At 66.8% G+C, this 56,024-nt stretch carries 50 protein-coding genes and 2 tRNA genes (1 of these 52 cut by a window edge); 25 read left to right on the top strand and 27 right to left on the bottom strand.

Translation table 11 applies throughout. The features are described from left to right. Positions 1–13 precede the first annotated feature (13 nt). The 3 genes from NOV65_RS02935 (at position 14) to NOV65_RS02925 (ending at position 2,979) form a co-directional block, all read left to right on the top strand. Positions 14–89 (top strand) — tRNA-Ala (locus NOV65_RS02935). A gap of 53 nt (positions 90–142) precedes the next feature. Then, positions 143–2,134: a ribosomal protection-like ABC-F family protein gene (gene abc-f, locus NOV65_RS02930; protein WP_257304132.1), complete on the top strand. Its 1,992-nt coding sequence runs from the start codon at positions 143–145 to the stop codon at positions 2,132–2,134. Positions 2,135–2,169: 35 nt separating this feature from the next. Further along, positions 2,170–2,979: an SDR family oxidoreductase gene (locus NOV65_RS02925; RefSeq protein ID WP_257304130.1), complete on the top strand. Its 810-nt coding sequence runs from the start codon at positions 2,170–2,172 to the stop codon at positions 2,977–2,979. On the opposite strand, the gene NOV65_RS02920 is transcribed toward NOV65_RS02925, so the two are convergent. Next, positions 2,976–4,379 (bottom strand): aldehyde dehydrogenase family protein, encoded by a 1,404-nt coding sequence (locus NOV65_RS02920; RefSeq protein WP_257304128.1) that lies wholly within the window; start codon positions 4,377–4,379, stop codon positions 2,976–2,978. The two genes, NOV65_RS02925 and NOV65_RS02920, sit on opposite strands and share 4 nt — an antisense overlap. A 35-nt stretch (positions 4,380–4,414) precedes the next feature. Continuing rightward, positions 4,415–5,785, bottom strand: a complete 1,371-nt coding sequence (locus NOV65_RS02915) for a tryptophanase (protein WP_257304127.1) — start codon at positions 5,783–5,785, stop codon at positions 4,415–4,417. Positions 5,786–5,894: 109 nt separating this feature from the next. On the opposite strand from NOV65_RS02915, the gene NOV65_RS02910 reads away from it, so the two are divergent. From NOV65_RS02910 to NOV65_RS02890, 5 genes are all read left to right on the top strand, one after another. Further along, the gene (locus NOV65_RS02910; protein ID WP_257304125.1) at positions 5,895–6,689 is read left to right on the top strand and encodes a type III pantothenate kinase; all 795 of its coding nucleotides are present in this window, start codon (positions 5,895–5,897) and stop codon (positions 6,687–6,689) included. 1 nt (position 6,690) lies between these two features. After that, a complete protein-coding gene (locus NOV65_RS02905; RefSeq protein WP_257304124.1) occupies positions 6,691–7,371 on the top strand; it encodes a biotin--[acetyl-CoA-carboxylase] ligase in 681 nt (226 codons plus the stop codon). 145 nt (positions 7,372–7,516) lie between these two features. Continuing rightward, positions 7,517–9,805 carry a nitric-oxide reductase large subunit gene (locus NOV65_RS02900; protein WP_257304122.1) on the top strand — a complete coding sequence of 763 codons (2,289 nt, stop codon included), beginning with the start codon at positions 7,517–7,519 and terminating at the stop codon, positions 9,803–9,805. 26 nt (positions 9,806–9,831) lie between these two features. Next, positions 9,832–10,140 (top strand): cupin domain-containing protein, encoded by a 309-nt coding sequence (locus NOV65_RS02895; RefSeq protein ID WP_257304121.1) that lies wholly within the window; start codon positions 9,832–9,834, stop codon positions 10,138–10,140. A gap of 5 nt (positions 10,141–10,145) precedes the next feature. Next, on the top strand, positions 10,146–11,411 hold the full coding sequence (locus NOV65_RS02890) for an NAD(P)/FAD-dependent oxidoreductase (RefSeq protein WP_257304119.1): 1,266 nt from the start codon (positions 10,146–10,148) through the stop codon (positions 11,409–11,411). Here the strand turns inward: NOV65_RS02890 and NOV65_RS02885 are convergent. Both NOV65_RS02885 and NOV65_RS02880 read right to left on the bottom strand, forming a co-directional pair. Next, on the bottom strand, positions 11,408–12,607 hold the full coding sequence (locus tag NOV65_RS02885; protein WP_257304118.1) for a LeuA family protein: 1,200 nt from the start codon (positions 12,605–12,607) through the stop codon (positions 11,408–11,410). The genes NOV65_RS02890 and NOV65_RS02885 overlap by 4 nt on opposite strands. Positions 12,608–12,614: 7 nt before the next feature. After that, the gene (locus NOV65_RS02880; RefSeq protein WP_257304115.1) at positions 12,615–14,111 is read right to left on the bottom strand and encodes a Ppx/GppA phosphatase family protein; all 1,497 of its coding nucleotides are present in this window, start codon (positions 14,109–14,111) and stop codon (positions 12,615–12,617) included. A gap of 53 nt (positions 14,112–14,164) precedes the next feature. Here NOV65_RS02880 and NOV65_RS02875 point away from each other — a divergent pair, with 53 nt between their 5' ends. From NOV65_RS02875 to NOV65_RS02855, 5 genes are all read left to right on the top strand, one after another. Beyond that, positions 14,165–15,106, top strand: a complete 942-nt coding sequence (locus NOV65_RS02875) for a polysaccharide deacetylase family protein (RefSeq protein ID WP_257304113.1) — start codon at positions 14,165–14,167, stop codon at positions 15,104–15,106. A gap of 77 nt (positions 15,107–15,183) precedes the next feature. After that, the gene (locus NOV65_RS02870) at positions 15,184–15,570 is read left to right on the top strand and encodes a BlaI/MecI/CopY family transcriptional regulator (RefSeq protein WP_257304111.1); all 387 of its coding nucleotides are present in this window, start codon (positions 15,184–15,186) and stop codon (positions 15,568–15,570) included. Continuing rightward, positions 15,567–16,883, top strand: a complete 1,317-nt coding sequence (locus NOV65_RS02865) for a M56 family metallopeptidase (RefSeq protein ID WP_257304109.1) — start codon at positions 15,567–15,569, stop codon at positions 16,881–16,883. Before NOV65_RS02870 ends, NOV65_RS02865 begins: the two co-directional genes overlap by 4 nt. Before the next feature lie 140 nt (positions 16,884–17,023). Further along, positions 17,024–18,238, top strand: coding sequence for an SCP2 sterol-binding domain-containing protein (locus NOV65_RS02860; protein ID WP_257304107.1), 1,215 nt, complete (start codon positions 17,024–17,026; stop codon positions 18,236–18,238). Between the two features lie 7 nt (positions 18,239–18,245). Continuing rightward, complete coding sequence (locus NOV65_RS02855; RefSeq protein ID WP_257304106.1) at positions 18,246–18,473, top strand: hypothetical protein; 228 nt, start codon at positions 18,246–18,248, stop codon at positions 18,471–18,473. On the opposite strand, the gene NOV65_RS02850 is transcribed toward NOV65_RS02855, so the two are convergent. The 5 genes from NOV65_RS02850 to NOV65_RS02830 all read right to left on the bottom strand — a co-directional run bounded on the left by NOV65_RS02850 (position 18,474) and on the right by NOV65_RS02830 (position 22,234). Beyond that, positions 18,474–19,229 (bottom strand): LytR/AlgR family response regulator transcription factor, encoded by a 756-nt coding sequence (locus NOV65_RS02850; RefSeq protein WP_257304104.1) that lies wholly within the window; start codon positions 19,227–19,229, stop codon positions 18,474–18,476. Further along, complete coding sequence (locus NOV65_RS02845) at positions 19,226–20,290, bottom strand: sensor histidine kinase (protein WP_257304102.1); 1,065 nt, start codon at positions 20,288–20,290, stop codon at positions 19,226–19,228. Before NOV65_RS02845 ends, NOV65_RS02850 begins: the two co-directional genes overlap by 4 nt. Continuing rightward, the gene (locus NOV65_RS02840) at positions 20,290–21,000 is read right to left on the bottom strand and encodes a cell wall-active antibiotics response protein (RefSeq protein ID WP_257304100.1); all 711 of its coding nucleotides are present in this window, start codon (positions 20,998–21,000) and stop codon (positions 20,290–20,292) included. Before NOV65_RS02840 ends, NOV65_RS02845 begins: the two co-directional genes overlap by 1 nt. After that, a complete protein-coding gene (locus NOV65_RS02835; RefSeq protein ID WP_257304097.1) occupies positions 20,997–21,425 on the bottom strand; it encodes a LiaI-LiaF-like domain-containing protein in 429 nt (142 codons plus the stop codon). The genes NOV65_RS02840 and NOV65_RS02835 overlap by 4 nt, the downstream gene beginning before the upstream one ends. A gap of 200 nt (positions 21,426–21,625) precedes the next feature. Next, the gene (locus NOV65_RS02830) at positions 21,626–22,234 is read right to left on the bottom strand and encodes an IMPACT family protein (RefSeq protein ID WP_257304095.1); all 609 of its coding nucleotides are present in this window, start codon (positions 22,232–22,234) and stop codon (positions 21,626–21,628) included. A 108-nt stretch (positions 22,235–22,342) separates the two neighbouring features. On the opposite strand from NOV65_RS02830, the gene NOV65_RS02825 reads away from it, so the two are divergent. Both NOV65_RS02825 and NOV65_RS02820 read left to right on the top strand, forming a co-directional pair. After that, the gene (locus tag NOV65_RS02825; protein WP_257304092.1) at positions 22,343–24,250 is read left to right on the top strand and encodes a formate--tetrahydrofolate ligase; all 1,908 of its coding nucleotides are present in this window, start codon (positions 22,343–22,345) and stop codon (positions 24,248–24,250) included. A 314-nt stretch (positions 24,251–24,564) separates the two neighbouring features. Then, entirely contained in the window at positions 24,565–24,786 is a 222-nt protein-coding gene (locus tag NOV65_RS02820; RefSeq protein ID WP_257304090.1) for a hypothetical protein, read from the top strand. Here the strand turns inward: NOV65_RS02820 and NOV65_RS02815 are convergent. From NOV65_RS02815 to NOV65_RS02780, 8 genes are all read right to left on the bottom strand, one after another. Beyond that, positions 24,777–25,718 carry a DUF4402 domain-containing protein gene (locus tag NOV65_RS02815; protein WP_257304088.1) on the bottom strand — a complete coding sequence of 314 codons (942 nt, stop codon included), beginning with the start codon at positions 25,716–25,718 and terminating at the stop codon, positions 24,777–24,779. The two genes, NOV65_RS02820 and NOV65_RS02815, sit on opposite strands and share 10 nt — an antisense overlap. Beyond that, positions 25,715–28,420 (bottom strand): collagen binding domain-containing protein, encoded by a 2,706-nt coding sequence (locus NOV65_RS02810; RefSeq protein ID WP_257304086.1) that lies wholly within the window; start codon positions 28,418–28,420, stop codon positions 25,715–25,717. The genes NOV65_RS02815 and NOV65_RS02810 overlap by 4 nt, the downstream gene beginning before the upstream one ends. Then, positions 28,421–29,266 (bottom strand): fimbrial biogenesis chaperone, encoded by an 846-nt coding sequence (locus NOV65_RS02805; protein WP_257304084.1) that lies wholly within the window; start codon positions 29,264–29,266, stop codon positions 28,421–28,423. Positions 29,267–29,334: 68 nt separating this feature from the next. Next, positions 29,335–29,874: a DUF4402 domain-containing protein gene (locus NOV65_RS02800; protein WP_257304083.1), complete on the bottom strand. Its 540-nt coding sequence runs from the start codon at positions 29,872–29,874 to the stop codon at positions 29,335–29,337. 552 nt (positions 29,875–30,426) lie between these two features. Continuing rightward, a complete protein-coding gene (locus tag NOV65_RS02795; RefSeq protein ID WP_257304081.1) occupies positions 30,427–32,652 on the bottom strand; it encodes an NADP-dependent isocitrate dehydrogenase in 2,226 nt (741 codons plus the stop codon). 165 nt (positions 32,653–32,817) lie between these two features. Then, the gene (locus NOV65_RS02790) at positions 32,818–33,747 is read right to left on the bottom strand and encodes a bifunctional metallophosphatase/5'-nucleotidase (RefSeq protein WP_257304079.1); all 930 of its coding nucleotides are present in this window, start codon (positions 33,745–33,747) and stop codon (positions 32,818–32,820) included. A gap of 8 nt (positions 33,748–33,755) precedes the next feature. Continuing rightward, positions 33,756–34,556, bottom strand: a complete 801-nt coding sequence (locus tag NOV65_RS02785) for a 5'-nucleotidase C-terminal domain-containing protein (RefSeq protein ID WP_257304078.1) — start codon at positions 34,554–34,556, stop codon at positions 33,756–33,758. Further along, positions 34,537–35,469 carry a hypothetical protein gene (locus NOV65_RS02780; protein ID WP_257304076.1) on the bottom strand — a complete coding sequence of 311 codons (933 nt, stop codon included), beginning with the start codon at positions 35,467–35,469 and terminating at the stop codon, positions 34,537–34,539. The genes NOV65_RS02785 and NOV65_RS02780 overlap by 20 nt, the downstream gene beginning before the upstream one ends. A gap of 235 nt (positions 35,470–35,704) precedes the next feature. Here NOV65_RS02780 and NOV65_RS02775 point away from each other — a divergent pair, with 235 nt between their 5' ends. The 8 genes from NOV65_RS02775 to NOV65_RS02740 all read left to right on the top strand — a co-directional run bounded on the left by NOV65_RS02775 (position 35,705) and on the right by NOV65_RS02740 (position 43,756). After that, the gene (locus NOV65_RS02775) at positions 35,705–37,105 is read left to right on the top strand and encodes an anthranilate synthase component I family protein (protein WP_257304074.1); all 1,401 of its coding nucleotides are present in this window, start codon (positions 35,705–35,707) and stop codon (positions 37,103–37,105) included. Continuing rightward, on the top strand, positions 37,102–37,680 hold the full coding sequence (locus NOV65_RS02770; protein WP_257304072.1) for an anthranilate synthase component II: 579 nt from the start codon (positions 37,102–37,104) through the stop codon (positions 37,678–37,680). Before NOV65_RS02775 ends, NOV65_RS02770 begins: the two co-directional genes overlap by 4 nt. After that, positions 37,677–38,711, top strand: a complete 1,035-nt coding sequence (trpD, locus tag NOV65_RS02765; protein ID WP_257304070.1) for an anthranilate phosphoribosyltransferase — start codon at positions 37,677–37,679, stop codon at positions 38,709–38,711. Before NOV65_RS02770 ends, trpD begins: the two co-directional genes overlap by 4 nt. After that, a complete protein-coding gene (locus tag NOV65_RS02760) occupies positions 38,708–39,544 on the top strand; it encodes an indole-3-glycerol-phosphate synthase (RefSeq protein WP_257304068.1) in 837 nt (278 codons plus the stop codon). The genes trpD and NOV65_RS02760 overlap by 4 nt, the downstream gene beginning before the upstream one ends. Beyond that, positions 39,541–40,179: a phosphoribosylanthranilate isomerase gene (gene trpF / locus NOV65_RS02755; RefSeq protein WP_257304066.1), complete on the top strand. Its 639-nt coding sequence runs from the start codon at positions 39,541–39,543 to the stop codon at positions 40,177–40,179. The genes NOV65_RS02760 and trpF overlap by 4 nt, the downstream gene beginning before the upstream one ends. Further along, positions 40,172–41,356, top strand: coding sequence for a tryptophan synthase subunit beta (trpB, locus tag NOV65_RS02750; protein WP_257304057.1), 1,185 nt, complete (start codon positions 40,172–40,174; stop codon positions 41,354–41,356). The genes trpF and trpB overlap by 8 nt, the downstream gene beginning before the upstream one ends. A gap of 1 nt (position 41,357) precedes the next feature. Further along, on the top strand, positions 41,358–42,101 hold the full coding sequence (gene trpA / locus NOV65_RS02745; RefSeq protein WP_257304056.1) for a tryptophan synthase subunit alpha: 744 nt from the start codon (positions 41,358–41,360) through the stop codon (positions 42,099–42,101). 155 nt (positions 42,102–42,256) lie between these two features. Continuing rightward, positions 42,257–43,756, top strand: coding sequence for an OmpP1/FadL family transporter (locus tag NOV65_RS02740; protein WP_257304054.1), 1,500 nt, complete (start codon positions 42,257–42,259; stop codon positions 43,754–43,756). A 52-nt stretch (positions 43,757–43,808) separates the two neighbouring features. On the opposite strand, the gene NOV65_RS02735 is transcribed toward NOV65_RS02740, so the two are convergent. The 4 genes from NOV65_RS02735 to NOV65_RS02720 form a co-directional block, all read right to left on the bottom strand. Then, entirely contained in the window at positions 43,809–45,143 is a 1,335-nt protein-coding gene (locus NOV65_RS02735; protein WP_257304053.1) for a DUF2252 domain-containing protein, read from the bottom strand. Positions 45,144–45,189: 46 nt separating this feature from the next. Next, positions 45,190–46,362: a thiolase family protein gene (locus tag NOV65_RS02730; protein ID WP_257304051.1), complete on the bottom strand. Its 1,173-nt coding sequence runs from the start codon at positions 46,360–46,362 to the stop codon at positions 45,190–45,192. Positions 46,363–46,437: 75 nt separating this feature from the next. Next, a complete protein-coding gene (locus tag NOV65_RS02725; protein ID WP_257304049.1) occupies positions 46,438–46,989 on the bottom strand; it encodes a DivIVA domain-containing protein in 552 nt (183 codons plus the stop codon). Positions 46,990–46,997: 8 nt separating this feature from the next. Then, the gene (locus tag NOV65_RS02720; protein ID WP_257304048.1) at positions 46,998–47,255 is read right to left on the bottom strand and encodes a YggT family protein; all 258 of its coding nucleotides are present in this window, start codon (positions 47,253–47,255) and stop codon (positions 46,998–47,000) included. A gap of 50 nt (positions 47,256–47,305) precedes the next feature. On the opposite strand from NOV65_RS02720, the gene bshA reads away from it, so the two are divergent. Continuing rightward, positions 47,306–48,415, top strand: coding sequence for an N-acetyl-alpha-D-glucosaminyl L-malate synthase BshA (bshA, locus tag NOV65_RS02715; RefSeq protein ID WP_257304046.1), 1,110 nt, complete (start codon positions 47,306–47,308; stop codon positions 48,413–48,415). Between the two features lie 63 nt (positions 48,416–48,478). After that, a complete protein-coding gene (locus NOV65_RS02710) occupies positions 48,479–51,025 on the top strand; it encodes a ligand-binding sensor domain-containing protein (RefSeq protein ID WP_257304044.1) in 2,547 nt (848 codons plus the stop codon). A 66-nt stretch (positions 51,026–51,091) separates the two neighbouring features. Here the strand turns inward: NOV65_RS02710 and dinB are convergent, their stop codons facing one another. The 6 genes from dinB to NOV65_RS02680 form a co-directional block, all read right to left on the bottom strand. Continuing rightward, positions 51,092–52,288, bottom strand: a complete 1,197-nt coding sequence (gene dinB / locus NOV65_RS02705) for a DNA polymerase IV (RefSeq protein ID WP_257304042.1) — start codon at positions 52,286–52,288, stop codon at positions 51,092–51,094. 298 nt (positions 52,289–52,586) lie between these two features. Further along, entirely contained in the window at positions 52,587–52,943 is a 357-nt protein-coding gene (locus tag NOV65_RS02700; RefSeq protein ID WP_257304041.1) for a hypothetical protein, read from the bottom strand. A gap of 594 nt (positions 52,944–53,537) precedes the next feature. Next, a tRNA-Met gene (locus NOV65_RS02695) sits at positions 53,538–53,614 on the bottom strand. A 36-nt stretch (positions 53,615–53,650) separates the two neighbouring features. Continuing rightward, complete coding sequence (locus NOV65_RS02690) at positions 53,651–54,334, bottom strand: LutC/YkgG family protein (RefSeq protein WP_257304039.1); 684 nt, start codon at positions 54,332–54,334, stop codon at positions 53,651–53,653. Then, on the bottom strand, positions 54,327–55,760 hold the full coding sequence (locus NOV65_RS02685) for a LutB/LldF family L-lactate oxidation iron-sulfur protein (protein WP_257304037.1): 1,434 nt from the start codon (positions 55,758–55,760) through the stop codon (positions 54,327–54,329). The genes NOV65_RS02690 and NOV65_RS02685 overlap by 8 nt, the downstream gene beginning before the upstream one ends. After that, positions 55,750–56,024 carry the 3' end of a (Fe-S)-binding protein gene (locus tag NOV65_RS02680; protein WP_257304035.1) on the bottom strand. Its footprint extends 472 nt past the window's final position, so 275 of the gene's 747 nt are visible here — the last part of the coding sequence; the start codon falls outside the window, past its right edge; its stop codon occupies positions 55,750–55,752. Before NOV65_RS02680 ends, NOV65_RS02685 begins: the two co-directional genes overlap by 11 nt.

Below are 56,024 nucleotides of genomic sequence, written 5' to 3'. Positions count from 1 at the left end.
GGTCTTCCCGATTGGGGCCATAGCTCAGCTGGGAGAGCGCTTGCATGGCATGCAAGAGGTCGTCGGTTCGATCCCGATTGGCTCCACCAAACAGAAGGCCACCGCAAGGTGGCCTTCTTGCTGAACACTGAAAGCTCCGGACATGCTCGCATCCCTCAACCATGTGGATCTTCGCTTCGGCCCCCAAGAGGTGCTGAAGGATGTCACCTGGGCCATCCAGGAGGGCGAGTGCTGGGGTGTCATCGGCCGCAACGGCGCCGGCAAGAGCACGGTTTTCAAATTGTTGCTGGGCGAGCTGGAAGCCGATGGCGGCACCGTGGTGCGGCCCACGAAGGAACGCGGCATTCGCATGGGCCACTACGCCCAGGATCTCATCCCCGAGACGCAGGGCAGCGTGCTGGAGGAGGCCCTGGCGGCCTTCGGCGACGTGGAGCGCCTGCAGCATGAGATGCGGGCGCTGGAGCACCGCATGGGTGAACCCGGCGCAGACCTTGACGAAGTGATGGAGCGCTACCAGAGGGTGACCGAAACCTTCGAGCACATGGATGGCTTCACCATCCGTGCACGGGCGGAAAGCATCCTCCAGGCTCTGGGCTTCGGCCCCGCGGACTTCGAGCGCCCGGTGGAGACTCTGTCGGGTGGCCAGAAGAGCCGCGTCATGCTGGCCAAGGCCATCCTCCAGGGCCAGGACCTGCTGCTGCTGGACGAGCCAACCAACCACCTGGACCTGCCCAGCCTGCGTTGGCTGGAGGCCTTCATCCAGGACACCGACGCCACCGTGGCCGTCATCAGCCATGATCGCTACTTCCTGGACAAGATCGCCACCGAGATCCTGGAGCTGGAGCTGGGCCGCTCGCGGGCCTACGACGGCAACTATTCCGAGTTCATGGAGAAGAAGGAACAGGAACTCGAGCTGCTGGAGCGGCATTACGAGCAGCAGCAGGCCTACATCAAGAATCAGGAAGAGTACATCCGCCGGAATATCGCGGGCCAGAACACCAAGCAGGCCCGCGGCCGCCGTACGCACCTCGCCAAGCTCGACCGCATCCAGAAGCCCCTGAAGGACCGGCGGAAAGTGAAGTTCACCTTTCCCGAGACCCAACGCAGCGGCGACGTGGCGCTGGTGCTGGAGAACGCCAGTGTGGGCTGGGGTGGGAAACCGCTCTACGCCCCCCTGGAGCAGCTCCAGATCAAGCGCGGCCAGAAGATGGGTATCGTGGGCCTCAATGGCACCGGCAAGTCCACCCTGCTGAAGGCCATCTCCGAAGAGATCCCCTTCATCACGGGCCGGGCCCGCCTGGGCAGCCAGGTGAAGCTGGGCTACTTCGATCAGCACCACCGGAACCTGGATCCCCGCAACACCGTGTTCCAGCAGATCCACGCCGTGAATCCCCAGGCCCTCAAGCAGGACGTGCTGGGCTTCCTGGCCAAGTTCCAGTTCCGCGGGGATGAGGTGGACAAGCCCGTGACGGCCCTCTCCGGCGGCGAGCGCGCGCGCCTCAGCATCGCCACCCTCATCCGCCACGGCGTGAACCTGCTGTTGCTGGACGAACCCACCAACCACATGGACATCCCCAGCATGGAAGCCATGGAGGACACCATCCTCAGCTTCACGGGGGCGGCTATCGTCGTGACCCACGATCGCTACCTGCTGGGTCGCGTGGCAGACTCGCTGCTGCGCATCCACGAGGGCAAGGCCGAGTTCCGCGAAGGCGGCTACGAGGACCACCAGGCCTGGGTGGATCTGGATCTGAGCGCCGACGATGATGCCGGCAGCCCGGAACCCGAGACTCCCCGAAAATCCCCTTCGTCCCAGGCGAAGCCCGGCCCGGCGGCGAAGCCTCAGGGCCCTTCCACCGCGCCGAGCCAGCCTCCCAAGCCCCGACCCATCGACAAGGACAAGCAGCGGGCCGTGAAGCGTTTCGAGAAGCAAGTGGCCGAAGCGGAGGCCCACGTTTCCGACCTGGAGGCGAAGCTGGCGGATCTCCAGAAGGAAATGGCCGCTATGGATCCCGCCGACTGGCAGGCCTTCAGCACTAAACTGGACGCCCAGAAGACGCTGGAAGCGGACCTGGCCTACGCCATGAGTGACTGGGAAGCGGCCCAGGGCGCGCTGGAGGAGGCGCAGCGCTGAGGGGCTGGTAGCATCGGGGAACCCCCGAGGTTCCCATGACCGATTTCCGCGGCGCCCACGTCCTCATCACCGGTGCGGCCAGTGGCCTGGGCCGTCTCATGGCCCTGGAGGCGGTCCAGCGAGGGGCCCGCGTGAGCCTCCTGGACCGGGATGCCAAAGGCCTGACCGAGGTCTGTGAGGCCATCCAGGGGGGGAAGGGCGGTGCCGGGGGCTTCGTGGTGGATCTCTCCGATCGCGCGGCCCTGCAGGCCACCTGCGCCGAGGTGCTGGCCCAACGCGGGGGCGTGGACATCCTCATCAACAACGCCGGCATCGTCTCTGGCAAGACCCTGCTGGAATGCAGCGACGACGCCATCGAGCGTACTTTCCAGGTGAACACCCTGGCCAGCTTCTGGACCGTGCGGGCCTTCCTGCCGGGTATGCTGGCGGTGGGGAAGGGCCACATCGTCACAGTGGCGTCCGCTGCTGGTCTGGCGGGCACGTCGCGGCTGGTGGACTACGCTTCTTCGAAGTTCGCGGCCGTGGGTTTCGACGAATCCCTGCGCATGGAACTGAAGCGCCTGGGCAGTCCCGTGCGGACCACCGTGGTGTGCCCCTTCTTCATCGACACGGGCATGTTCGAGGGGGTGAAGACCCGATTCGCCTGGTTGCTGCCCATCCTCAAGCCGGACTATGTGGTACGGCGCATCATGAGGGCCATCGCGGGGAACCGCTCGCGGCTGATCATGCCCCGTTTCGTGATGACCGTTCCCGTGATCCGAGTGCTGCCACCCTTCCTGTTTGACGCCGTGCTGGGCTTCTTCGGAGTAAACCGCAGCATGGACGAGTTCGTGGGCCGGCACTAGAAGTAGCGCAGCGTCAGGTCGATCATCCGCCGCACGAAGCCGGTGTAGGGCGGGTACATGAGCTGGATGGCGGAAAAGCGGGTGCGCTGGCGCAGGATGCCGCGGGCGTTGGAGAAGGCCTCGAAGCCGTGCCGGCCGTGGGCCTTGCCGAAGCCGGAGGTGTTCACGCCGCCGGTGGGCAGACCGGTGTGGGCGAAGTGCAGCACCGTGTCATTGATGCAGGTTCCCCCCGCGGTGGTTCGGGCGATGAGGCTCTCGGCGGTCCGGCGGCTGCCGCTGAAGACGTAGAGAGCCAGGGGTTTGGGACGCGCATTCACGAAGGCCACAGCATCGGCCATGTCCCTGACCTTCAGGACCGGCAGGAGGGGGCCGAAGATCTCCTCCTGCATGACCGGCGAGGCCGGGTCCACCCCGGTCAGGATCGTCGGTTCGATGTAGCGCGAGGCCGCATCCGTGGCTCCGCCGAAGGCGATCTGGGCGGCGGAGCCGCTCAGCAGCGACTGGAGCCGCGTGAAGTGCCTGTCGTTGATGATGCGGGCGAGATCAGGGCTGGCCTGGCGAGCCTCTGGGGTGACGCCGTAGAAGGCCGTGAAGGCCTGCTTCAGCTCCTCCACCAGGTGGTCGTGGATCCGTTCGTGCACCAGCACGTAGTCCGGAGCCACACAGGTCTGGCCACCGTTGAGGCCCTTGCCCCAGGCGATCTTCCGGGCGGTCTCGCGCAGGTTGGCGTCCGCGTCCACGAGCACCGGCGACTTGCCGCCCAGCTCCAGCGTCACCGAAGCCAGATGCTCCGCGGCGGCCTTCATGACCACCTTGCCCACGGCGGGGCTGCCCGTGAAGAAGACATGATCGAAGGGCAGGGCCAGGAGGGCCTGGGCCGTGTCGGCCTCCCCTTCCACCAGGGCCGCCTCCTCCTCCGGGAAGAGCCCCGCCAGCAGCTTCCGAAGGAATGCGTTGGTGTGCGGCGTGAACTCCGAGGGCTTGAGGATGGCGCAGTTGCCGGCGGCGATGGCCGATACCAGGGGCCCGAGCGTCAAGTAGATGGGGTAGTTCCAAGGGCTGACGATGAGCACCACGCCCTTGGGTTCATGGCGGATGGTGCCAGCACTGCCGAAGAGGCCGATGGGCGTCGGAACCCGCCGCGGCTTCATCCAGCGGCGCAGGTGCCGCAGGGCCTCCTTGATCTCGGAGATGACGGGATAGAGCTCTGTGAGATCGACTTCCTCCGGCGCTTTCCGGAAGTCCTCGACCAGGGCTGCCTGGGCCTCGCCCCGGTGGGCCATGAGGGCCTCCAGGAGGGCCCTGAGCTTGGCCTTGCGTTGGTCGGCAGACGTCGCCGCCACCCGCCAGCGGGCAGCCTGCTGGCGGGCGAAGAGAGCTTCCAGCGGGGTGGCGGTCATGGGCGGTCCTGAGGGAGGTTCCGCCCATCATAGCCCTACGCCCAGGCCATCTCGGCAGTGAAATGCCGCAGGTACTTGCTCTGCTTGACGATACGGACGCCGCGGATCTCCTTGGCCTTGGCCTTCACCTCGGCGATGACCTCGGCCGCGAAGTCGAAGTGGCTCTGGGTATACATGCGGCGGGGGAAGGCCAGGCGCACCAGCTCCATGCTGTGGTAGGTCTCGGTGCCGTCGTCCAGGTGCTTGCCGAACATGACGGAGCCGATCTCCACGCCCCGGATGCCGCCTTCCAGGTAGAGGGCGTTGCAGAGCGCCCAGGCCGGGTACTGCGAGATGGGCATATCCGGCAGCACGGTCTTGGCGTCGATGTAGACGGCATGGCCACCAGTGGGCTTCACGAAGCCCACGCCCGCCGCCTCCAGCTTCTCACCCAGGTACTCGGCGGTGCGCAGGCGGTAGCGGAGGTAATCCTCGTGCATCCCCTCCTCCAGGCCCACGGCCATGGCCTCCAGGTCCCGCCCAGCCAGGCCGCCGTAGGTGGGGAAGCCCTCGGTGAGGATGAGCATGTTGCGGACGGGGTCGAGCCACTCGTCGCTGCGCAGCATGATGAAGCCGCCCATGTTCACCAGGGCGTCCTTCTTGGCGCTCATGGTGCAGCCATCGGCATAGCTGAACATCTCCTGGCAGATGGCCTTGATCGAGGTGTCCTGGTAGCCGTCCTCCCGGAGCTTGATGAACATGGCGTTCTCCGCGAAGCGGCAGACGTCCATGATGAAGGGCTTGCCGTATGCCTTGAGGAGCGCGGCGTAGGCGCGGATGTTGGCCATGGAGACGGGCTGGCCGCCACCGGTGTTGTTGGTCACGGTGATCATGCCGAAGGGGATGCGGTGACCTTCCTTCTTGAGCACCTCCTCCACGCGGGCGAGATCGATGTTGCCCTTGAAGGGATGGATGAGGCTGGGCTGCAGTCCCTCGGGGATCACCAGGTCCACGGCTTCGACACCGTTGTATTCCAGGTTGGCGCGGGTGGTGTCGAAGTGGCAGTTGTTGGGCACCAGATCGCCCTGTTTGCACACGGCCGTGAAGAGCACCTTCTCGGCAGCACGACCCTGGTGGGTGGGGACGAAGTGGGCCATGCCCGTGATGTCCTTAAGCACCGCCTCCAGGCGGAAGAAGCTGCGGGCGCCGGCGTAGCTTTCATCGCCGACCATGATGGCGCCCCACTGGGCCGAGCTCATGGCGCCCGTGCCGGAATCGGTCAGCCAATCCAGCAGCACGTCCTCGGCCCTCAGTTTGAAGACGTTCAACTTGGCGGACTCCAGCATTTCCAGGCGCTCCTGCGGGCTGGTCATGCGGATGGGCTCCACGGACTTGATGCGGAACGGCTCGATCATGGTGCGGGGCATGGGGGACTCCAGGCGAAAAGCCAAGGGTATCGGAGCCGGCCGGAATGGGCATCACAAGGGGGTGGCGGGCCGGGCCTTGGCAGGCGATCCTGGAACGCTCGGAGTGTGCATGAGTCTTCTGTTGGCCGTCGATGTGGGCAACACCAACGTGGTGCTGGGAATCTACGATCTGTCAAAAGGACCGGACTCGCCCCTCGTCTGCTCCTGGCGCCTGGCCACCAGCCGCGAACGCACCGTGGACGAGTACGGCGTCTCCGCTCTGGCGCTCATGCGCCATCAGGGCATCGAAGCCAGCCAGATCAAGCACGTCGCCATCTCCTGCGTGGTGCCACCCCTCCATCCCATCCTCATGAGCCTGGCTTCGATCTACTTCGGCGTGGAGGCCTTCTACGTCGAGCCCGGCGTCAAGACCGGCGTGAAGGTCCTCATCGACAACCCGGCGGAGCTGGGTGCGGATCGGCTGGTGAACGCCGTGGCGGCCATCGAGGCCTACGGGGCGCCCATCATCGTCGTGGACTTCGGCACCGCCACCACCTTCGATGTGGTCAACGCCAAGCGGGAGTACCTGGGCGGCCTCATCTGCCCGGGCCTGAAGATCAGCGCTGACGCCCTCTTCCAGCGGGCCAGCCGCCTGCCGCGGGTGGAAGTGGCCGAGCCCGACCGTCTGGTGGGCCGCAACACCGTCCAGGCCATGCAGGCGGGCATCTTCTACGGCTACGTGGGCATGGTGGACGGCATCCTGGAGCGTCTGCTGGCGGACATCCCGGAGGCCAAGGTGGTGTCCACGGGCGGCCTCGCGAGGGTGATCGGTCCCCACACCCGTCACATCCGGCTGGAGGCGCCGGACCTTACCCTGGATGGCCTGCGCATCCTCTGGCTCCGCAACCAGGGCAGCCGGAAGTAGCATGACCCTGCCTCTGATCCACCTGGCCGAGGTGGATTCCACCCAGGCCTTCCTGCGCCGGAATCCCCACCTGGGTTTCTGCGCGGTACTGGCCGATTGCCAAACTGAGGGCCGCGGTCGCCAGGGCAACCGCTGGGAAAGCGCCGCCGGCGCCGGACTCTGGCTGTCCGCGATGCTGCCTGCGCCCTCTGGCGTGGCCCCTGGCGTGGTGCTCCAGCGCGCCATGACCGCGGCCGCTTCCGTGCTGGATCCAGAAGGGGAGGCTCTCGGGTTGAAGTGGCCCAACGACCTCGTGGCATGGAAGGCCAGCCGCCTGGTGAAGGTGGGCGGCATCCTGGGCGAGCAGATCGGCGGGCGCCTCATCCTGGGCCTGGGCGTGAACCTCGCCAAGGCACCCGACCTTCCCGACCGGTCCATCCCCCCCGCCTGTCTGGCGGAATTGGGGTTGAGTCACCCTTCCTCTCGTTCATTGGCTACTCATATCACCCAATTGTGGAGTAACTTGGCACAGGATCTTCAACCCCTTTTCCGATGGCCGGAGACGGGGGTCTTCATCCATTGGGAAGACGGGCAGGGCACCTGCCTGGGTTGGGAGCCTGATGGCCGCTTGAAGGTCGCGACCGCAGAGGGGATCCGGCGGCTCAGTGCCGGCGAGATCTCTGGGATGGGCCAAGGGACCTGACCAGCCACCGGAACCACCCGATGGTCGTAGCGGAGGGGTGTGGCCAGGTTTCAAACGCCCAGGTCCGAATTGTGCCTTGAGCATTGATGCTTTCAAGAGCACTGTTTGATTGGTTTTTACGGCCTCCGCCAGGAAGGGACCAACCATGAACAGCGCACACTCCGATACAGGCCCTCTTTCTCCTCGCTGGCGCCAGGCCGTCATCCTGGTGATGATCTTCGGCTTCAGCCTGCTGATCTGGGTCACAGCGAAGACCTATGCGGGCGCCCCGCCGATCCCTGCTCGGGTCGTGGGGGAGGCGGGACAGGTCCTCTTCACGGGAGAGGAGATCAAGGATGGCCAAGAGGTCTTCCTGAAGTACGGCCTCATGGAGCACGGCACCCTTTGGGGTCACGGCGCCTACCTGGGTCCCGACTACACCGCCGAGTACCTGCACCGTCTGGCGGAAATCGGCCGGGACATTCTGGCACAGGCGCGCTATGGCAAGGCCTTCAAGGACCTGAACGAAGGGCAGGCCCTTGAGATCGGGGCCCTGGTGGCCTCCCAGATCAAACAGAATCGGTACGATCCGGGTACGGACACGCTCCGGTTTACGAATCTGGAGGCTGCGGCCTACCGCACCCAGGTGGATGAGTGGAAAACCTACTTCTCCGGGGCCAAAGCCGCAGTGGGGCTGCCCGCCAAATACATCCAGGACGAGGGGGAGTTGCGGAACCTCACGACCTACTTCGCCTGGGCCACCTGGGCCACGGTGGCGCCCCGCCCGGGGAAGGACTACTCCTACACCAACAACTGGCCCTATGAGCCACTGGTAGGCAACACGCCCACGGCGTCGACCTACCTGTGGAGCGCCATGAGCCTCATCACGCTGCTGGGCGGCCTCGGCCTGATCCTCTTCATCTTCGGGAAGTTCGACTACCTGGGTTGGGCCGGTGAGGCGGGCTGGAAACACGCGGAGGAAAGCCGGCTTCACGCCTGGACCCTCACCCCCAGCCAGAAGGCCGTCGGCCTGTTCTTCGCCGTGGTGGCTCTGCTGTTCCTTGGTCAGGCGGCTCTTGGCGGGGCCCTGGCGCACTATCGCGTCGAGCCGGATGGCTTCTACGGGTTCAATCTGGCCAGCATCCTGCCGTACAATCTTGCCCGCACCTGGCACCTGCAGCTGGCGATCTTCTGGATCGCCACGGCCTGGGTGGGGGGAGGGCTCTTCCTGGCGCCCCTGGTGGGCGGGGCCGAGCCCAAGGGCCAGAAGGCCGGCGTGCTCCTCCTCCTCGGCGCCCTGGCCATCGTGGTTTTCGGCAGCCTGTTCGGCGAGTTTCTGGGGATCAATGGCTATCTGGGCAGCCTGTGGTTCTGGCTGGGACACCAGGGGAGCGAATACCTGGACCTGGGCCGCTTCTGGCAGCTGCTGCTGGCCGTCGGTCTCATCTTCTGGCTCTTCCTCATGTTCCGGGCCCTGCGCCCGGCCATGAAGGGCGGCGAGCAGGGGGAGCTGCCCTCCCTCTTCTTCTACGCGGCCATCGCCATCCCGCTCTTCTACGTGCCGGCCCTGTTCTACGGGCCCCGCACCAACTTTGCCGTCATCGACAACTGGCGCTTCTGGATCATCCACCTCTGGGTGGAGGGCTTCTTCGAGCTCTTCGCGACGGTGCTGGTGGCGGTGATGTTCTACCAGCTGGGCCTCGTCACCGCGAAATCCGCCACGCGGCTCGTCTACCTGGACGCCATCCTCTATCTGGCCGGCGGCATCATGGGCATCGGCCACCACTGGTACTTCACGGGGCAGGGGACTCTGAACATGGGGCTGGCGGCCAGCTTCTCCGCCCTGGAGGTGGTCCCGCTCACGCTGTTGACGCTGGACGCCTGGGACTTCATCCGCCTGCAGGACAAGGACTGCGAAGACTGTGGCCGCCCCCTGGCGGCCAAGCAACGCTGGGCCATCAAGTTCCTCATCGCGGTGGGCGTGTGGAATTTCGTGGGGGCGGGCGTCTTCGGCTTCCTCATCAACCTGCCCATCGTGTCCTACTTCGAGATCGGCACGACGCTCACGGCCAACCATGGCCACGCGGCCATGTTCGGCGTCTTCGGGATGTTGGCCTTGGCAGTCCTGGTCTTCTGCCTGCGGGAGCTCAAGGGCGATCGGGCCTGGGAGCGGGTGGAGAAGTTCATCCGCACCGGTTTCTGGGGCCTCAACATCGGCCTTGGCCTGATGGTGGTCCTGGATCTGTTCCCCGGGGGCGTCATCCAGCTGTGGGACGTGCTCTCCAATGGCTACTGGCATGCCCGCCGCCTGACCTACCTCATGGGTGGCACCTTCCACACGCTGGAGTGGGTCCGCATCGTGGCCGACATGGTCTTCCTGCTCGTCGGTGCCCTCCCCATCGCCTACGGCACCCTGAGGCTGGTGTTCACCCCTGAACCGAAAGATGCGGCCTGATCGGGCTGTCGAGAAAGGAACCTCCCATGACCATCACGAATCTGCAGGAAGCCCTGCCCATGCCCGAATCCCAGCGGGCCACCCTGCCGCTCATCGATGTGGAGCATGGCATCAAGGTGGTGCTGGTCGCCCTGCCGATGGGGGTCAAGATCGCCCCTCATCAGGCGCCCTACGCCGCCAGCGCCCAGCTCCTGACTGGGCGCATCGAGGTGCTCAAGGGCGAAACGTGGATCCCCATGGTCCCCGGGGACCGGGTGGTCTTCGACAAGGACCAGCCTCACGCGCTCACTGGACTTGAGTCCTCCTACGTCCTCGTGACGCACATGCGGAGCTAGAAGCGGTGACGGAGCCGGCTCGTCCCACGGTGGTGATCGTCGGTGGCGGGTTCGGGGGGCTGCGGGCCGCCCGGGCCCTCGCCGATGCGCCGGTCCACGTCGTGCTGGTGGACCGCCAAAACCACCACTTGTTCCAGCCTCTCCTCTACCAGGTGGCCTCGGCCACGCTCTCGCCGGCCGACATCGCCGCCCCCATCCGCCACATCCTTCGGGACCAGACCAACGCCGATGTGGTGCTCGGAGAAGTCGCCTCCGTGGACCTGGGTGCCCGGCAGGCGGTCCTGGCAGACGGGCGAGCCCTGTCCTATGACTTCCTCATCCTCGCCGCGGGTTCCCGCAGCTCGTACTTCGGGCGGGACGCTTGGGCGGGCCTGGCCCCGGGACTCAAGACCCTGGAGGACGCCCTGGAGATCCGCCGGCGTTTCCTGCTCAGCTTCGAGCAGGCGGAGCAGGAGGAGGATCCGGAGCTCCGCCGCGAGTGGCTGACCTTCGTCGTCGTCGGGGGTGGCCCCACGGGCGTGGAGCTGGCCGGCACGCTGAAGGAGATGGCCCGGCTGACCCTGCCGCGGGAATTCCGGCGCATCCGCACGGATCGCGCCCGGGTCATCCTGGTGGAGGCGGGTCCGGCCATCCTGGCGAATCTCGGGGTCGGGCTGTCCGAAAAGGCCGTGGAGAGCCTGGAGCGCATCGGCGTCGAGGTGCGTCTGGGCCAGCCCATCACGGGCATCGATGAGCGGGCCGTGCAACTGGGCGGAGAGCGCATCCCCACGCGGACGGTGCTGTGGGCTGCGGGGGTGGCGGCCGTGCCCCTGGGCGCCAGCCTGGGCGGACCCGTGGACCGTCTCGGGCGGGTGCTCGTGGAGCCTGACCTCAGCCTCCCGGGCCATTCCGAGGTTTTCGTGGTGGGGGACCTAGCCGCCTTCACCCACGGCACCGGGGGCCCGCTGCCCGGTGTGGCGCCGGTGGCCATCCAGCAGGGGGAATGGGCCGCGGCCAACCTCCTGGCCACGCTGGCGGGGCGGCCCAGGCGGCCCTTCCGCTACCGGGACAAGGGCAGCATGGCGACCCTGGGGCGGGGCCGGGCCGTCGCCCGCGTGGGCGGCCTGAGCTTCACGGGCTATCCGGCCTGGCTGGCCTGGCTCTTCATCCACCTCATGCTGCTCGTGGACTTCCGCAGCCGCGTGTTCGTCTTCTTCGAGTGGCTGTGGGCCTATCTGACGACGCAACCCCGGGCGCGCCTCATCGTCGGCGGGAAGAACCGGAAAAGCTAGAGAACGGCCCGTATCTCAGTCTCGCTGAGGATCTTCGAACTGTTCTTGGCTGCCTGGAGGATGCGCTCCACCCGGTCGGGGGTGGGATCGTAGCCGTTGAGTTCGAGCCAGTAGACGACGTTGCTGTGCCCCGCCATGGGACCGATCTCGATCTCCTGGCGGCGGCCCACCAGAGCGGCGGGGACGCCGGAATAGACGGCATCCGCCAGCTCCACGTCACCGCGGTGCAGAGCCTTCACGATGGCGGCGGCATGGACGCCGGTGCCCGTGCGGAAGGCGTCCCGGCCCAGCACCGGATAGTTGGCGGGAATCTCCACACCGCACAGTTCGGCCACACGTTCCGCCAAGGCTGGCAGGTCCGAGAGCTCTCCCCTGGGGAAGCCCATGAGGTGCAGGTTGATCATGAGCTGGTCCAGGGCCACGTTGCCGCAGCGTTCACCGATGCCCAGGATGGTCCCGTGGAGCCGATCCGCACCGGCCTCGAAGGCGGCGATGGCGTTGGCCACGCCCAGACCCCGGTCGTTGTGCCCGTGCCAATCGATATGCACGGAACGGTCCTTGATGACCTCGTCCTTGATGAAGCGCACCAGCCGCCGCACCCCGTCGGGCGTGGCGTGGCCACAGGTATCCGAGAGGCAGATGGATTGGGCGCCCTCGTCCAGGGCCGCGGCATAGATCGCCTTCAGCACCTCTGGCCGGGCCCGGGTGCTGTCCTCGGTCACCATCATCACGCCCACCTCGTGACGGCGGCAGAAGGCCACGGCCTTGCGGGTCGCATCCACCAGGAAGGCCAGATCCCAGCCTTCCACGTCCATGCGGATGGGGCTGGATCCAAGAAAGGCTCCGGCCTCCAGGGGGAGTCCCACCCGCTGCTGGATTTCCGCCACCTGGACCAGGTCGGCCTCCAGGGTCCGCACCGCCACATTGGGGTGGAGGGGCAGGCGATGGTCCCGGATCTCCACCATGAGCGCTCTTACGGCGGCCAGGGCCTTGGGGCCCGCGCCGGGCATGCCCAGGTCCACGGCATCCACGCCCAGGCGCGCGAGGAGGTGGATGAGGTCGCGCTTGTCGGCGATGTCCGGATCGCGGACAGAAGGGCTCTGGAGCCCATCGCGCAAGGTCTCGTCGAGGAGTAGCGGGATGCGGCCTTCCGCCAGGGGGCCGTTCCAGTCGTTGATCAGCTCATCGAGAGTCATGGAGAGATCAGACTACGGTGACTTCGATCCTGCGGTCCAGCAGCGTACCCAGAAGCGCAGCCTTCTCACGGAATGCGTCCATCTCCGGTTCCACGTCGCCGGAGGCCTCCAGGCGCACTCGCAGCGTCTCCTCATCGATCTCCACCGACAGGTCCCGAACGGCCTGGCGGCGGCGGCGGTCCAGGGCATCTGCCCCCCGCACCAGGGCCGCCAGTTTGCGGACCACCTGGCGGTGCCAGGGTGCCAGAGCCCTGAAGGCCTCATGCTTGGCGTGATGGGGCGGCTTGCCGCGGTGGAACCGCACCACCTGCGCCAGCACGTCCACCTCCTCGGGCCAGAAGCCAGGCAGGGTGGCGTTGCGCACCAGGTACTCCCCATGTTTGTGGTGATCCTTCTCAGAGACTGAGAACCCGATGTCGTGCACCCGCGCCGCGAAGGCCAGCCACTGGCGTTCGGTATCGCCCAGTTCGAAGTGGGGCTGGAGGGCCAGGAAGAGCTGGTCCGCCAGCCGGGCCACGTGACGGCTGTGGCCGGGGTCGGGATCCAGGCGTGCCGCCAGCTGCTCGATGGAAGCCCGACGGCGGTCCGCCAGGGGCGGGATGGAGGCGCCCCCGTGCTTGAGGGCCTCCCAGATCATCCCCTCGCGCAAACCCACGGGGAGGTGGCGGAGGGGCGGGGTGCCCAGCCATTCCATCAGGGACAGGGCCCAGATGGCACCCACATGCAGCACCTCGGCGCGCTTGGGATCCACGCCCAGGCGCTCGGTGCGCTGCTGCGCGTCCGTCCGCCAGAGTTTCAGGGTGTAGGCCCGGAGTTGCTCAGCCGTGAAGCCCCGGCCGTCGTCCGAACCCCTCGCCAGATCCTCCAGCGTGCCCGAGGTGCCCAGGAGGAGCGTGGGCTCGGGCAGCTCCGTGGGCAGGTCCCTGCGGGCCTTCTTCAGGATGCGGCGGATCATCTTCCGCAGGCTCTTGAGGTCATGGGCCGAGGGCGGGTTCGAGGTCTGGGCGGCGTCCGCCAGGCGCTGAAGTCCCCAGGGCAGGGAGATGCTGGCGGATACGCGGCCGGCTTGCACCCAGGTCAGCTCGGTGCTGCCCCCGCCGATGTCCACTAGGGTGACGGGCTCCGGGGGGAAGGGGATGGCGTGGGAGACGGCCTGGTGGATGAGCCGGGCCTCCTCTTCGCCCGAGATCACCTGGATGGGGATGCCCAGCGTCTCGGCCTCCATGACGAAGGCCTGGGCGTTCTTCGCGTCGCGGAGGGCCGCCGTGCCACAGGCCATGACGGTTTCGCACTCGAAGCTCTGGATGACTTTCGCCATCTGGGCCAGGGCCTCGAGACCGGCCTGGAAGGCCTCGGGACCGATCTCGCCGGAGTTCGCTTCGCCGCGGGCCAGACGCACCATGGCCTTCTCCCGGGCCAGGACCTGCTGCCCGCCCATGGGATCCGCCTCCACCACCACCAGGTGGATGGAGTTCGATCCAACGTCCACGGCCGCGATCCGCATGGGACGATTGTGGCCAGTGCCGCCATCCCGGCGAAAAGATTCTTGGGGGTCCCGTGCGCCAACGTGTCCTTTGCCTGCTGCTCGCCATGCCCCTCGCCTGTTCGCTGGCGGCGCAGAGAGTGGCCTTGAGCCTGGATGATGCGCCCTTTCTGCGGCCCTCGCCCCGCCTGGAGGCCCCGGCCCAGCACCGGGTGATGCTGGCGACCCTGAAAGACCGCAAGGTCCGGGCCATCCTCTTCGCCAACGGCGTGAACGGCGGCGACACCCCCGAGGGCAAGGCCATCCTGCGTACCTGGGGCGAGGCCGGGCATCTCCTCGCCAACCACAGCTACAGCCACTGGGACCTCAACCAGGACGACGTGACGCTGAAGGCCTACGAGGAAGACCTGCTGAGCGGCGAAGCCGTGCTCCGGGACCTGCCAGGTTTCACCCACCTCTACCGCTATCCCTTCCTGCGGGCCGGAAACACGGTGGCCAAGCGGGATGGCTTCTACGCCTTCCTGAAGGTCCACGGCTACGGCATCGGCCATGTGAGCATCGATACCGCCGACTACATGCTGGACGAGCGGTTGCGGCAGCGGTTGGAGAAAGAGCCGAGTGCCGACCTGGCGCCGTACCGTGACCTCTACCTGAAGCATCTCTGGGCCTGCGCCCGCTTCTACGACACCTGGAGCCGCGAGGTCTTCGGCCGGGAGATTCCCCATGTGATCCTCATGCACAGCCGCCTGCTCAACGCGCTGTTCCTGGGCGATGTCATCGACTTCTTTCGTGCCAAGGGCTGGCGCTGGATCGATCCGGCCGAGGCCTTCAAGGATGCCGCCTACGCCCTGATGCCCAGGAATCTGCCGGGTGGCGAAGCCCTGGCCGAAGCCGTGGCGGCCGAACGGGGGCAGCAGGGATTTGTGAAGGCCTGGCGCGAAAAGGCCAAGGATCCCGACGACCTTCTGTTCTCCGAAGGGCGCCTCAAAGCACGGATGGATCAGCTGGGCCTGTGATCCCAAAAAGTACGAACCAATTCGTTGACAACTTACGAATCGATTCGTATGTTATCTCCAGACCCCCTGGAGGCTCCATGTCCACCGTGCCCATCCGCCCGTCCGATGGCGAGCTCGCCATCCTGCGGGTCCTCTGGTCGCGGGGCCCCTCGACGGTTCGGGATGTGCACACCGAACTGTCGAAAGACCGGGACATGGGCTACACCACCGTGCTGAAGCTCATGCAGATCATGGTGGAGAAGGGCCTGGTGGCCCGGGACGAACGCGCGCGCTCCCACACCTACCGGCCCCTCCAGGGGGAGGCCGAAACCCAACGCTGCCTGCTGAAGGAGCTCCTGCACAAGGCCTTCGCGGGCAGCCGCCGGGAACTCGTGCTCCAAGCCCTCGAAGCCGAGCCCGCCTCGGCCGAGGAACTGGAGGACATCCGCAAGCTGCTGAAGGAAGTGAAGGAGAGGACTCGATGATCGACCTCGCATCCTTCCCCTTGTTGCAGGCCATTGGCTGGGCCCTGCTCCACAGCCTCTGGCAGGGCGTGCTGCTGACCTTGCTGGCGGCGGTGGCGCTCTGGTGGACGCGGCGTCGTTCCGCAGAACTTCGCTACGCCATCGCGGCGGGAACCCTGGGCCTGTTGCTGTTCGCCTTCGCGGGCACGCTGGCCTGGATCTCGACCGGCGGCGATCCGCTGCCTGTGTCTGGAACCTTGGCCATCGTTCCCATCGGTGAAGGACAGGGCCCTGTGGGCTGGATGGTCCGGCTTCGTGGGGAGCTCGGCCTCTGGATCCCCTGGCTGTTCCTGGCCTGGATCCTGGGTTTCAGCCTGCGGCTCATGCAGGTGGGGCGATCCATGGTCTGGCTCTATGGGCCCTGCCTGGGAAGCCTCCAGCCGCCGCCAACCGAATGGCTGACACGGTTCGAATTCCTGCGAATCCGCAGCCGAGTGCAAGCACCCGTCCGCCTGGGGTTGTCCGACCAGGTGGATTCCCTCGTGGTGCTGGGCTGGCTGAAGCCCGTGGTGCTGGTCCCGGCCGCGGCCTTCCTGGCCCTGACCCCTGAGGCTTTGGAAGCCCTGCTGGCCCACGAACTGGCCCATGTCCGCCGTGGGGACTTCCTTGCGAATGTCCTCCAGACCTTCGCGGAAGCGTTGTTGTTCTACCACCCCGCCGTCTGGTGGCTCTCCCGGCGCATCCGCCAGGAACGCGAGCACTGCTGCGATGATGCGGCCGTGAATGCCTGCGGCGACCCGATCCTCTACGCCTCCGCCCTCGTCGGGCTGGAGGAACTCCGCTCTCAACCGAACCTGATTCCCGATCTGGCCCCCGCGGCCAGTGGAGGCCACCTCATGTCCCGCATTCAACGACTGTTGCGCCCGCATGCCACCCATGCTCCAGCCGCGCCCCTGGCCGCCCTCATTCCAGCCCTCCTGCTGGCGGTGGTTCTCGGCATCACGACACTCGCGGCCACCGACGCCCCCAAGCCTGCACCCGCGGCAGCGGACCCCGTGGACGTGGACTTCAAGCAGATCCGCGTCAAGCATCAACCTGAGGCGCCCGCTTACCCTCCGGAGGCCAAGGCCGCTCGCATTCAGGGCACTGTGGTGGTGGTCCTGGTCATCGACACCGAAGGCAAGGTGACGGATGCCAAGGCCATCTCGGGCCCCCCAGAACTCCACACCTGCGCGGTGGGTTATGCCAGGGCCTGGGAGTTCGAACCCGCCAATGTCAAAGGAAAACCCGTGTCCGCCAGATTCAAGTTCACCATGCCATTCCGGCTGAGATGAGGCTTCCCGATCCGACGAAGAAGGGGCCAGCCGGCCCCTTCTTCGTCATGAAAAAGGCATGAGGGAGCTTGACCTCTGGTAACCGTTGCGTGAAGTCCGAGGCCCCGGCCATGCTCGATCCCACATTCCGAGGTGATCAAATGGCTTTGACGGTGGACGGCATCTTCTCGCTCATGCCCGAACTCTTCCTGCCTGAGAAGGCCCAAGGGCTCACGGTCTCCGTCTACTACCAGGTGACGGGCGAGGGCGGCGGGGACTACACCTGCCTGATCGAGAATGGGGTCTTCTCCATGAAGCGGGAAGCCAAGCCCGACGCCACCTCGGTGGTGGTGATCGGCGCTGAGGACTGGATCGCCCTGAACGAGGGCAAGCTCGACCCAATGCAGGCCTTCATGACCGGCAAGCTCAAGGGCACCGGGGACCTCGGCCTGCTCCAGAAATTCCCCAAGTTCTTCAAGAAACCGCAGAAGCAGGGCGGTCCGGTAAAGGCCCTGAAGGATCTGATGCCTGCCCGCCTCGCGCTGGCCGGAGCCGGGATCAAGGTGACCGTGGGAGCGGAGAGCTGGGGCGAAGGCGCGGAGGTGGCCGGCGACGAAGCCGCGCTGCGCGGGCTGGTCTGTGGCATTTCCGACCCCGGGCCGGCGCTGCTGGGCGGTCAGATTCGCTACACAGGTGACATGAGTCTCCTCCGCAAGGTCTGGAAGACCTGGTCCGCCGAGCCTGAAATCAGCTTCCCCGACACCCCGGGCGGCAAGGCCCTGGCCACCCTGAGGAAGCGCTACAAAGGCGGTGCCAGCGGCACGCTGGAGGTGAAGGTGGACGGCGTTCCCTACCGCCTGGACTTCAGCCCCGAGGGCCTCTCTGTGCGACCTGGGGAAGTGGAGGGCGGGGCCGCCCTGGGCATCTCCGATGCAGACTTCGCGGCCCTCAACGCGGGCAAGCTGAACCTGGTGGCAGCCCTGCTGGGCGGCGCCATCACGGTGAAGGGCGACATGAGCCAGGTGGCTGCCTACACGGCCCACTTCGACGCGGACGTGAACCCGGCCCAGGGGCTGCTGGAATCCATGCCTGAGCGTTTCAACGCCGAAAAAGCCGGAGATCTTGAAGCGGCCGTGGGTTACCAGATTGATGATCTCGGCTACACGCTGTTCATCAGGAATGGTGCCTGCCTGGTCTTCCCCCGCCTCATGAAACCCTGTGATACGCTCCTGAAAGCCAAGGCCGACGACTTCATTGCCATGAGTACCGGAACGCTGAATGCCCAGGAGGCCTTCATGACCGGCAAGATCCAGATCGAGGGCGACCCGCTGCTCATGCAGAAGGTCGCGAAGAGCTTCAAGCGTCCCGAGGCTTGAGCGTGCCATGACGCCTCCCGCCGCCCCCTCCCGCAAGAGGACCCCGAGCCCGAAGCCCGGGAAGGCGGCGGTGGGTACTATCCGCGTGGCCAAGATCATCGCGCCGATGACCGCCGCCAAGTCGGACAAGAAGACGCTGCTCGACCCCGAGGAGGATCTGGCCCCTGGGGTGCCCTGTGAAGGGCGCTGCGGGCACTGCCATCACCACCCCTGCCGCCTCCACGGCGGGATCTGATCAGGCGCCCTCCCAGAGTTCCCGCAGTCGTTGGTACCCCGCGCGGCTCACGGGCAGGCGGGTGCCGTCGCGGAGGATGGCATCGCGATGCTCCTTGGAGTCTTGTTCGACGCGGACAAGGCGATCGAGGTTCAGAATGTAACTGCGGTGAATGCGGATGAAACGACTCGGATCGAGCTGGGTTTCCAGGCTGGCGAGAGTCTGCTGTTTGAGCAGGTTCCTGCCCTCGGTACGCAGCAGCACGTAATCATCCTGGGCCTGCACCCAATCCAGGCGATCGAGGTGGATCACCGTCACCTTGGGGCCATCCTTCACCACGATGCGCTCCAGCGGCTTCCCCTGCCGCGCGGCGGCGGCGAGTTCCGTGGCTGGCGGTGGTGGCACCGTGGGCTTGGCGGCTTGGAGGGCGTGGGCCTTGGCCAGGGCGGCGTCGAAGCGTTCCTTCGAGAAGGGCTTCAGCAGGTAGTCCACCGCGTGGGCTTCGAAGGCCCGCAGGGCATGCTGGTCGTAGGCCGTGACGAAGACCACGGCTGGGCGTTTCCCCTCGGCCTCCAGCAGCTCCAGCACTTCGAACCCGTCCAGCTTGGGCATCTGAATGTCCAGGAAGATGAGATCGGGCTGGTGCTGCGCCACGGCCTTCAGGGCCTCGAAGCCGTTGGCGCACTCCCCAACCACCTCCACCTCGGGATGGGCCGCCAAGTGCTCGCGCACCACCGCGCGGGCCAGATCCTCATCGTCAATGATCAGGGCTCTCATGGTTCCGTCTCCAGTGGGAAGACCAGGGTCACGCGATGGATGCCATTCTGCACGCCGGCTTCAAAGCGGGCCCGGTTACCGAAGCGTCCGAGCAGACGCTGGCGGACCTGCCGCAGCCCGAGGCCCAGGCCCTGGGGCGTCGGCGCCTCCAGATCCGCCGGGTTCTCCACCCGCAGGGTCACATGGCCTTCCATGGTTTCTGCGGCCACAACCAGGGTGCCGCCCTCGGGCAGGGCGGCGATGCCGTGCTTGATGGCGTTCTCCACCAAGGGTTGCAGCAGCAGCGTGGGGAGGAGGGCCGGCTCGGCGGCGGGATCGATACGCCAGTCCAGCTTCAGGCGGGCGCCGAAGCGGATCTGCTCGATGGCCAGATAGGCCCGGGCCAGGTCAAGCTCCTCCCGCAGCGCCACCAGGCGCCGTTCTCCCAGCCCGAGGCTGCGGCGGAGGAAATCGGAGAGCAGCACGCACATCTCCCGGGCCCGGGCCGGGTCCACGGCCGTGAGCGCCGAGAGCGAGTTCAGGCTGTTGAAGAGGAAGTGAGGGTTCAGCTGGGCGCGCAGGGCCTTGAGTTCGGATTCCTGCGCCAGCAGCTGCAGTTCAGCGCCCCGGCGCTCGGCCTCCACCGCCCGGTCCTGGGCCAGCATGAGGTAGCTGAGGGCCACCGAGGCCAGGTAGAGCAGGATGCCCAGGCCCGTGAGCACAGGCAGGGCGATATCCACGCGCCTGGGCAGGCCGCCCAGGCCGGGGATCCAGGCCAGAGCCCGCGCCAGCAACCACGCCAGGCCCGCCCAGATACCGCCCATGAGCACCGCCGCCAGGCCCCAGGCCGCGCCGTGGGAACCCAGGGTTTCCACCCTCCGGCCCAGAGGCAGGGCCCGGCAGAGGAACCAGGCGGACAGGAACAGGAAGGCCGCGAGCAGGCACAGCGGCAAGGCGAGAATGCCGGCCTCGGCCCAGCTCCAGCCCTGGCTCCTCGCGATGCCGGTGAGGAGCAGGGCGATGGGGACCCACCCGAGGAGGTAGGCCCCCAGACGCGCGCGGCTGGCCAGCAGGGGATGCATCAGGATTTCACTTCCGTGCCGCCGAAGAGGATGAGGCCCGTGATCACCAGGCAGGGCCGGGCATCCGGGGAGGCCGGGCCATGATGCGTGCTGTCGTTGAGGGCCCCGGCGATGGCGGTGGCACGATTGGAGATTTCCCAACCCTCGGGCACACGGATCTCGCCGCCGCCGAAGAGCACAAAGACATCGATGCGGGCCTGGCCGTTTTCGAGGACCGCCTGGCGGAGATCCACTTCGTAGCCGCCGAAGATGGCCGTCAGTTCGCCCCCCTTGAAGGCCTGGGTGGAGACCCGCCGCTTGAAGCCCCCGAAGATGGCCGTGCCCTGGAGGAAGTCCTCAGATCGGGCCAACTCCGGCGGTACGCCCCGGTTCTGCTTCAGGGCCTTGACCACGATGAGGATGCCAAGGGCCACCACGAGCATGGGTCCCAGGGCATCTGCCAGGTGGCCGCGACCGAAGGTGAAGAGCAGGAGGAAGGCGCCGCCCAGCACCAGGAACCAGCCGCCCAGGCTGCTGTTCTGGCGGTCCTGGCGGATCTTGGCGACCCCCATGGCCACCAGCACCAGGGGCCAGAGCTTGAAGATCGTGTGGGCCTGGATGAGGCCGAGGTTGTCCAGGGTGAGCACGAGGCCCGCCACGATGATGGCCACGCCCAGCACCAGCTTGGGGCTGAAGGGGCTTGGGGCCTTGGCGTCTTCCGCGGCGGTCATGGCTTCACCTGGGTGGATTCATGTTCAGGATCACAGGAAACATCGGGCCCTGGCGATGGGGGATTCCGCTGACATCGGCGCGCCCGTTTGGGTTGGGGGAAGATGGCCCGCAGGGTGACGACCGCGCCGCCCCAGACGAGGAAGATCGGCCACCAGCGTTCCAGCAGACCCCAGGGGCCGAACTGGGAAATGAATCCGGCGACGGCGAAACCCAGCCAGATGTGGCCGCGCAGGCTGAGGGGACCATCCTGGGCCAGGCGGGCGAGGCCGAAGGCGGCCAGAGCCAATGGCCACCAGGCCAGCAGGTGCCAGGCGTCGTACCAGTGGAGGCTATCGAGCAGGAGGATCAGACCGCCGGCGATGACCACCAGGCCGAGGACCAGCTTCGCCGAGAAGACCGGAGGGCGTTGTTCCTGGATGTTCATGAGCGGTGTTCCTTTCTTTCCGATCCGAAGGGAATGACGAACGCGAGGGAGGGCAGCCAAAGCGCCAACCACCACCAGGGGCTGTCGAGGAACCATCCCGCATGGATCATGTCCGCCTCCTTCCGCATGTCCAAGCTACGGACGTCCCGACAGGAAACCGAGGGAGGATCGGTGAATGGGGGGCGGGGACCGGCGAGCGGTCAATCCCAGATGATCGCTCCGCCCCGACTGCGCTCCTGCCAGGCGTGATCGAGGGCCGGGCAGAGCCCCGGCGGGCATTCGAAGCGCAGGATGGCCCATTCGCCTTCGAAAGATTGATCCACCAGGGCCGCACCCGGGAAGGCCCCCAGCAAGGCGAAGGGCAGGTGGGCCTGAGCCGCGGGCACACGGATCTCGCCCCTACGGAGAACCCTGACCTCCTCCCAGAGGCCCCGGGCATCGGCCTCGGCCAAGGCGCCTTGCACACCCTCGGTGTAGGCCCGCACCAGGCCGCCGCTGCCCAGCTTGGTGCCGCCGTACCACCGGATGCAGACCGCGATGAGATCCGTGGTCTGGGCGCCTTCGAGGACCGCCAGCATGGGTCGCCCCGCGGTTCCGGAGGGTTCGCCGTCATCGTCCGCACCCTGGGCGGCGACGGGGACGCCCTCCCGCCAGGCGCTGCAGTGATGGGTGGCATCGAAGTCGCGCTTTCTCAAGGAAGCCAGCACCGCTGACCGTTCCGCCGCATCCCGGGCGGGATGCAGTTCCGTGAGGAAGACGGACGCCTTCTCGCGGAACCGGTGGATCACGATTTCCTTCAACCGACGCATGGATCCAGCATGGATGCGGCTGTGACGGGAATCAACAAACACGCTTCAATGACGACCATTCAATCGTTTTTTACTTATAGTTGGGGTGGATCTTTTCGAGGAGACGGCATGGATACCGTCACGCGGCCCTTCACGCCCACGCTCCTGCAGCCTAGGGTGCCCGTGCCCTCGGATCTGGACATCGCGCAGGCGGCCACCCTCAAGCCCATCGGGCTGGTGGCGGCGGAACTGGGTCTTCGAGAAGATGAGCTGGAGTTCTACGGTCCCACCAAGGCCAAGGTGCGGTTGGAGGTGCTGGATCGCCTGCGGTCGCGTCCCAACGGCAAGTACATTGACGTCACCGCCATCACGCCCACGCCGCTGGGCGAAGGCAAGACCACCACCACCGTGGGTCTCAGCCAGGCCCTCGGCGCCCAGCTGCGCCAGCGCGTCGTCACCTGCATCCGGCAGCCCAGCCAAGGGCCCACCTTCGGCATCAAGGGGGGCGCCGCGGGGGGTGGCTACAGCCAGGTGATCCCCATGGAGGATTTCAACCTTCACCTCACAGGCGATATCCACGCCATCACCGCGGCCCACAACCTCTGTGCCGCGGCCATTGACGCCCGCATCCTGCATGAGGCGGGGGCTTCGGACGAGCAGTTGTTCGAGCGGATTTTCCCTGCGGGGAAATCCGGAAGGAAGTTCCCGCGCTCGCTGCAGCTGCGCTGCGCGAAGCTGGGCGTCACCAAGGGGAATCCTGAGGACTTCACTCCGGAAGAACGCCGCCGGATCTGCCGACTGGATCTGGATCCCGCCGCCATCACCTGGCGCCGCATCCTGGATACCAGCGACCGCTTCCTGCGGGGCGTGACCGTGGGGCAGGGCGAGGAAGAACGGGGCTTCGCGCGGGAGACTGGCTTCGACATCGCTGTGGCGAGCGAAATCATGGCCGTCCTAGCTCTCACCACAGGCCTTCAGGACATGCGCCGCCGCCTGGGCGACATGGTGGTGGGCCTGGATCGCCGGGGGAACGCGGTGACCGCCGAGGACCTGGGCGTGGCCGGGGCCATGACGGTGCTCATGAAGGATGCCCTGAAGCCGAACCTCATGCAGACCCTGGAGGGCACCCCGGTCTTCGTGCATGCAGGCCCCTTCGCCAACATCGCCCACGGCAACAGCTCCATCCTGGCGGACCAGATCGCCCTCAAGCTGGCGGACTATGTGATCACCGAGTCGGGCTTCGGCGCCGACATGGGCATGGAGAAGTTCTTCGATATCAAGTGCCGCGTCTCGGGACTGGTGCCTGATGCCGTGGTGCTGGTGGCCACGGTACGCGCCCTCAAGATGCACGGCGGCGGCCCCAAGGTGGTCGCCGGCAAGCCGCTGGATCCCGTCTACCTGGAGGAGAACCTGGAGCTCCTGCGCCAGGGCCTGCCCAACCTGCTGCACCACATCCGCATCGCCCGGAAGTTCGGTGTGCCGGTGGTGGTGGCCGTAAACGGGTTCGCCACGGACAGTCCCGCCGAACTGGAACTGGTGCGCCGGGCGTCGCTGGAGAGCGGCGCCGAGGATGCCGTGGTCTGCCACAACTGGGCCCTGGGTGGAGAGGGTGCCCTGGATCTGGCCAGGGCTGTCATGCGTGTCTGCGAGCGGCCTTCTGATTTCCGGTTTCTCTACGGTGTGGACGAGCCTATCAAGCAGAAGATCGAGACCATCGCGCGGGAGATCTACGGCGCCGATGGCGTGGACTACGCACCCGAGGCCGAGGCCAAGATCGAGGCCTACACACGGTTGGGTTACGATCGCTTACCGATCTGCATGGCCAAGACCCACCTGAGCCTGAGCCACGATCCGGCCCTCAAGGGCGTACCCACGGGCTTCCGCATCCCCGTGCGGGACATCCGGATCAGCGCCGGGGCGGGCTTCCTCTATCCTCTGCTCGGCAAGATGGCCACCATGCCCGGACTACCCACCAGACCCGGTTTCTACGACGTGGACATCGATCCGGAGACGGGCCGCATCGTCGGCCTGTTCTGATCCGGGAATCCGGCCACGAATCGGCCTATTAATCCTTTTAATCACCACGAGGGTTATCTTCGGCTGGCGATGGGTCGAATAGAGGGGTGACCACCTGTCAGGAGCCTCCTGTGGGTCACCCTGGTAACCCCCGATCGATTCTCCACCTGGGCCGTACCCTCGCCTTGGTTGGTGTCGTCGGGGTGCCAGCCCTGGCGCAGAATACCCATGGTGCACCCTGTACCGTCCGGATCCGCCCGCGTGCAGCGGCCGACTATGATCCATCCACGGAGGTCAGCCTGCGCGGCGAGGTTGCCGGGTGGAAGGATGGCGTGATGCTGCTCCAGATCACTGCCGGGATCCTCCCGGTGGATACCGGTGCCTGGAATACGGCGGCCATGCTTGATGCGGGAGCCACGATCGAGATTCTCGCCTCCAGGCGTGTGGAGGCGGGCCGGCAACGGTTCCTGGCCCGGGAGATCCGCTACATCGGAGGAGTCCTGGCGCTGCGGGATGCCCGGGGTGTGCCGAATCCAGCCGCCGCCGATCAGTTGTAGGCCACCGTCACACTGAAGGTTCCGGTGTAGTCTCCGTCGGGCTGGTTGGCCGGCACATTCAAAGTGCCACCCACGCCTAGTGTCTGCCGTCCGGTGGCATCCAGGAGTCCCGTCAGATTCGGGGAGCTTGTGACGGGGGATATGGTGAGGGTGCCGTCCGGAGAACCAAGCAGGATGCTCGTGGGCAGGGTGATGGCATAGGTGGCGTTGCCCGCCCCGGTCACGATGAAAGTGGCCGGCCCAAAAGGTGATATTGAACCCAGTCCTGCACCGCCGGTGGTGCTGCGGGCGCCCGAAGGACTGAGCACCACGGTGCCCGGGGCAGGGCCCGTGAAGATATCCCCGAAACGCAGCCCGGTGAGTTCGGAGAGGGTGATGACTGGATCCACGCGGGCCTGCACCGTGAAGACCATGGTGCTGACGGAACCTTTGAAGGGGTCGGTCACATTCAGGGAGTAGCTGCCGGTGTAGGTTCCTGCGGGAGTCGTAGCACTCGTGCCCACGGAGAGGGTGGCGCCCAGATAGTAGAAGCCGGTGGTGCTTCCCGAAGGGAAGGTGCCGGTGGTGCCGGGCTGGCAATCCACCGCGGTCACGAGCAAGGTCGCACCCCCAGGTCCAGCCAGCGTGAAGGGGAGGGCGCTGCCTGCTGCGGCCGACCAGGTGTCACCCACCTTGCCGGTCAGGGTGAAGCTGCCCAGGCTGACACCCGCGGAAGAGCCGAGGTTGGCGCTCCCCGTGGCGGCCCGGCTCCCGGAAGGGGAGTTCAGGACCACGGTCCCCGCTGTTGCACCGGGCACGATGGATCCCAGGGAGATATCCGAATACTTGTTGATGATCGGTACCCAGGCCTGGGTAAAGGCAGGCAGGGCCGCTGCGGACAGAACCACCAGGAGGGCTCGCCTGAGGACCTTTGAAGCGATGGGGCAGCTCATGGTCGCTCTCCCTTTCGGGCATCCTGCTGCGGGGGCGGGGGCGTGGAACGGTCCAATATGAACACGAGATCAAGGCCATCCACGACCGTGCCTTCTGGGGTCACGACCGCGGCCTTTGGCCATGGTTTCGAGAGACCGCGACGTTGGAGCTCAGAGTCCGGCGCACGGAGCTGATAGGTTCCGGGCGGAATGTCGGAGATGGTGTAGAACCCGTCGAAGGCCGTCCGGGTGGCTTTTATGGGTTTGCCCTGGGCATCCACCAGCTCCAGGAGAAGGCCGGGCAGTTCGAGGGAATCGCTGTCTCGCTGGAGGTAGGCTGTTCCAGTGATCTCGCCGAACAGCACGAGGGGAACATCGACCTGGACCACATGGCCCTGGCGGGGGGTGATGCGCAGGCCTGGACTCCCGGGACGCATGAGGGGGTCCTCAAGCGTGGATGAATTGACGGAAAGATTGGCGTCGAGATCACCAGAAAGATTCGCGAGGAAGGCCACGCCCCTCGCATCCGTGGTGGTCGGTTGCGAGGCACCATTCGCCAGGAAGCCCACTCCCTGGACAGGTTTCTCCTCCTGGTCGAGCGCCCCGTTCCCGTTGGTGTCAAGGAAGGCCCGAGCGGAGATGGCGCCATGGCTGGCGATGCCCTGAGCCTGCGCGTAGGGTCGCCCGCTTCGCGGTTCCCGGGCCAGTCCCACACGCAACGTGAGGTCCAGAGAAAGGCGACTGCGGGTGGAATAGCTCAACTCGGCGCTGAGCGCGTAGGCTCCCTGGGTTTTGTAGGCGCCCATTTGCACCAGGGTGTCGCCGGATACCACCGAGTGGGTGAACCCCGCCCGGAGGTTGAAGGGCGCAAACACCGGCGTTTCCAGGAAGGCGGACAAGGCATTCAGGCGCCGGGCACCATCCAACTGGTAATTCGCCTGGCCCCGCAGTGAGAAGTTACGAAAGAACTTGCTCACGAGAAAGTCCCCGGTGGTGGAGGCGGGCAAGGGCATCGCCGTGCCCAGCCCCTCGGTGAGGGTGATCTCGTTGGAGAGGAAATACCCGGAGAAGGATGTGGAGATGCGGTTGTACAGCCGATCGATGCTTCCTCCCGCCACCAGCCGGTCCCGGGATGCGCCGAGGTCGAGGGTGACCAGGCTGCGGGCCAGGCTGGGCAGCAGGGTGGAGGTTTCCAGGCTGCTGCGGCTCTGGACAGGGCCATAAATGGGTCTGAACACCTCGCTGAGGAAACCGTTCTGGAGGTCGGCATACTTGGCCGTGAGGCTGGTGGAGCCGATGCGGCTTCGAAGGCCCAGTTCGGCGACGGTGCCTCCGAGCTGATCACTGATCGCCGTGAAGGTGGCAGACAGTGGCTTCCAGAAACCCTGGAGGCTGGCTCCCGTGTAGGAATGATGCCGTCCATCCAGATCCAGATCAGATACGGAGAACCCGGCCGCGACCTGCCGGGAAATCCCGTAGCGTCCTTCCAGCTGCCCGCGCCTTCCGGCCTGCCGGGGATCGGCGCTCACCATCCGGTACTGGAACACGCCCTCTGGCGTCTGGCTTTCACTCACGTCGAAGCGCGACACCTCCTCACGCCGCTGGCCCTGGGGCCCGTAGAACACCAGCCGGAAGTCGTTCCAGCCGTAGTAGAGCGGCACGTTCAGGAATTCGTAAAGGCCATCGGGGCGGGAGGCCTGGAACCCCAGGAGCGCCTGGTTCCGGTACAGCTCCACCTGCCATCCCGGAGGCAGGTTTCCTTGGAAGGAATGGCGGTCGAAAGCGTTCTCGCGCTGAAGCGGGTAGTTGGTGAGGAGGGCTCCCGTGCCCGTCATGGGCAGAGTCAGCAGGTTGAGGCCCGGATCGAGCACTTCCCCGAAGGCGAACTCCGTGGCCTTGAGGGGGCCCAGCAGACCCGCGTGGGGATCGCGACGGCCCATGGTCATCCGGAACTCTGAGAGACCGTCCCGAGTGTCGAGAATCGTGTAAAGGCTCGAAGATAAGCCCAGGAAATCGCCCGTGGCGAAGGTGGTGCTCTGGGCCCGGACGTGCCGGTCTGCGGCCGGTGCAGTCTGCGCGCTCAGGCGGAGGGTCTCGTCCACCATCGGCACTTCGATCGTGCGATAGGGGTCTGGCGCTCGCGGGAAGCTCTTCGGGCCCTCGGTGGGACGAAAGCGGCTGGTCATGCGTTCGCGCTGCCAGCGCGCCTGGATGGGCAGAGGTTCACGGGGCGATACCGTGATGGTCGCACTGCGGCTGATGATCTGGAAATCCAGGGGCAACCAGGCGGCAATGAGGCGTGTATCCACATAGATGTCGTCCGCATGAAGCTCCACTCGCGAGAGGTCGAGGGGCAGGCTGCGCCCTTCCACGACCACTGTTCCGGCCAGGACCTGGAGGCTGAACCGGCGCTTCTCGCCAATGAAGAATCCCTGCGCCTGGCCGCGGGTGGGGTCCACCTCGATGGCGAGATCCAGCAGGCGGCACAATTCCCCCAGGGGTACGAGCACACCATCCTTCGCGGGGAATCCAGGAAAGGTGCTGCTGAGGGCCGACTGGTCCAGGCGCAAGGCGAAGAGGAGGACCTCCTCCTCCGAGCGGTTCACGAACATCTCCGACAGGGTGCCTGGGCCTGCAGCTAGCAGGCCTCCGGCCGCGAGCGTTGGCGCCACCCAGGCGAAGGCCAGGCCCTGGAGGACCGTCCGGAGAGTGGGGATGCCCATTCAGGGGATCAGCGTGGTGGTTTCGGCGAGCAGGCTCCCCCCGTCCTGGAGGGGCAGGGTGTAGGTGATGCGGATCCGGCTGCCAGGGGGGACGGGCCGCGTAACCCGCAGCGGCAGCACGACGATCCGCTCGAGGTTCGGGGTGTAGACCGCCAGCCCCGTGGCTTCCGCCAGGACCTCAGGCTCCCCTGTGGTCGGAAGAAGGATCGCCTTCAGATCGCCATAGACCGACTGGTTGCCGCTGCGGTTCAGGTGGAATCGCAGGACACGGTCCGCTCTGTCAAGGACGGGCTCGGTGATGGAGAGGCGGGCGGAGGTTTCACCATGCCGGACGATCAGGGGAATGGCGATGCCATAGACGGGAGTGAGCTTGATGGAGATCCCCTTCGCGGATTGCACCGGGGTTGGTGCCGTCGTTGAGACGGGGGGCACGGCACGGAAGGTCATGTGCAGGCGGTACTCCCCTACCGGCAGCAGCGCGGGCTTGCGGACCTGGATGCGCAAGGTCTGGGATTCATGGGGGTCGAGGGTCACTTCCCTTGGAGAGAAGCGGAACATGGACTTGAGGTTTTCCGTCGTCGGATCGAAGGGCAGTTCCTTGAAGGCGCCGACCGCATCCATCTCCATGTGCACGAGGGAGACCCGGTAAGTGGCGCGAGTCAGTCCGATGTTCGAAAGGTTCAGTTCAGCACTGCGCTTGCGGCCTTCGAAGACCACCCGGGTCGGGGCCACCAGGAGATCGCCTAAACCGCCCTCGGCCGGGGGGGGAGGGGTTTGCGCGGGGAGGCTCATCGCGAGATGGCCGATGAGCAGGATCGAGATAAGCCAGGGGCGAAGAAGCCGCATGAGACCTCAGGTACGGAGAAAACCCAGGGCGCAGGTGCGCCCTGGGCGGATCGGTGGATCAGCGGGCCTCAGTTGTAGGCGACCGTGACATTGAAGGTGCCGGCATAGTCGCCATCCACCTGATTGGCGGCGAGAGTCAAAGTGCCGCCCACCTGGAAGGTTTGAGTCGCACCCGCCGTGTTGGGAATCAGGCCCGTGGCGGGGTTGGCCGGGGCGGCGCCCGCGACCGAGGCGGTGAACTTGCTCACGGCCATGGCCGTGCCAGGACCCGTCAGGGTCACTGAGCCATCGTTCGGAAGGGTGATGGCATAGGTGGCGTTCCGCTTCCCGCCGACGGTGAACGTCGCGGCGTTGGCGGTACCGGTGGTGGCCAGGACGGGACCCGTGGTCGTCCTGGTGTTGCTCTGCGGGTTCAACGTCACATCGCCCCCGGTGCCATCAGTGAAGATGTCGCCAAAGCTCAGGCCGGTGTTGTTGAGAGCCAGGCTGATGGGCTTGTAGATGCGGGCCGTGACCGGCACGTTGGCTGCCGTGGCGCTGGTTTGCGCAAACGCGGCCGGCGCGGCCAGCAGCAGGGCACCCGCGAGGATGCGCGAGGATACGTACATGAGTTGCTCCTTTGGTGGGAGGTGTGGCCGTGAATCGGGTAAGCCCCCTGGCTATCCCCATCTCTGACCTGAGTTCGTGTCTCATGATTGCATAAAGTAATAGGTAATTTTCATTAGAATTTTTAACGTAGTGCGATATTTGCCTATGATGGCTGAGTCCTGGCCAAATTCTTCCCAGGCAAGACAACGAGTAGGTAATCAGTGCTGAAGGCTCTGCTCAGGGATTGGCCTCGGCGAGGCCGGACTTCGTCTCGGGAGCCAAGCAATGGTGTCGATTAGGTCAGGGCACCCGAGAGGAGGTGTACATGGAGATTCCTTGGCATAGCTGCCAGTTCAGTCACTTCTAACGGCTTCACGATCCCGGACGTGAGTTCTGAGCGAATGCCCCCATGGAATTCCGAGTCATTTCCCTAGGAGCTTCGATCGTGATGCGATTTTTACCCATGGCTCATGATGGCTGAACACTTTTTTCCTGGACCCGTGCACAGACAGGTGGCGGGTGCCGAAACGCTGCGCGTCTCTGCACCCGCCACTCTGAATCTGAATCGGAAACTAGGCGATGGCCTCGATGATCGCATTCAGGGTGGGGCTGGGACGCATGGCCGCGCCAGTCTTGGCCTTGTCCGGGTGGTAATAGCCGCCCATGTCCACAGGCTTCCCCTGGGCTCCGATCAGCTCCCCGTTGATCTTCGCCTCGTTGTCACCGAGCTGCTGGGCCACCTTGGCGAAGCGGGCCTGAAGCTCGGCATCCTTGGTCTGGGCGGCCAGGGCCTGGGCCCAGTAGAGGGCCAGGTAGAAGTGGCTGCCGCGGTTGTCGATCTGGCCCACCTTGCGGGCGGGGGACTTGTCGTTGTCCAGGAACTTGGCGACAGCCTGGTCAAGGGTCTCGGCCAGCACCCCAGCCTTGGCGTTCTTGAACGTGTTGGCCACGTGCTCGAGCGAAGCCGTGAAGGCCGAGAACTCGCCCAGGGAATCCCAGCGCAGGTAGCCCTCCTTCTGGAACTGCTGGACGTGCTTGGGCGCGGAGCCGCCCGCGCCGGTCTCAAAGAGGCCGCCGCCGCCCAGCAGAGGCACGATGGAGAGCATCTTGGCGCTGGTGCCCAGCTCGATGATGGGGAACAGGTCCGTGAGGTAGTCGCGCAGTACGTTGCCGGTGACGGAGATGGTGTCGAGGCCCTTCCGGATGCGCTCGCAGGAGACCTTCATGGCCTCATCCGGAGGCAGGATGCGGATGTCCAGGCCCTTGGTGTCGTGGTTCTTGAGGTAGGTCTCCACCTTGACGATCATCTGCGCGTCGTGGGCGCGGGCCTTGTCCAGCCAGAAGATGGCGGGGGCGCCGGTCAGGCGGGCGCGGGTGACCGCCAGCTTGACCCAGTCCTGGATGGGGGCGTCCTTGGCCTGGCAGCCGCGGAAGATATCGCCCTCCTCCACTGCCTGGGAGAGGAGGGTGGCGCCGGACTCGTCCACGATGCGGATGGTCCCGGCGGCCGGAGCGAAGAAGGTCTTGTCGTGGGAGCCGTATTCCTCGGCCTTCTGCGCCATGAGGCCCACGTTGGGCACGCTGCCGATGGTGGCGGGATCGAAGGCGCCGTGCTTCTGGCAGTCCTCGATGACCGTCTTGTACATCGTGGCGTAGCAGCGGTCCGGGATCATCGCCAGGGTGTCGTGGAGCTTGCCGTCGGCGCCCCACATTTTGCCCGCGTCGCGCACCACCACGGGCATGGAGGCATCCACGATGATGTCGTTGGGCACGTGCAGGTTCGTGATGCCCTTGTCCGAGTCCACCATGGCCAGGGCAGGGTGGGTGGCGTACACAGCCTGGATGTCCGCCTCAATCTCCGCGCGGCGGGCCTCGGGCAGTGTCTGGATCTTGGCGTAGACATCACCCAGCCCGTTGGCGGTGTTCACACCCAATTCCCGCAGGGTGGCGTTGTGCTTCTCGAAGACCGGCTGGTAGAAGACGGACACGGCGTGGCCGAACATGACGGGATCGGAGATCTTCATCATGGTGGCCTTCAGGTGCAGGGAGAGCAGCAGGCCGTCCCGCTTGGCCGCGTCGATCTGCTCGGCGTAGAAGGCGCGCAGGGCCTTGACGTTCATGACTGAAGCGTCGAGCACCTCGCCGGCCTGCAGAGGCAGCTTCTCCTTCAGCACCTTCACTGCGCCATCCTTGCCCACGAACTCGATGCGGGCCGCCGTGGCCTTGGCGAGGGTGGTCGAGGTCTCGCTGTCGAAGAAGTCGCCGGCGGCCATGTGGGCCACGCGGGCCTTGGAGTCCGGGCTCCAGGGCGCCATCTTGTGCGGGTGCTTCTTGGCGAAGTTCTTCACGGAGAGCGGAGCCCGACGGTCGGAGTTGCCCTCGCGGAGCACGGGGTTCACGGCGCTGCCCAGCACCTTGGCGTAGCGGGCCTGGATGGCCTTCTCCACTTCCTCAGTGGGCTGCTCGGGATAGTCGGGGACGGCAAAACCCTGGGACTGCAGTTCCTTGATCGCCGCGATCAGCTGAGGGATGGAGGCGCTGATGTTCGGGAGCTTGATGATGTTGGCTTCCGGCTTCAGGGCCAGGGCGCCCAGCTGGGCCAGGTTGTCGGGAACGCGCTGGGCCTCGGTCAGGTGCTCCGGGAAGTTGGCGAGGATGCGACCGGCCAGCGAAATGTCGGAAGTCTCGACGACGATGCCGGTGCCCTTGGTAAAGGCCCGGATGATCGGCAGCAGGGAGTAGGTCGCCAGCGCGGGCGCCTCATCGATCTCGGTCCAGATGATCTTCTGCGTGGTCATGGGCTCTCCTTTGGGCTTTTTTCGGCACCGCCGGGGCCTGGATGGCACACCACCCCCGCTGGTCCGGCACAGGGCATTTCAGGCAGGCTCCCATGGGGAATGCCAGCCTTCAAGCAGCTTTCCCTGTGGGGACGGGGATTTGGGACTTCCGTCACGCCCCTCGAGCTATCCCACCACCGGCATGGCAGCTCCAGAAGCGGCCTTCACCGCGCCGCGGGCCAGGGCGAAATCCATGCGCCCCAGGTTCACACCGCCGAAGCCCACCTGGAAGACGAGGGTCTCACCCAGGGCCTGCTTCACCTTGACGGGAGCGTCCAGGAAGGTGTGGCTGTGGCCGCCGATGACGGCATCAATGCCCGCCACCTGGCCAGGCAGGCGCAGGTCGTCGTAAGCCCCATCCCTGTTGTCGTAGCCCAGGTGGGAGAGGACCACGACCAGATCCACCTTCTCGATTTCGCGGAGCCGCTTCACCACCGGCTTCAGGCTTTCGTAGGGATCCTTCCACGTGATGCCTTCGTGGTTTTTCGGGGCCACCAGGCCCGCGAAGGCCACGCCCACACCGGTGATGCCCACGCGGACGCCAGGGAATTCACGCACCAGATAGGGACGGAGCCGAGTGCCGAGTGCCGGGGCGCCCTTGCAGTCGAAGTTGCAGTTCAGGAAGGCGAAGGGCGGGTTCCGATGCTTGAGCTGTTCCATGGATTCGATGGCCTCGATCAGCATCCCCACACCGTTGTCGAAATCATGGTTGCCCAGGGTGGTGGCGTCATAGCCGATCATGCGCATGAGCTGGTAGTCGAGCCGGCCCTTGTAGCGGTTGAAGTAGGGCGTGCCCTGGAAGGTGTCGCCCGCGTCCAGCAGCAGCACGGAATCCAGCTGGCTCCGGAGCTGTTTCACCAGCGTCGCCCGGCGGGCCATGCCGCCCTTGCCGCTGATGGCGCCATTGCCGGGGCCGAAGGGCTCGATGCGGGAGTGGGTGTCGTTGGTGTGCAGCAGCGTGATGCGGCCCGCAGCCGGGCCGTCCACCGCCTTCAGGGGCACCTGAGAAGCGACGGCGGCGGCACTGAGGGAGGCGAGAAAAGTGCGGCGTTCCATGGACTCCCCTACAGCTTGAAGGTCTTGTCGCGGATGGCTTCCAGGATCGGCACGGGCACGGAGTAGCGCCCCGGCGCCGGGGGCAGCAGCTCCTTGCCCGCCTTGCCCATGGCCGTGCACTGGTCCAACAGCATCTGCCGGAGAGTGACACCTGTGGTGAAGGGCTTGCGGCCCTTCTTCAGGGTGGGGATGGAGTCGCCGCCGGCGTAGAGGTAGTCGGTGGTGGCGACCTTCACCACGGCGGAGGGATCGATGGCGCTCCCGTCCTCCCAGACGACGGTGAGGGTGGCCTGCTGGGGCGTCCCCTCCACCTTGACCTTCACGCCGGAGCAGGGCTCGCCACCGCGGCGGAGCAGACCCTCCTTCACCACCTGGATGACCTCAGCGCCGGTGAGCTCGATGACCACCAGCTCGTTCTCGAAGGGCATCAGCTCGAAGATGTCGCCCACTTTGAGTTGGCCCGGGCGCAGGTTGGCCCGCAGGCCGCCGGCATTGGTGATGGCGAAGCGCACCGGCGCGCCGACCAGGGGCTGGGCGGCCTGCCGCATGACATCGGAGACCCAATAGCCCAGCAGGTTCTCTTCCCCCCGCCGCCCGCGGAAGACGCCCTGGGGCGCCTGCACCAGCGGCAGCCCGAAGCTGGCCTTGATCTCCGCGGCCAGGGGCTCGATGACCTTCTGGACCTCGGGGTCGTCGGGGATGGCCTCGGTGATGGGGATGACTTCGGCCTTCGTGCCTGGCGGCTGCGCCATCACGGGCAGGGAAAGCAGGGAAGAGAGGAGGAACGCGCTAGAGGGCTTGAGCTTCACGGAAGACTTCCTTCACTTCGGCGCGGGCGTTCCGCACATCGGCATCATGGGCCCAGAACAGGGCGGTGGCGCGCAGAAGCCAGCCCATCAGCCAGCCATTGAACAGGGTGACAACCAGCTGCAGGCCCAGGAACAGCCCGACGCGGAAGGTGGTGCCGCCCCCCATTCGCCAGGCCAGGACCAGCACCAGGAATGGCATGAGCGACCGCAAGGCGGCGCCGCCCACGGAGACCAGGCCCCACTGGACCGGGTGGGTCCACAGCCGCAGGAGCGAGTCGGTCAGGTGGCCACGGTAGCCCCGTGACAGTCCCGCCGCCCGCCCCAGACGGCAGAGCCACCACTGGAGGTTCAGGGCGGCCACGGCCGCCATCCAGAATAGGGGGCGGCCGAAGAAGGCCATCCAGCCCAGACCATCGATTCCGAGGCCTCCGAGCCAGGCCAGGGTGATGTCTCCAAGCCAGGCGAGAAGGCCCACCGGGAGGAAGCCGATGAGGACCGTGTCCAGGGCCCCGAGCAGCCAGGAACCCAGGCGGGCCTTCTGCCCCACCCGCTCCGCCTGCAGGCGCCAACCGCACCAGAGGACGATCACGAGGCCCAGGCCGAAGAGATGCACCGTCGGAGAATTCGCCAGGCGGTGCTGGAGGCCGCCGTTCTCCCACAGCTCCCAGACACCCCGGGCACTGATGCCCTCGCCCCAGTGACTGGGCAGTGCGCTCCAGCCGGCGGCCCGGCGCAGATGGCCAGCCCAGCCCAGGACCGGGCCCAGCAGAACGAGCATCCAGCCCGCCATGAGGCCCCAGCCCCAGCGGCTGAAGCCGCCGGGCAGGGCGCGCCGGAAGAAGCGCCAGGGAGCCCTGGGCGCCAGGGCATCCTCGGTATGGATGGTGGTGGGGCGTTCCTCAGTGAATTCCATGTCCGTCCGCAAGCAATCCTTCATCAAACCACACTTGACAGGGCCCGCGCGGATGGGGTTTCATCGGATCCATGACGCTGTCCTTTCCGACCCTTCGCCAGGGCCTCCTTCACGGGGCCTGGTGGTGGCGTGCGGGCTCGGACGGCTCCATGCGCGAGGCCTAGCGGCCGACGCCACCCCGGACCTTCCGAGCCCGACTTCCTGGTCGGGCTTTTTTGTATGTGGACGAACCGCCATGTCACCTGAATCCAAGCTCCTGATCCGTCATCCCTTCCCCGCGGACCTCCTCACACCCCTGGCCGCCTACCTGGCCCTGCGCCCGGCTGGCGCCAGCCTGCTGCTGGAGTCCTGCGACCAGGGCGAGCGCGTGGGCCGCCACAGCTTCGTGCTGCTGGAGGGTCCAGCGGAGTGCCGTTTGGCTCCTCCTGCGCGAGGCTGGGTGGAGGCCCTGCGGACCCTGTCGGGGCCGCCTCCCTCCGGCACAGTTAGCGACCGCGCCGCGGAACTGCCGCCACCGAGAGAGCCACTCCCGGTGGGCGTGGGCTGCGCCGGGTACCTCGGCTTTGAGGCCGTAGGCGCCCTGGAGCCCTCGCTACCCCAGCCGGCCAAGAACAGCCTGGGGCTGCCGGGCCTGTGGGTGCGCCGCTTCGATGTGGCCTTGGTCTTCGACCACTTGCATCAGGTGGCCGAACTCCAGACGGTGGACGTGGATCCCGAAGCCGGTTTCCGCCGCCTGCGGGACCTGCGCGCGCGACTCCTGGCGGGCGTGCCTGACCCTGGCCCCGGCGCCTCGGAACCCCGCGCCACGGCGCAGATGACCCGTGAGACCTATGAAGAGGCCGTGCGGGCGGCCCAGGAACTCATTCTGGATGGCGACATCTACCAGCTGGTGCCCAGCCAACGGTTCCGCATCGAGGACCCGCCGCCACCCCTGGAGGCCTACCGTCGCCTGCGCCGCCTGAATCCGAGCCCCTACGGCTTCCTGTTGGAGTGGGACGGCTTCGCCCTGGTGGGCGCTTCGCCGGAGATGCTGGTGCGGGTGCAGGGGGAGGAGGCCGAGACCTTGCCCATCGCCGGCACCGTGCCCCGGGGCGACAGTGCCGAGGAGGATGCCGTCCGCTTCGAGGCCCTCAAGCGCGATCCCAAGGAATTGGCCGAGCACCAGATGCTCGTGGACCTGGCCCGCAACGATCTGGGCCGCGTGGCCATTCCCGGCGGCGTGCGCGTGGAGAAGCCCCTGGCCCTCCAGCGCACCAGCCATGTCCTGCACCTCACCACCACCGTGAAGGCGAAGCTGAGAACCGGCGTGGATGCCCTGGATGTCCTGGCGGCGGCCTTCCCCGCCGGCACGGTCAGTGGCGCTCCCAAGCTGCGCGCCTGCCAGCGGATCGCTGAGCTGGAAGGGGAGGTCCGAGGCCCTTACGGCGGCGTGCTGCTGCGGCTGGGCACCGATGGCGCCCTGGACACGGCGCTCATCCTGCGCACGGCGGTCTATGCCGGTAGTGCCGCCTACATCCAGGCCGGCGCCGGCGTGGTGCGGGCCTCCAAACCTGAAGCCGAGTATTTCGAAACCCTGCACAAGCTGCGTGCCATCGCCCAGGCTCTTGGTGTCCAGCTGCCCGGAGCCGCCCGATGATCCTCCTGATTGACGCCCTGGACTCCTTCACCTACAACCTGGTGCAGGCCTTCGAGACGCTGGGTGCCCCAGTGAAGGTCGTCCGCCACGACGCCATCAGCCTCGACGAGGCCAAGGCCCTCAGGCCCGACGCCGTGGTCCTGTCACCGGGGCCCGGGCACCCCACGGAAAGCCCCGCCCACATGGCCCTGGCGGGCTCGGACTGGGACGTTCCGCTGCTGGGCGTGTGCCTCGGCCACCAGGCCCTGGCGGCGGCCAGCGGCGGCAGGGTGGTCCGGGCGGTCGAACCCCTGCACGGCGAGGCGACGGCGCTGGAGCATGACGGGACGGGGCTCTTCGAAGGGCTGCCCCCCGGGCTTCCCGTGGGCCGCTACCACAGCCTCATCGCCGATCCCGCCACGCTGCCCGCCTGCTGGCGCATCACAGGCCGCAGCCCCGGGGGCGAGATCATGGCCATGGCCCACCGGCATCTGCCCCGCTGGGGCGTGCAGTTCCATCCCGAAAGCATCCTCACGCCAGATGGCCCCGCCATGCTCGCGAACTTCCTGCAACTCGCCAAGGAAACTCGACGATGACCCTGCTCACCACCCACAATCCCATCCGCCCGCTGCCGGAGGCCACCGCTTCCGAGCTCATGCGCATCTTCATCGACCAGGACACAGATGCCCTGCTGGTGGGCGCCTGCCTGGCCCTGCTGGCTCAGCGGGTGCCCGAGGCCCACGAGCTGGCGGCTTTCGCAAACGCCCTCTCGGAAGTTGCCGTGCCCTTCCCGCAAGCACCCGAAGGCGCCATCGACGTGGTGGGCACGGGTGGCGATGGCGCTTCCACCGCCAATCTGAGCACCCTCACGGCCCTGTTCCTCTCGACCCTTGGTGTGCCCGTGGTGAAGCACGGCAACCGCGCCGCCACGGGAGTCTGCGGCAGTGCCGACCTGATGGAGGCTCTGGGCTACGACCTCTCCAGGGCGATCTCGGACCTGGAGGCGGACCTCCGGGAGCACCGGTTCGCCTTCCTCTTCGCGCCGGCCTACCACCCGCTGCTGGGGCGCCTCCGCGAGATCCGCCGCCGCCTGGGCATTCCCACCATCTTCAACCTGCTGGGACCGCTGCTGAATCCGGCGAATCCACCTCTCCAGCTCCTGGGCGTGGCCCGGGAGGATCTGCTGGCACCCATGGCGGGTGCACTGGCGCGGCGGCCGACCTTGCGCCGGGCCTTCGTGATCCACGGCAAGGATGCGGAGGGGAAGGGGCTCGACGAGGCCTCCATCGAAGGCCCCACCACAGTTCTGGCCGTGGCGGATGGCCGCGTCCAGACCGCTCAGGTGCTGGTACCGCGGGAACTGGGCATCACCCAGCCATCGCGCCACGCCCTGCGCGTGGCGGATCGCGCCGAAGCGCTGGGGGTGGCACGGGGCATCTTTGGCGGGGCCCGGCATGCCGACTTCCGCCCGGGAGTGGCGGACGCCGTGGCCCTGCAGGCAGGGCTGGGCCTGGCCCTGCATCGGGGCAGCTCACTGGAGGGTCTGGCCCAGACCTTCCACGAAGTGCGGGCCGTACTCGATCACGGCTTCGCCCTGCCGTTCCCCGTGGCGGGGGTGAACCCATGAACCGCCTGCCCGATCCCGCCTCACTGGTGCGCAGCACTGGGTTGCCCGGGAGTTCCCACCTCCAGCGGGTGCTGGTATCGGAACTCGCCCGCCTGACCACGGTGGCTCCGGCACCGCCGCCAGTCCGCGCCCGTCTGGACGGTCCCGGCCCCTTCGAGACAGCCCTGAGACGGGCAGCCTCGGTTCGGGGCGGCGCTGTGATCGCCGAGTACAAGCAGGCCTCGCCGTCGCTCGGCCCCTTCGCCGCCGGGACTCCGCTCCAGGCCCAACTCCAGGCCTACCGGGATGGGGGCGCGGCGGCCTTCTCCATCCTGGCCGAACCGGCCTATTTCCGCGGGGCGGCAGCCCATCTGGCCGCCGCGGCAGAGGTCGGCCTGCCGCGGCTCTACAAGGGCTTCGTCATTTCCGAATCCCAGCTGGCCGAGGCCGAGGCCTGCGGCGCCGAGGCGGTGCTGCTCATCGTGCGGGTGCTGAAGGGCCACACGGCGGCCTTCGCCGAAGCCGCCCGGCAGCGGGGCCTGGAAGCGCTCGTGGAACTGCACGACCTCACGGAAGTGCCCCATGCCCAGGAGGCCCAGGCCCGCATGGTGGGCATCAACGCCCGGGACCTCTCCACCTTCACCCTGGGCGAGCCCACCGCCGCGCCTTTGCGCCGGGCCTTCCCCGATGCGGTGCTGGTCCGCGAATCCGGCCTCGCTACGCCCGAGGATGCCCAGGCCTCCCTGCGGGCGGGCTTCGAGGCCGTGCTCATCGGCGAGGCCCTCATGCGCAGTCCGGATCCCAAGGGTTTCCTGGAGCGAGTGTTCGCAGATCTCCGTCAGGAGGCGCGATGAGCCTGCTGGTCAAGGTGTGCGGACTCACCACTGCGGCGGACTCAGCCTTCGCCGCAGGGCAGGGCGCGGATCTGCTGGGCTTCGTGTCCCATCCGCCCAGCCCGCGGCACTGCGCGGATCTGTCGGTGGCGAAAGCCTTCGCCGGTCGTGCTGTATTGGTGATGGTGGCTGACATCGCGGAGGCAGTCCTCGAAACCGCCCAGCGCCACGGTTTCCAGCGCGTGCAGCCCTACCTGCCGGCGGTGGACCGCGAGCGGGGCATCGCGTTGCTGCGGGCAGCCGGTCTCTTCATCCTGCTGCCCTGGGCGGATGAACCAGGCCAGGCCGCGGTGCCTGCGAACCTCTATCTGTGGGAGCCCAGCCCAGTCCAGACCGGCGTGGCGGGCGGTTCGGGGCAGGGCCATTCCATGGCCTTCCCACCTCCGGGGCCCTTCCTGCTCGCGGGTGGCCTGGATGGCACCAATCTGGCGGACCGGGTCGCCGCACTCCCGCTCGAAATCCGCCCGCACTTGCGCGGCTTCGACGCGGCGAGCCGCCTGGAGACCGCGCCAGGCGTGAAGGATCCGGCCAAGGTGGCCGCGTTCGTGGCGGCCGTGAGACAGGCAGCTTCGGCAGGAAAGGAAACCCATGACTGATTCGTTCGCGCTTCCCACGCGGTTCGGCTCGCAGCAGCTGGGCGGCTGCTACGCCCCGGAAACCTTGATGCAGCCGCTGCTTGATCTGGAGGCGGCCTTCCGAACCGCCTGGACAGCCCCTGCCTTCCTCGCAGAACTGAAGGCCGAGTTGCGTCACTTCGTGGGTCGCCCTACGCCCCTCACGCCCGCGCCACGCCTGGCGGCGAAGGTGGGGCTCAGGGCCCTCTTCCTCAAGCGGGAGGACCTGACCCACACCGGCGCCCACAAGATCAACAACGCCCTCGCCCAGGCCCTGCTGGCCCGGCGCATGGGCAAGACGGAAATCATTGCGGAGACTGGCGCCGGACAGCATGGTGTGGCCACCGCCGCAGCCTGCGCCCGCCTGGGCCTGTCCTGCACCGTCTACATGGGCGTCACGGACATGGCCCGCCAGGCCCCGAACGTCGCCCGCATGCGTCTCTTCGGGGCGAAGGTCGAGCCCGTGGCAGCGGGGCAGGGCACGCTCAAGGAGGCTGTCAACGAGGCCCTGCGAGCCTGGGCTGGCCGCTGCGACCGGGCCCACTACATCCTCGGCTCGGCCCTGGGGCCGCATCCCTTCCCGACCATGGTGCGGACCTTCCAGACCGTCATCGGTGAAGAGGCCCGCGCCCAGGTTCTGGAGCAGTCGGGCGGGTTGCCGGATACCGTCATCGCCTGCGCCGGGGGCGGCAGCAACGGCCTGGGCCTGCTGGTGCCCTTCCTGGGTGACGACCTGCGCCGGGTCGCGGTCGAGGCCGGTGGTCACGGGAGGGCCCTCGGCGAGCACGCTGCGCGCCTCGAGGGCGGGCGCGTGGGTGTGCTGCATGGCTGCAAGACCTTGCTATTGCAGGATGAACATGGACACACGGCCGAGACCGCCAGCATCAGCGCGGGGCTGGACTACCCGGCCCTGGGGCCAGAACTGGCAGCGCTCGCGCTCGACGGGAAGGTGGTCGTGCGCCGCGCTTCCGATGACGAGGCGCTTGCGGGCGCCCGCCTGCTCTGCGAAACCGAAGGCATCCTGCCCGCCCTGGAGAGCAGCCATGCGCTGGCCCTCCTGACCGCCCTGGCCGCCGATGGCGCTGCCACAGTCCTGCTGGGCCTCAGCGGCCGCGGCGACAAGGACCTGTCCACCTACCAGTCGCGTCTGGGGATCTGACATGAATCCACTGCTTCCCTTCATCATGGCCGGCGATCCGTCCTTGGAGGCGCTGCCGCGGTTGCTGGCCGAAGCCAAGGCCCTGGGGCTGGAAGCCATCGAACTGGGCCTGCCCCATTCGGATCCCATCGCGGACGGCCCTGTGCTCCAGGCCGCGGCCCACCGCGCCATCGCCCGCGGTGCCACACCGGTCCGGATCCTGGAAGTTCTGGCGGGAATCACGGACAGCCCCGACCTCATCCTCTTCACCTACCTGAACCCGCTGCTTCAGATTGGAGCGGAGCGGTTGAAGACGCTCCTCGCCCCCACGCCCGTGAAGGCGCTGCTGGTGGTCGATCTGCCCTTCGGGGAGGAGCCCGCTTTCGAACGTGATCTGCGGGCCGCGGGCTATCCCATGGTGCCGTTGCTGGCACCCACCACCACGCTGGAGCGGGCCCGGCAGGTTCTGGCCGAACGCCCGGACCCGGGGCCCTCGGCACCCTTCGCCCAGCGCTTTGCCTACCTGGTGGCCCGCCTGGGCGTCACGGGCACCGGGCAGAGCACGGATCTGGCGCCGGTTCAGAAGCGGATGTCGGAGTTGGGAATCCTCGCGACTCGCCCGCTCGCCGTCGGCTTCGGGCTGTCCGATGCAGCCAGTCTCGCTGCCGTGCGGGCCATGGGCGCCACGCCGGTCATTGGATCCGCTCTGGTGCGGGAGCTGGCCGGGGGGAGGAGCCTGTCGGCCTGCCTTGCTCCGCTCCTCTGATGGTGACCTATAGGTCGCGATCTTTCCTTAGGGTAGGCTCTCGGGAGTGATTGCAGGTCTGCATCGATTTGGTATTGTGATCCATCTTCCACCTTCGGAATCGGCTGGCAACAGCCACCCACCCCGGGACTTCCGGGATTAGGAGCCATGCGCCCATGACCCACCGTTCACGTCTCACCCTCACGGCCTTGACCCTCATCGCCGCCGGCGCCTTTGCTCCCATGGCCCAGGCCGCTGGTTTCCAGCTCCGCGAGCAGAGCCCCAGTTCCCAGGGCAACGCCTTCGCCGGCGTCAGCGCAGGGGGTGCCGACATCAGCGCACTCTTCTTCAACCCGGCGGTGATGACGCAGTACGATGGCTGGCAGTTCTCTTTCGGTGGCACCTACGTCGGCCTGGACGTGAAGCTCCAGGACATGACCGCCAACCGTACGCCGGCCCTGACCGCGCTTGGCTTCAATGTGGTTCCCAATACCACGACGAGCCTGATCCCCATTTCGGGCGACCCCAGCCACAAAAACTCCGGGGTATCGGCCGTCCTGCCTGAATTCAACATCATGTACAGCGTCAACAAGGACCTGAAGCTGGGGCTGTCCCTGAATGTGCCCTTCGGCCTCACGACGGAGTACGACTCCAACTGGATCGGCCGTTACCACGGCCTCAAGTCCGACCTGAAGACCATCGACATCACGCCCAGCCTAGCCTATCGGGTGGCCGACCAGTTCTCCTTCGGCGTGGCCTTCATCGCCCGCAAGGCTGATGCGGAACTCACCAACGGCGTGGATTATGGCACGGCGCTGGCCCTGAAGGTGGGCAGCGGACTGGCCGCCGCCGGCCTTTCTCCCGTGGCCCCCGGCCCTGGTCAGAACAGCCCGGTGGCAACCGTTGCCATGAGTGGCCCCAACGCGACCTTCGGTACCCCCGGCTACGCCATTCCTGGCGCGTGGGACGGCACGGCCGGCCTGAAGGGCGATGGCTGGGGCTACGGCTGGAAGGCCGGCTTCACCTGGCAGCCCAGCAAGGACTTCCGCCTGGGGGGCGCCTACTCCGCCGCCATGACCATGACGCTCAAGGGCGATGCCACCTTCAATTTCCCCACCGCCATGCCGGCCACCGACTTGGCGGCCCTGCAGGGTGCCGGCCTCCGGAACGGCAAGGGCCAGGCCGATCTCGCGCTGCCCGCCACCGCTTCGCTGGGTTTCGATTGGCAGGTGAACCCCGCCTTCTCGCTGCAGGGCGAGGTGGCCCAGAGCACCTGGTCCCGGTTCAAGGAACTCCGTGTGAAGTTCGATACGGGCCTGGCAGATTCCGTCACCAATGAGAGCTGGAAGAACACGTGGTTCTACTCCGTGGGTGGCACCTGGAAGGTGGACCAGGATTGGACCGTCCGCGCCGGCCTGGCCTACGACCAGGGGGCCGTGGATGAAAACCACCGCACTCCGCGCATCCCCGACAACGATCGCAAGTGGCTCTCCCTCGGCCTGAGCTACAACCTGTCCAAGAAGACGGCGATTGACGTTGGCTACTCCCACCTGTTCATCAGCGACAGCAAGATCAACCTGTCCTCCGCGGGCGACAACCTCACCCGAGGCAGCCTCAACGCCACCATGAAGGCCACCATTGACATCCTGGGCGTCTCGCTGCGCTACAGCTTCTAGGTTCGCCCACAACTCCAGCAGAAGAGCCCGGTTCGCTGGGCTCTTCTGCTGTTTAGAGACCTGTGATGGCTGCCAGTTCCCCGGCTCGGATGGCCGCCTTAAAACGCTCATGGTCCCGAGTGACCTGATCCGCATAGGCCTTGGCGAAGGCGGCCATGGCTTCGTCCATCTTCTCGGCACCACCCAGATAGCCGTCCAGCATGGCCGGATCCCCGGTCCGGGCGTGGGCCTTGGCCAGGATGCCGCCGCAGAGGGCCGCGTAGTCGATCAACGCAGCTCCCTGCAACGAGGAAAGGTCGATGGCGGCTTTGTGATCTGACCACTGCCGCACCAGGAAATCCCGGCCTCCGAAACGGGTCCACCCGAGGAAGGGATCGACCCAGGTCTGCATGCGGTGCTGGCCCAGCGCCACTCTCCGCCCCTGGTGGGAGACCGGTTCCGCCTCCGGCAGGTACGGGGCCCACACGGAGGGTTCCTCGGATTTCAGTTTGAGGAAGAGCGGGTCCTCCAGGTTCTGGCCCAGGCAGAGCAGTAGCAGACAGGTCGTCCCGATGCTGCCGGTCCCCAGGACCTTGAAGGCTGCGTCCACGGGGGCATAGCCATCGAGCACCTGACGCCGCCCGGGCAGTACGGTTTCCTGGTAGTCCGGCAGGCTTCCCAACAGATCCTCCAGCTCCGCCGACTGCAGGGGCTGGACCAGGGGTGGACGAAGCTGGAAGCGTCGGCCGCCATGGCCATCATCCTCCGTAGCCTTGGCCATGAGCTTGTCGGGGGTATCGCGCGTGGCCTTGGCCAGCACCTCCTTCAGCACGCCCTTGCCGTCCTGGGGGGTCACTTCGAAGCGGACCAGTTCCAGTCCCTTCATCTCGGCGAACCGGGCCATATCTTCGCGATAGGTCTGCCCCAGCGCCTTGACCGCATCTCTGCAATCCGCCTCGGCCTGGCCTGCCTCCCGCCCGCCCAGCACGACACTGGCGCACAGGCGCTTCAGGTCCCATTCCCAGGGGCCCGGCATGGACTCGTCGAAATCATTGAGATCGAAGACCAGGTGCCCGTCCGGGGCGGCATACGCCCCCAGGTTCAGCAGGTGGGCATCTCCACACAGCTGGACCGTCAGGCCGGTGACGGGCCCGGGGGCGATGTCCCCGGCCATCAGAGCTGCCGAACCCCGGAAGAAGGAAAAGGGGCTGGCGGACATCCGCCCCCACTTGAGGGGCAGGAGGTCCGGCCGGCGTCGGGTGTTGGCCGCCTTCAGGCTGGAAACCAGGTCCGGCCGGTCGCCCATGGGCTTCCAGTTCCCCTGATCGGTGCGCTGCAATCCGTCCCGCAGGGCTTTGCCCGCCGAACGGCGGTCGGCCAGGGAAGGGCGGGGCGGCGGCATGGGCATGGCGGCACCTGGGCTGGACCGACTGTGCCACGGATGCTGGAGATGTCTATGCGCGCTCTACAGCCATGGCGATGGCATTCCCGCCCCCGAGACACAGGGCGGCGATACCGCGCTGCTTATCGTGGCGTTCAAGGGCGTGCAGGAGGGTGGTCATGACCCGGGCGCCAGAGGCCCCGATGGGGTGGCCCAGGGCTACGGCGCCGCCGTGGACGTTGATGCGGTCGGCCGGTAGCTTCAGCTCGTTCATGGTGGCCACCAGCTGCACGGCGAAGGCCTCGTTGATCTCCCAGAGGTCCACGTCCTTGGCGGCCCAGCCCACCTTGACCAGGAGCTTGCGGATGGCCTCGACGGGTGCCATGAGGACCCAATCGGGTTCCAGGCCCGCGGTGGCGGTGCCGAGGATGCGGCCCTGAATGGCCAGGCCGTGGGCCTTGGCATAGCTCTCGGTCGTCACCAGGGCCGCGGCGGCTCCATCATTCACGCTGGGGGCGTTGCCAGCGGTCACGGTGCCATCTTTCTTGAACGCGGGCCGGAGCTTCGCCAGGGTTTCGGGCGTGGTATCGCTGCGGGGGCCTTCATCCTCGGCGATCATTACCTCGCCCTTCCTTCCCGGCACGGCGATGGGTACGATCTCAGCCTTGAAGGCGCCGGACTGCATGGCGGCCACGGCCTTGCGATGGCTTTCGGCGGCCCAGGCGTCCTGGGCCTCGCGACCCACCCCGTACTTGGCGGCCACCAGTTCGCCGGTGAACCCCATGTGCTGGTCGGTCATGGCGCACCAGAGGCCGTCGAGGATCATGGCGTCCTTGGCTTCGGTGTGGCCCATGCGGGCCCCGGTCCGGAGCTTGGGCATGAGGTAGGGGGCGTTGGACATGGACTCCATGCCGCCGGCCAGCACCACCTCGTGGTCGCCCAGGCGCACGGCGTTGGCGGCGAGCTGGATGGCCTTGAGGCCGCTACCGCAGACCTTGTTGATGGTGAGAGCCGAGATGCTGGCGGGCAGACCGCCCCGCAGGGCCGCCTGCCGAGCTGGCGCCTGGCCCACGCCGGCGCTCACGACATTGCCGAAGATGGCCTCGGTCGGGGTCACGCCCGGCATGGTCGCCAGGAGAGCCCGCACCACCTGGGCGGCCAGATCCGGCGCCGCCAGAGGCGCCAGGCCCCCCTGAAACTTGCCGATGGGGCTGCGGAGCGCTTTGAGGATGACGGCTTGGGACATGGGAACTCCAATGATTTGGCCATCGGCTGACGACCAGCAGCCCTCGGCTGATGTCCTGCGACTGGTGGCCGCCAGCTAGCTGCTGGCCTTCGGGCGGCGGATGGGAGGGATGGCCGGCTCGTCGAGCGAACTGAGGTCCAGGCCTTCCAGATTGAGGGTCGGCGGCGGCGCCAGGTAGATGTCGGGCGCCTCATCCTGGATGTGGCGGCGAGTGCGCTCCATGAGGGATTCCAGGTCCCGCACGAACCGGGTGCGCTCCATCTTCAGGTTGCGGATCTGGACCTCCAGCTCCACCACATGCTGCTGGGCCTCGCGGATGAGCTCGTCGGCCTTGAACTGGGCCTCGCGTAAGGTCAACTCCTTCTCGCGATTGGCGCCGTCCAGCACATCCTCGCGAGTGCGCTGGGCCTGGAGCAGGGTCTCGCGGAAGATGCGGTCCTGGTCCTGGTACTGGCGGAGGCGTTCCCGGCTGTCGAGAATCTCCTCCTTCAGCTTCTGGTTCTCGGCCAGGAGCTCCTCCCATTCGGCGGCCACCTCATGGAGGAAGGTCCGGACCTCGGATTCCTCGATGCCGCGGAAGGCTTTTTCGAATTCACGGCGCTGGATGTCGAGGGGCGTGTATTTCATGGTTCACCTCATGAGACCAGGGCCCGCAGGAAGACGCGCTGGATGATGCCCAGCAGGATCACCGCGATCAGGATGTCGAAACTGAACCCGCCGATGGAGGGCACCAGCGCCCGGATGGGGTGGAGGATCGGGTCCGTGATCGTATGGAGCAGGCGGATCCAACGGTTCCGGGGATCAATGGGGAACCAGGACAGGATGGCCACCGCCAGGAGGAGGTAGATCATCACGTCCAGTGCGTAATAGGCGATGGCGAAGAGAAGGGGCATGGGCAGGATCCCGGGAACCTGATCATGATAGCTGGGAGTGAGGATCTTCCATGCGCATCGGCATCTCCTGCTACAGCACATTCGGCGGTTCGGGCGTCGTGGCCACCGAGGTGGGCAAGGCTCTGGCCGCCCGGGGCCACGAGGTGCATATCCTCAGCCCCAGTGTCCCGCCGCGCCTGCTGGGCTTCGAGGACCGCATCAACTTCCATGAAGTCCGGGCCACGACCTATCCGCTGTTCGAGGATGCCCCCTATTCCATCGCCCTGGGCTCCAAGATGGCGGACGTGGCCGAGCACTATGGTCTGGAGATCATCCACGCGCACTACGCCATCCCCCACGCCATGGCCGCCCTGCTGGCCCGCATGGCCATCCCGGGCCTGAAAGTCGTGACGACTCTGCATGGCACGGACATCACGGTGGTGGGCAGCGACCCCAGCTACCTGCCCATGGTGAAGATGGCCATCCGGGAAAGCGACGGTGTGACCGCTGTTTCAGAGTATCTGCGGGACGAGACCTACCGCACGTTCGGAGTGGATCGGGAGATCGACGTCATCGGGAACTTCGTCGAACCACCGGGCCAGGAACGCCCGGACTGCCGTGCCTGGTTGGCGCCCAAGGCCACCTCGGTGCTGACCCATATCTCCAATTTCCGGCCCGTGAAGCGCGTCATGGACGTATTGAAAGTGTTCGAGCTCGTCCACAAGAAAGTCCCGGCCCGCCTGGTCATGGTGGGTGATGGGCCGGATCGGGTGGAGGCCGAAGCCTACTGCCGGGACCGGGGCTTCGCCTCGGAGGTCCGCTTCACGGGCAAGCAGCTGGACATCGGCACGGTGCTGGCCTGCTCGGACCTCTTCCTGCTCCCCAGTGCCACCGAAAGCTTCGGCCTGGCCGCCCTGGAGGCCATGGGCCACCGCGTGCCAGTCATCGCCAGCCGCGTGGGCGGTCTGCCGGAGGTGGTGCGCCACGGTGTGGATGGCTTCCTCGAGCCTGTGGGCGACGTGGACGCCATGGCCGCGGACGCCGTGAGGCTCCTCAGCGACGAGGGCCTTCGGCGCACCATGGGGAACGCGGCCCGCGAGCGGGCCCTGGGCACCTTCGCGGAAGGGCCCATCGTGGATCAGTACGAAGCGCTCTACCGGCGCGTGCTGGGCCAGTCCTGATCTCCCCGAAATAAGCCAAGACGGCGGCGGCACCGATAGAGACCGAACTGGGTGGGAGTGGGCATGCTGGGGATCCGGGTCATCATGGCGGGACTGCTGGGGGTCCTCTGCCTGGCCTCGGAGGGGTGGCATCGCCCCTTTGCCGTGCTGGGTCCGGCCCAGGGCCTGCCCTCTGGAGCCATCACCGCCCTGACCCAGGACGCAGAGGGGTTCCTCTGGGTGGGGACGGAAAGCGGCCTGCTCCGCTACGAAGGCGGCCACAGCCGTCGTTGGACCCGCGAAGACGGGCTTCCCTCTGGGTTCATCCACCGGGTGGTCCCGGCTCGGGAGGGAGGCGTGTGGGCGGCCACGCTGCGGGGCCTGGTGCGGTTGCGGGAGGGGCGCATCGAGCCGGCCCGCCTGGGCACCCTGCCGGGAACCCCGCCCGTGGATGCCCTCGCCCTCGATCATCGGGGCCGGCTCTGGGCCATGACCCACGAAGGGCTGTTCGTCCAGGAGGAGGGGCTGCAGTTCCGGTTCCGGGCCCCCCGGCCGGCCGGCCTGAACGTCACGCTGGCGGCCGGGGCCAGGGGCGCCATGCACCTGGGCACGAAAGCGGGCCTCACCACCTTCCTGGCGGATGGGTCCCGGAAGGATTGGGGCCCCGCGCAGGGCCTCCCGGCCGATGGGGTATCCATGGTGGTGGAGGATGGGGCCGGCAGGATCTGGGTGGGTTCCAGTCGGAGCCTGGCGGTGAAATCGCCAGATGCACCGCGGTTCAAAGACCAATCTGGGCGGCTGGGCGCGAGCCTCTCTCCCAACAGTGTCCCCTTTCTGGATGCGGATGGTTCCATCTGGCTTCCCACCCAGGTGGGGGCCGTGCATCTCTCGGGCGACCGGACCGAACGCGTCGACGCCAGCGGGGGTCTGCCGTTCCGGTGGGTCCGGACGGTTTTCCGGGATCGGGAGGGCACCCTCTGGATCCTGGGCACCGCCCTGGCCCAACTCCAGGGGGGCGGCCGCGTTTGGAATCACTCGTTGGCCGCGGGGACCTCCGGCGAGGTGGTCTGGTCCATCATTCGCAATCCGGGAGGCGAGATCCTGGCCGCCACCGATGACGGGGCCATGCGGGTGACCCCCACGGCCGTCCTGCGCATCCCGGGCACCGAGGGCCAGCGCATCAAGAACCTGGCCCTCGATCGGGCCGGCACCCTCTGGATGGTGAGCACCATCGGGCCGACCCTCTGGCTCCGGCCCGGGCGCCATCAAGCCGAAGTCGCCCCCCTGGGGGACTTCGGCTTTGCCGTGAACAGCGTCATGGAGGACTCAAGAGGTCAGGTTTGGCTGAGTCACGTGCGGTACGGCATCCTCCGCTGGGACCCAGCCCTGCGTCGCCTCATCCAGGACGTGAAGGCCCCTGGAACCGGCACTCTCGGGGTCTTCCGCATCCGGGAGGATGCCCGGGGCCGCCTCTGGGCTGCGACCACCGCGGGACTGTATGTCCGGGAGGTTGGCGGGTCCTGGAGGTTATTCACGGAAAAGCAGGGACTCCTGTCGTTCGGGCTCTACGGCATGGCCTTTCTGCCTGATGGGAGCGCCTGGGTGCACTACCAGGAGCCCCAGGGGCTCACGCGGATCCGCGTGGAGGGAGACCGGCTCACGGTGCTGGACCAGCGCACCAAGGGCCAAGGCCTCCACTCGAACCAGATCTACGCGGTGGAAGTGGACGACCGGGGGCAGACCTGGGCCACCACGGACCAGGGCCTGGATCGCCTGGATCCGCCTCTCCACATCGGGGAGCAGGACGGGATGGTGAGCGAGGACTGCGCCATCCAGGCCCTGCTGGCCGAGAAGGGTCGGATCTGGGTAGGCACGGCCGCAGGGCTGGTACGCTACGAAGCTGGCGACTCCGGGACGCCGCTTCCGTCCGTGCGGGCACACATCCTCCAGTTCGCCTACGGGACCCGGCAGCTGGAGCCTCCCTACGGCCCCCTGCCGCCGGTGGCGAACCGGGAAGCCACCGTATCTTTCCGGGTGGCGGCGCCAACGTACCAGGATGAGCGGCAGACGCGGTTCCAGGTGCGGCTCGTGGGTCTCGAGAACGCATGGCGGGAGGTGGACAGCCCCGTGGTGCGCTACACCACGCTCCCGGGCGGGCACTATCGCTTCGAGGTCCGCACGGCCGTCCGGGATGGCGCCTTCGGTCCGGTGACAAGTCTCGACTTCCAGGTTCTGCCGCCCTGGTGGCGCACCTGGTGGGCTCTGGGCCTGGGTGGCCTGGCCTTCCTGGGGGCCGGCCTGGTCATCCTGCGCCTGCGCGTGGCGGCCTTGGCCCGCAGCAAAGCGGACCTGGAGGCCTTGGTTGCCAAGCGGACCGAGGAACTCCAGTCCAGGAACGCCGCCCTGTCCACGGCACTGGGCCAGGTGAAGCAGCTCTCCGGCCTGCTCCCGATCTGCGCCAGCTGCAAAAAGATCCGTGATGACAAGGGCTACTGGAACCAGCTGGAACACTACATCAGCGCCCACTCAGACGTGGATTTCACCCATGGCATCTGTCCCGACTGTTCGGAGGCCCTCTACCCCGAGCGGCACAGAGCGGCCAAGCGGGAAGAGGGCGGGACGAAGACCTGAACTGCCGAAGGCCTCCCAACGGGGTTCTTGCCACCTGTCCTGGAGGCCTGCCAGAGGGCAGGTCCCTTAAGGATCCAGCCCGTCGAAGAGGCTTGGTTCCGCCACAAGAGCTGTCCTTGCCGGGGAGGTGGTGTAGTCCCCCGCCTTCACCAGCGTGCCCGCACGGATGCCCAGCAGGCGGAGCCTTCGGTCCAGGGGGACCCGTTTCAGGGAGGCCCGGGCGGCGGCCCGCAGCAAGGTGGCATCCGCGATGGGGACGTCCAGGGTCTGGTTGCGGGTGAGGGTGGTGAAATCGTCGTAGCGCAGCTTGATTCCGATGGCGTGAGCCAGGTAGCCCTTGCGCTGCAGGTCCTGGGAGAGGCGCTCGCAGAGATCCAGCAGGATGTGCGAAAGCACCTCGCGATCCAGCCTGGGATGAAGGTCCCGCTCGAACGTGGTCTCCCGGCTGATGGACTTCGGCTCCCTGGACAGGGTCAGAGGCCCTCCGTCCCGGCCATGCGCCGCCTCATGGAGCCAGGCCCCATAGCTCCGACCGAACTGTTCCACCAGCCAGACCGGATCGGCCTGCGCCAACTCTCCGATGGTGCGGATGTGGAAGCCTTCCAGCTTGGCGCTGGCCTTGGGTCCGATGCCGTTGATGGCCGAACAGGACAGGGGCCAGATCCGGGCCGGGATGTCCACGAATCCAAGGATGGTCACGCCATCCGGCTTCTGCAGCTCGGAGGCGATTTTGGACAGCAGCTTGTTAGGCGTGATTCCGATGGAGCAGGTGAGTCCAGTGGCCTGGCGGACGGCCTCCTTGAGTCGTTGCGCCAGTTCCCGCGACTCCCCCGGGACGTCCGTCAAGTCGAGGTAGATCTCATCAATGCCCCGATCCTCGATCAGCGGCGCCACTTCCGCCACGGCGGCCTTGAAGGCCCGTGAGACCTTGATGTAGGCATCGAAGTGGGCCGGCAGGAGGATCGCATCCGGGGCCAGGGCCGCCGCCTTCATGAGCCCCATCCCGCTGCGCACCCCGAAGGCGCGGGCCTCATAGGTCGCCGTGGTGGCCACGCCGCGGCCGACGTAGTCCTTCAGCCTCGGATAGTCCTTTCCCGATGCCGCAGGTCGCCGGCCGCCGACGACGACGGGAAGACCCCTCAATTCCGGGTGTTCGAGGAGCTCCACCGAAGCGAAGAAGGCATCCATGTCCAGGTGGGCGATGCGGCGGTGGTGGACGGATCCTGTGGACCCTTCCAGCTCTGCGCGCCCGGAATCGATCACCGTGTCTCCTGCGGGTCCATGACCAGACCGGGATCCGCGGGTTCCCGGGGAGCGTCAGTATGGCGGGAACCTGCCGGCTCGGCAGGTGAACACCCGGGACTTGGAATAAGTGGTGTCAGGCAGGCCCAACCGGGCCCGTGTGCGCTATGGGGCCGCCGTTGCTTCCCGGCGGCCCCATTCTGCGCCCTTTATCAGGCGAAACACCGGAGCGCAGGGCTCCGGTGTCGCTTCGGACGGATTGAAAGGAAGGTCGAGCCGAAGGTGTGACGGCCCGACCTCGACCTGAAGGGGCCTGGCCTTATCTGGCCACCAGTTCTTTGGTGGCCACGAGCTTGCCGGCCGCCAACAACTTCATATTCAGGTTGCTCAGCGCTTTTACCTGAACCTGCATTGAATCAATGATTGCCTCTGTAAAAGCGAATTCCGCAGGGGTGGTCCAGCCGCCACCCTTGATGATTCGGATCAATTCGCTCAATTCGGTGCCTTTACCGAGATGAGCCAGGGCATAGCTAAGCTCGGTGATTTTCTTATCCAGGACTTCCACATGATCCACATGAGGTGCCATCGTTTCATCTCCTTCTGAAAGCCGGGGAAAGGTCGAAGAGGAAATGCTGAAAGAATGCCCGGTTGCGCCGGAGAAATCCCGGCGGAACACCCTCGAACCCGCAAGCAGGACTGGCCCTGACTGGGCGAAGCCATTCCCTCAGCCGGGTGGGGTGGGGCAGTCGAGCCGAATGCGTCATGGCCCCCCTCAGACTCGATAATGCCTGACGAGGCATAAGAAAAAGGCCAACACAGTATGTGTTTCGAGTCGACTTTAGCAACCCTGGCCGGTCCGGTACAAATTAGACAGAACTCTCCATTGTGGAAGGGTGTTGACCCGTTCCCATGTCGCGGACTGTTTTCCGGAAGGGCCCTGAATCCATCCTCTGCTTGGCCACGCATGCGCAGCATCCAGAGGTCGCAGGCCTGAGCTGACGCGTGGTTGGCCAAGCCCGCAGCGAGCACCATTCCTCTGATTGGCTACATTTTCGCGGCACCCGACAACTGATTCCGACCGAGGTACGTGCATGCCGTCGGGCAGACTCGAACTGGCGCGTGGCTGGGCCCGGGGCCGACGGCTCCGACGCCCCACTGGGGCGTCTCCACCTGGCCCCTACCGGCCCGCCACACTTTCTCGGCAGTCCGAGTCTGATGGCTTGGGTGGGCGTACAAAAACACCGGAGCCGATCGGCTCCGGTGTTCTGTGTGGTGGCTGGAGGCAGACTCGAACTGCCGACCTAGGGATTATGAGACCCTCGCTCTAACCACCTGAGCTACCCAGCCATGAAGGAGCAGTCTAGCGTGGGCGCGGGTCTGCGTCTACTTCAGATCATCCACGAGCACCACGATGAGGCGCTTGGGACCGTGGACGCCGTAGGCGAGCGTCTGCTCGATGTCGGCGGTCTTGCTGGGACCGGAGATCATCAGAGCATTGGGGGGCAGGGCGCGGCCCCAGCCCAGGGCCTTCACGGCGGACCAGAAGCTGTCCTGGATCGTGGAGGCCCGCAGCAAGGCGATGTGGACGGGCGGCACCAGGGACATGAGCCGGGGTTCGGCGGGGCCGGGCATCAGCAGCAGGCCGCCGGTCTCGGCGACGCCACCCACGGTACCGGTGAAGCCCGCATCGATGTCCCCGAACAACTCCTGCTTGAAGGCCTCCACGGGGCGGTCGTAGGGCTTCAGCTGCGGTCCCTCGGGCGCCCAGGCGGCCGCCAGGGCGGAACCCGCCTCGCTGGTGGGGCCGTAGAGCAGGTTCTTCAGCCCTTCGCGCTCGCAGAAGACGCGGATCACGGCGGGCCAGGTATCCGACTTCGCATCGAGGAACTCAGTGTGGACCGCCTCCATGCCTTTGCGCAGCCGGGTGACGCGCTCGGCGGGATCCCACTGGCGGCGCTCGAGGACGGCCGTGTCGAGGGCCGGCAGGGGGCCGGAATCGCCGGCGGCGCGAAGGCGGCCGAGGATGGCGGTACGGGAATCAGGAGCGGACGGGTTCGGACTACTCATGGGAGACTCCCTCGGCGCGCATGCGCTCGCTCAGTGAACGGCGGGCCGGAACGGGTTTGGTGCGGGACTGGGTCCAGTTCCTGATCAGCGGTGCGCTGGCGGGCAGCGCCTTGCCGAAGCGGGTGGCAAACCAGGTGGCGACGCGGTAGAGGGCAGGACGCTTGAGCACCCCGGCCCAGAGGCGCCAGGCCCAGTCCTCGCTGGCCGTGCGGCCGGTGCCTTTGCCCACCACGGTGGAACCCATGTCCTCGTGGGTGGCCTCCCGGCGCAGACGCACCAGGATTTCGGGAATCGGGATCTCCACAGGACAGACCTCGCCGCAGGCGCCGCAGAGGCTGGAACCGTGGATGAGGTCGTGACGGACGCCCACGCCTTCCATCTGCGGCGTGAGGATCTTGCCGATGGGACCTGGATAGACGGCCTCGTAGGCGTGGCCGCCCACGCGGGTGTACACGGGGCAGTGGTTCATGCAGGCGCCGCAGCGGATGCAGCGCAGGGTGGCGCGCAGCTGGGGATCGGCGTAGATCCGCGAGCGACCGTTGTCGAGGATGACCAGATGCACTTCCTGGGGGCCGTCCTTCTCGCCCTCGCCACGGGGGCCGGTGATCAGGTTGAAGTAGGTGCTCACGGCCTGGCCCGTGGCGGAGCGCGTGAGGATGGCGTAGAGCGGCGCCACGTCCTCCAGTCGTGCCACGACCTTTTCGAGGCCCATGACGGCGATGTGGAGGGGCGGGACATGGGTGCTCATGCGCCCATTGCCTTCGTTCTCCACCAGGCAGAGGGTACCGGTTTCGGCCACAGCGAAGTTCACGCCGGACAACCCCGCATCGGCATCGAGGAACTTCTGGCGCAGCACCTTCCGGGCCATGGCCGTGAGCTCGTCGACATCTTCGGTGTACTTCGCGTCCTTGATCTTCTGGCTGAACTGCCGGGCGATCTGATCTTTGTTCTTGTGGATGGCCGGCATGATGATGTGGCTCGGCGTCTCGCCATCGAGCTGGATGATGTATTCGCCCAGATCGGATTCCAGAGCCTCGATGCCCTTGGATTCGAGGAAGGCGTTGAGATGCATCTCCTCGGAGACCATGCTCTTGCCCTTGACCAGGGTCTTGGCGCCCTTGGCCTGGAGGATGCCCAGGATCAGCTGGTTCGCCTGTTCGCAGGTCTCGGCCCAGTGGACCTTGATGCCGTTCTTGGCGCAGCTGGCCTCGAGCTGTTCCAGCAGTTCCGGCAGACAGAGCAGGCTGCGGGACCGGATGGCCGTGCTGAGGTCGCGCAGGTCCTGGAGATCCCTCGGATCGGGGAACTGGGCTAGGCGCTTGGCGATGAGGCCGTCCATGGCGCGGCGGAAGTTGGCCCGGAGCTGGGGATCCAGCAGGGCCTTGGCGGCGGCATCGCGGAAGTGGATCTCTTTCTCAGCGTGCACGGGTGCGCTCCCAGAGGAATTCGGCGATGTGCTGGACCTTGAGCTTGCTGCTCTTGGCTTCCAGCGCGCCGTTCACGTTCATCAGGCAGCCGCCGTCCGTGGACAGGACGACGGAGGCTCCGGTGGCGGTGGCATCGGCGATCTTGTCCGCGACCATGGCCCCGGAGACTTCCGGGTGCCGCACGGAGAACGTGCCGCCGAAACCGCAGCACTCGTACTCCCTGGCGAGCGGGGCCAGCTCTACGTTGGAGAGCTGGCCGATGA

Source organism: Geothrix campi, assembly GCF_024609265.1.
GTDB lineage: Bacteria > Acidobacteriota > Holophagae > Holophagales > Holophagaceae > Geothrix > Geothrix campi.
Note: the sequence above shows the minus strand (reverse complement) of the source record. Positions and strands in the feature narration are given on the sequence as shown.

What these genes read in the sequence shown, in the direction of transcription:
- NOV65_RS02925 (WP_257304130.1), top strand. Translation starts at nt 2,170, where the DNA reads ATGACCGATTTCCGCGGCGCCCACGTCCTCATCACCGGTGCGGCCAGT.
- NOV65_RS02825 (WP_257304092.1), top strand. Translation starts at nt 22,343, where the DNA reads ATGGATACCGTCACGCGGCCCTTCACGCCCACGCTCCTGCAGCCTAGG.
- NOV65_RS02920 (WP_257304128.1), bottom strand. Translation starts at nt 4,379, where the DNA reads ATGACCGCCACCCCGCTGGAAGCTCTCTTCGCCCGCCAGCAGGCTGCC.
- abc-f (WP_257304132.1), top strand. Translation starts at nt 143, where the DNA reads ATGCTCGCATCCCTCAACCATGTGGATCTTCGCTTCGGCCCCCAAGAG.
- NOV65_RS02900 (WP_257304122.1), top strand. Translation starts at nt 7,517, where the DNA reads ATGAACAGCGCACACTCCGATACAGGCCCTCTTTCTCCTCGCTGGCGC.
- NOV65_RS02845 (WP_257304102.1), bottom strand. Translation starts at nt 20,290, where the DNA reads ATGCATCCCCTGCTGGCCAGCCGCGCGCGTCTGGGGGCCTACCTCCTC.
- NOV65_RS02895 (WP_257304121.1), top strand. Translation starts at nt 9,832, where the DNA reads ATGACCATCACGAATCTGCAGGAAGCCCTGCCCATGCCCGAATCCCAG.
- NOV65_RS02725 (WP_257304049.1), bottom strand. Translation starts at nt 46,989, where the DNA reads ATGAAATACACGCCCCTCGACATCCAGCGCCGTGAATTCGAAAAAGCC.
- NOV65_RS02770 (WP_257304072.1), top strand. Translation starts at nt 37,102, where the DNA reads ATGATCCTCCTGATTGACGCCCTGGACTCCTTCACCTACAACCTGGTG.
- NOV65_RS02735 (WP_257304053.1), bottom strand. Translation starts at nt 45,143, where the DNA reads ATGCCCATGCCGCCGCCCCGCCCTTCCCTGGCCGACCGCCGTTCGGCG.
- NOV65_RS02865 (WP_257304109.1), top strand. Translation starts at nt 15,567, where the DNA reads ATGATCGACCTCGCATCCTTCCCCTTGTTGCAGGCCATTGGCTGGGCC.
- NOV65_RS02760 (WP_257304068.1), top strand. Translation starts at nt 38,708, where the DNA reads ATGAACCGCCTGCCCGATCCCGCCTCACTGGTGCGCAGCACTGGGTTG.
- NOV65_RS02720 (WP_257304048.1), bottom strand. Translation starts at nt 47,255, where the DNA reads ATGCCCCTTCTCTTCGCCATCGCCTATTACGCACTGGACGTGATGATC.
- NOV65_RS02910 (WP_257304125.1), top strand. Translation starts at nt 5,895, where the DNA reads ATGAGTCTTCTGTTGGCCGTCGATGTGGGCAACACCAACGTGGTGCTG.
- NOV65_RS02800 (WP_257304083.1), bottom strand. Translation starts at nt 29,874, where the DNA reads ATGTACGTATCCTCGCGCATCCTCGCGGGTGCCCTGCTGCTGGCCGCG.
- NOV65_RS02850 (WP_257304104.1), bottom strand. Translation starts at nt 19,229, where the DNA reads ATGAGAGCCCTGATCATTGACGATGAGGATCTGGCCCGCGCGGTGGTG.
- NOV65_RS02740 (WP_257304054.1), top strand. Translation starts at nt 42,257, where the DNA reads ATGACCCACCGTTCACGTCTCACCCTCACGGCCTTGACCCTCATCGCC.
- NOV65_RS02795 (WP_257304081.1), bottom strand. Translation starts at nt 32,652, where the DNA reads ATGACCACGCAGAAGATCATCTGGACCGAGATCGATGAGGCGCCCGCG.
- NOV65_RS02780 (WP_257304076.1), bottom strand. Translation starts at nt 35,469, where the DNA reads ATGGAATTCACTGAGGAACGCCCCACCACCATCCATACCGAGGATGCC.
- NOV65_RS02880 (WP_257304115.1), bottom strand. Translation starts at nt 14,111, where the DNA reads ATGCGGATCGCGGCCGTGGACGTTGGATCGAACTCCATCCACCTGGTG.
- NOV65_RS02730 (WP_257304051.1), bottom strand. Translation starts at nt 46,362, where the DNA reads ATGTCCCAAGCCGTCATCCTCAAAGCGCTCCGCAGCCCCATCGGCAAG.
- NOV65_RS02885 (WP_257304118.1), bottom strand. Translation starts at nt 12,607, where the DNA reads ATGACTCTCGATGAGCTGATCAACGACTGGAACGGCCCCCTGGCGGAA.
- trpD (WP_257304070.1), top strand. Translation starts at nt 37,677, where the DNA reads ATGACCCTGCTCACCACCCACAATCCCATCCGCCCGCTGCCGGAGGCC.
- NOV65_RS02790 (WP_257304079.1), bottom strand. Translation starts at nt 33,747, where the DNA reads ATGGAACGCCGCACTTTTCTCGCCTCCCTCAGTGCCGCCGCCGTCGCT.
- trpA (WP_257304056.1), top strand. Translation starts at nt 41,358, where the DNA reads ATGAATCCACTGCTTCCCTTCATCATGGCCGGCGATCCGTCCTTGGAG.
- NOV65_RS02690 (WP_257304039.1), bottom strand. Translation starts at nt 54,334, where the DNA reads ATGAGTAGTCCGAACCCGTCCGCTCCTGATTCCCGTACCGCCATCCTC.
- NOV65_RS02870 (WP_257304111.1), top strand. Translation starts at nt 15,184, where the DNA reads ATGTCCACCGTGCCCATCCGCCCGTCCGATGGCGAGCTCGCCATCCTG.
- NOV65_RS02815 (WP_257304088.1), bottom strand. Translation starts at nt 25,718, where the DNA reads ATGAGCTGCCCCATCGCTTCAAAGGTCCTCAGGCGAGCCCTCCTGGTG.
- NOV65_RS02915 (WP_257304127.1), bottom strand. Translation starts at nt 5,785, where the DNA reads ATGCCCCGCACCATGATCGAGCCGTTCCGCATCAAGTCCGTGGAGCCC.
- NOV65_RS02830 (WP_257304095.1), bottom strand. Translation starts at nt 22,234, where the DNA reads ATGCGTCGGTTGAAGGAAATCGTGATCCACCGGTTCCGCGAGAAGGCG.
- NOV65_RS02710 (WP_257304044.1), top strand. Translation starts at nt 48,479, where the DNA reads ATGCTGGGGATCCGGGTCATCATGGCGGGACTGCTGGGGGTCCTCTGC.
- NOV65_RS02840 (WP_257304100.1), bottom strand. Translation starts at nt 21,000, where the DNA reads ATGACCGCCGCGGAAGACGCCAAGGCCCCAAGCCCCTTCAGCCCCAAG.
- NOV65_RS02835 (WP_257304097.1), bottom strand. Translation starts at nt 21,425, where the DNA reads ATGAACATCCAGGAACAACGCCCTCCGGTCTTCTCGGCGAAGCTGGTC.
- trpF (WP_257304066.1), top strand. Translation starts at nt 39,541, where the DNA reads ATGAGCCTGCTGGTCAAGGTGTGCGGACTCACCACTGCGGCGGACTCA.
- NOV65_RS02810 (WP_257304086.1), bottom strand. Translation starts at nt 28,420, where the DNA reads ATGGGCATCCCCACTCTCCGGACGGTCCTCCAGGGCCTGGCCTTCGCC.
- NOV65_RS02775 (WP_257304074.1), top strand. Translation starts at nt 35,705, where the DNA reads ATGTCACCTGAATCCAAGCTCCTGATCCGTCATCCCTTCCCCGCGGAC.
- NOV65_RS02805 (WP_257304084.1), bottom strand. Translation starts at nt 29,266, where the DNA reads ATGCGGCTTCTTCGCCCCTGGCTTATCTCGATCCTGCTCATCGGCCAT.
- NOV65_RS02860 (WP_257304107.1), top strand. Translation starts at nt 17,024, where the DNA reads ATGGCTTTGACGGTGGACGGCATCTTCTCGCTCATGCCCGAACTCTTC.
- NOV65_RS02820 (WP_257304090.1), top strand. Translation starts at nt 24,565, where the DNA reads ATGCTGCTCCAGATCACTGCCGGGATCCTCCCGGTGGATACCGGTGCC.
- bshA (WP_257304046.1), top strand. Translation starts at nt 47,306, where the DNA reads ATGCGCATCGGCATCTCCTGCTACAGCACATTCGGCGGTTCGGGCGTC.
- trpB (WP_257304057.1), top strand. Translation starts at nt 40,172, where the DNA reads ATGACTGATTCGTTCGCGCTTCCCACGCGGTTCGGCTCGCAGCAGCTG.
- NOV65_RS02905 (WP_257304124.1), top strand. Translation starts at nt 6,691, where the DNA reads ATGACCCTGCCTCTGATCCACCTGGCCGAGGTGGATTCCACCCAGGCC.
- NOV65_RS02855 (WP_257304106.1), top strand. Translation starts at nt 18,246, where the DNA reads ATGACGCCTCCCGCCGCCCCCTCCCGCAAGAGGACCCCGAGCCCGAAG.